The organism is Streptomyces sp. NPDC048424, assembly GCF_040651555.1.
Lineage (GTDB): Bacteria > Actinomycetota > Actinomycetes > Streptomycetales > Streptomycetaceae > Streptomyces.
This window is the reverse complement of record NZ_JBEZKE010000003.1, coordinates 398,712-456,382: the sequence shown is the minus strand read 5'-3', so window position 1 is coordinate 456,382 and position 57,671 is coordinate 398,712. Positions and strand designations below refer to the sequence as shown.

At 71.2% G+C, this 57,671-nt stretch carries 40 protein-coding genes and 1 pseudogene (2 of these 41 cut by a window edge); 21 read left to right on the top strand and 20 right to left on the bottom strand.

What is annotated here, in order from left to right; translation table 11 throughout:
• The 9 genes from AB0D29_RS06790 to AB0D29_RS06750 form a co-directional block, all read left to right on the top strand.
• On the top strand, window positions 1–1,715 hold the 3' portion of the coding sequence (locus AB0D29_RS06790; RefSeq protein WP_362852499.1) for a class I SAM-dependent methyltransferase. The gene continues 106 nt to the left of window position 1, outside the view; the window shows 1,715 of its 1,821 coding nt (coding positions 107–1,821); the start codon falls outside the window, past its left edge; the stop codon is at window positions 1,713–1,715.
• Window positions 1,712–2,701, top strand: coding sequence for a galactokinase (locus AB0D29_RS06785; RefSeq protein ID WP_362852498.1), 990 nt, complete (start codon window positions 1,712–1,714; stop codon window positions 2,699–2,701). The genes AB0D29_RS06790 and AB0D29_RS06785 overlap by 4 nt, the downstream gene beginning before the upstream one ends.
• Window positions 2,702–2,738: 37 nt before the next feature.
• Window positions 2,739–3,989, top strand: a complete 1,251-nt coding sequence (locus AB0D29_RS06780; RefSeq protein WP_362852497.1) for an alkaline phosphatase family protein — start codon at window positions 2,739–2,741, stop codon at window positions 3,987–3,989.
• 39 nt (window positions 3,990–4,028) lie between these two features.
• Window positions 4,029–5,291, top strand: a complete 1,263-nt coding sequence (locus AB0D29_RS06775; RefSeq protein ID WP_362852496.1) for an MFS transporter — start codon at window positions 4,029–4,031, stop codon at window positions 5,289–5,291.
• A gap of 9 nt (window positions 5,292–5,300) precedes the next feature.
• Complete coding sequence (locus AB0D29_RS06770) at window positions 5,301–6,224, top strand: SDR family oxidoreductase (RefSeq protein WP_362852495.1); 924 nt, start codon at window positions 5,301–5,303, stop codon at window positions 6,222–6,224.
• Between the two features lie 79 nt (window positions 6,225–6,303).
• Window positions 6,304–6,732 (top strand): hypothetical protein, encoded by a 429-nt coding sequence (locus AB0D29_RS06765; protein WP_362852494.1) that lies wholly within the window; start codon window positions 6,304–6,306, stop codon window positions 6,730–6,732.
• 139 nt (window positions 6,733–6,871) lie between these two features.
• On the top strand, window positions 6,872–7,666 hold the full coding sequence (locus AB0D29_RS06760) for a 3-hydroxybutyrate dehydrogenase (protein WP_362852493.1): 795 nt from the start codon (window positions 6,872–6,874) through the stop codon (window positions 7,664–7,666).
• Between the two features lie 485 nt (window positions 7,667–8,151).
• The gene (locus tag AB0D29_RS06755) at window positions 8,152–12,132 is read left to right on the top strand and encodes an SGNH/GDSL hydrolase family protein (RefSeq protein ID WP_362852492.1); all 3,981 of its coding nucleotides are present in this window, start codon (window positions 8,152–8,154) and stop codon (window positions 12,130–12,132) included.
• A 71-nt stretch (window positions 12,133–12,203) separates the two neighbouring features.
• On the top strand, window positions 12,204–12,656 hold the full coding sequence (locus tag AB0D29_RS06750; protein WP_362852491.1) for a hypothetical protein: 453 nt from the start codon (window positions 12,204–12,206) through the stop codon (window positions 12,654–12,656).
• A gap of 22 nt (window positions 12,657–12,678) precedes the next feature.
• Here the strand turns inward: AB0D29_RS06750 and AB0D29_RS06745 are convergent, their stop codons facing one another.
• From AB0D29_RS06745 to AB0D29_RS06725, 5 genes are all read right to left on the bottom strand, one after another.
• A complete protein-coding gene (locus AB0D29_RS06745) occupies window positions 12,679–14,124 on the bottom strand; it encodes a serine/threonine-protein kinase (protein ID WP_362852490.1) in 1,446 nt (481 codons plus the stop codon).
• Complete coding sequence (locus tag AB0D29_RS06740; protein WP_362852489.1) at window positions 14,121–14,930, bottom strand: serine/threonine protein kinase; 810 nt, start codon at window positions 14,928–14,930, stop codon at window positions 14,121–14,123. Before AB0D29_RS06740 ends, AB0D29_RS06745 begins: the two co-directional genes overlap by 4 nt.
• 267 nt (window positions 14,931–15,197) lie before the next feature.
• Window positions 15,198–17,276 carry a family 43 glycosylhydrolase gene (locus AB0D29_RS06735; protein ID WP_362852488.1) on the bottom strand — a complete coding sequence of 693 codons (2,079 nt, stop codon included), beginning with the start codon at window positions 17,274–17,276 and terminating at the stop codon, window positions 15,198–15,200.
• A gap of 88 nt (window positions 17,277–17,364) precedes the next feature.
• The gene (locus tag AB0D29_RS06730) at window positions 17,365–18,885 is read right to left on the bottom strand and encodes a peptidoglycan DD-metalloendopeptidase family protein (RefSeq protein ID WP_362852487.1); all 1,521 of its coding nucleotides are present in this window, start codon (window positions 18,883–18,885) and stop codon (window positions 17,365–17,367) included.
• A gap of 5 nt (window positions 18,886–18,890) precedes the next feature.
• Window positions 18,891–19,880: an alpha/beta hydrolase-fold protein gene (locus tag AB0D29_RS06725; protein ID WP_351298417.1), complete on the bottom strand. Its 990-nt coding sequence runs from the start codon at window positions 19,878–19,880 to the stop codon at window positions 18,891–18,893.
• Between the two features lie 180 nt (window positions 19,881–20,060).
• Here AB0D29_RS06725 and AB0D29_RS06720 point away from each other — a divergent pair, with 180 nt between their 5' ends.
• The 6 genes from AB0D29_RS06720 to AB0D29_RS06695 all read left to right on the top strand — a co-directional run bounded on the left by AB0D29_RS06720 (window position 20,061) and on the right by AB0D29_RS06695 (window position 28,972).
• Window positions 20,061–21,722, top strand: a complete 1,662-nt coding sequence (locus tag AB0D29_RS06720; RefSeq protein ID WP_362852486.1) for a peptidase M23 — start codon at window positions 20,061–20,063, stop codon at window positions 21,720–21,722.
• A gap of 561 nt (window positions 21,723–22,283) precedes the next feature.
• Complete coding sequence (locus tag AB0D29_RS06715) at window positions 22,284–23,861, top strand: phospholipase A2 (RefSeq protein WP_362852485.1); 1,578 nt, start codon at window positions 22,284–22,286, stop codon at window positions 23,859–23,861.
• A gap of 190 nt (window positions 23,862–24,051) precedes the next feature.
• Window positions 24,052–26,850: a S8 family serine peptidase gene (locus AB0D29_RS06710; protein ID WP_362852484.1), complete on the top strand. Its 2,799-nt coding sequence runs from the start codon at window positions 24,052–24,054 to the stop codon at window positions 26,848–26,850.
• 140 nt (window positions 26,851–26,990) lie between these two features.
• Window positions 26,991–28,346 (top strand): hypothetical protein, encoded by a 1,356-nt coding sequence (locus AB0D29_RS06705; RefSeq protein WP_362852483.1) that lies wholly within the window; start codon window positions 26,991–26,993, stop codon window positions 28,344–28,346.
• A gap of 249 nt (window positions 28,347–28,595) precedes the next feature.
• Window positions 28,596–28,787, top strand: a complete 192-nt coding sequence (locus tag AB0D29_RS06700) for a hypothetical protein (RefSeq protein ID WP_362852482.1) — start codon at window positions 28,596–28,598, stop codon at window positions 28,785–28,787.
• On the top strand, window positions 28,769–28,972 hold the full coding sequence (locus AB0D29_RS06695) for a hypothetical protein (RefSeq protein WP_362852481.1): 204 nt from the start codon (window positions 28,769–28,771) through the stop codon (window positions 28,970–28,972). The genes AB0D29_RS06700 and AB0D29_RS06695 overlap by 19 nt, the downstream gene beginning before the upstream one ends.
• A 69-nt stretch (window positions 28,973–29,041) precedes the next feature.
• Here AB0D29_RS06695 and AB0D29_RS06690 read toward each other — a convergent pair whose 3' ends face one another.
• The 3 genes from AB0D29_RS06690 to AB0D29_RS06680 all read right to left on the bottom strand — a co-directional run bounded on the left by AB0D29_RS06690 (window position 29,042) and on the right by AB0D29_RS06680 (window position 33,334).
• Window positions 29,042–30,787 (bottom strand): glycerol-3-phosphate dehydrogenase/oxidase, encoded by a 1,746-nt coding sequence (locus tag AB0D29_RS06690; RefSeq protein WP_362852480.1) that lies wholly within the window; start codon window positions 30,785–30,787, stop codon window positions 29,042–29,044.
• A gap of 96 nt (window positions 30,788–30,883) precedes the next feature.
• A complete protein-coding gene (gene glpK, locus AB0D29_RS06685; RefSeq protein WP_362852479.1) occupies window positions 30,884–32,401 on the bottom strand; it encodes a glycerol kinase GlpK in 1,518 nt (505 codons plus the stop codon).
• A gap of 84 nt (window positions 32,402–32,485) precedes the next feature.
• Window positions 32,486–33,334 (bottom strand): MIP/aquaporin family protein, encoded by an 849-nt coding sequence (locus AB0D29_RS06680; protein WP_362852478.1) that lies wholly within the window; start codon window positions 33,332–33,334, stop codon window positions 32,486–32,488.
• Window positions 33,335–33,714: 380 nt separating this feature from the next.
• On the opposite strand from AB0D29_RS06680, the gene dhaK reads away from it, so the two are divergent.
• Window positions 33,715–34,719: a dihydroxyacetone kinase subunit DhaK gene (dhaK, locus tag AB0D29_RS06675; RefSeq protein WP_362852477.1), complete on the top strand. Its 1,005-nt coding sequence runs from the start codon at window positions 33,715–33,717 to the stop codon at window positions 34,717–34,719.
• Window positions 34,720–34,975: 256 nt separating this feature from the next.
• Here dhaK and AB0D29_RS06670 read toward each other — a convergent pair whose 3' ends face one another.
• Window positions 34,976–35,233 (bottom strand): hypothetical protein, encoded by a 258-nt coding sequence (locus AB0D29_RS06670; protein ID WP_362852476.1) that lies wholly within the window; start codon window positions 35,231–35,233, stop codon window positions 34,976–34,978.
• 443 nt (window positions 35,234–35,676) lie between these two features.
• Between AB0D29_RS06670 and AB0D29_RS06665 the strand changes: the two genes are divergently transcribed.
• Window positions 35,677–36,090, top strand: a complete 414-nt coding sequence (locus tag AB0D29_RS06665) for a hypothetical protein (RefSeq protein ID WP_362852475.1) — start codon at window positions 35,677–35,679, stop codon at window positions 36,088–36,090.
• Window positions 36,091–36,220: 130 nt separating this feature from the next.
• On the opposite strand, the gene AB0D29_RS06660 is transcribed toward AB0D29_RS06665, so the two are convergent.
• The 5 genes and pseudogenes from AB0D29_RS06660 to AB0D29_RS06640 form a co-directional block, all read right to left on the bottom strand.
• On the bottom strand, window positions 36,221–36,427 hold the full coding sequence (locus AB0D29_RS06660) for a hypothetical protein (protein WP_362852474.1): 207 nt from the start codon (window positions 36,425–36,427) through the stop codon (window positions 36,221–36,223).
• Between the two features lie 109 nt (window positions 36,428–36,536).
• A pseudogene (locus AB0D29_RS06655) lies at window positions 36,537–36,784 on the bottom strand (phosphotyrosine protein phosphatase); the annotation flags it as partial.
• A 1,087-nt stretch (window positions 36,785–37,871) separates the two neighbouring features.
• A complete protein-coding gene (locus AB0D29_RS06650; protein ID WP_362852473.1) occupies window positions 37,872–38,576 on the bottom strand; it encodes a hypothetical protein in 705 nt (234 codons plus the stop codon).
• A gap of 672 nt (window positions 38,577–39,248) precedes the next feature.
• Window positions 39,249–39,779, bottom strand: a complete 531-nt coding sequence (locus AB0D29_RS06645; RefSeq protein WP_362852472.1) for an EF-hand domain-containing protein — start codon at window positions 39,777–39,779, stop codon at window positions 39,249–39,251.
• A gap of 386 nt (window positions 39,780–40,165) precedes the next feature.
• A complete protein-coding gene (locus tag AB0D29_RS06640; RefSeq protein ID WP_362852471.1) occupies window positions 40,166–41,218 on the bottom strand; it encodes a high-affinity branched-chain amino acid ABC transporter substrate-binding protein in 1,053 nt (350 codons plus the stop codon).
• Between the two features lie 1,545 nt (window positions 41,219–42,763).
• Here AB0D29_RS06640 and AB0D29_RS06635 point away from each other — a divergent pair.
• Window positions 42,764–43,657, top strand: coding sequence for a DUF6602 domain-containing protein (locus AB0D29_RS06635; RefSeq protein WP_362852470.1), 894 nt, complete (start codon window positions 42,764–42,766; stop codon window positions 43,655–43,657).
• A gap of 429 nt (window positions 43,658–44,086) precedes the next feature.
• Here AB0D29_RS06635 and AB0D29_RS06630 read toward each other — a convergent pair whose 3' ends face one another.
• On the bottom strand, window positions 44,087–45,226 hold the full coding sequence (locus AB0D29_RS06630) for a helix-turn-helix domain-containing protein (RefSeq protein WP_362852469.1): 1,140 nt from the start codon (window positions 45,224–45,226) through the stop codon (window positions 44,087–44,089).
• 86 nt (window positions 45,227–45,312) lie between these two features.
• On the opposite strand from AB0D29_RS06630, the gene AB0D29_RS06625 reads away from it, so the two are divergent.
• Together AB0D29_RS06625 and AB0D29_RS06620 are read left to right on the top strand one after the other, a co-directional pair.
• Window positions 45,313–46,368: a ferredoxin reductase gene (locus AB0D29_RS06625; protein WP_362852468.1), complete on the top strand. Its 1,056-nt coding sequence runs from the start codon at window positions 45,313–45,315 to the stop codon at window positions 46,366–46,368.
• A gap of 7 nt (window positions 46,369–46,375) precedes the next feature.
• Window positions 46,376–47,494, top strand: a complete 1,119-nt coding sequence (locus AB0D29_RS06620) for an acyl-CoA desaturase (protein WP_362852467.1) — start codon at window positions 46,376–46,378, stop codon at window positions 47,492–47,494.
• A 1,106-nt stretch (window positions 47,495–48,600) separates the two neighbouring features.
• Here the strand turns inward: AB0D29_RS06620 and AB0D29_RS06615 are convergent.
• The 5 genes from AB0D29_RS06615 to rhaI all read right to left on the bottom strand — a co-directional run bounded on the left by AB0D29_RS06615 (window position 48,601) and on the right by rhaI (window position 57,334).
• On the bottom strand, window positions 48,601–48,927 hold the full coding sequence (locus AB0D29_RS06615; RefSeq protein ID WP_362852466.1) for an L-rhamnose mutarotase: 327 nt from the start codon (window positions 48,925–48,927) through the stop codon (window positions 48,601–48,603).
• Window positions 48,924–52,151 (bottom strand): discoidin domain-containing protein, encoded by a 3,228-nt coding sequence (locus AB0D29_RS06610; RefSeq protein ID WP_362852465.1) that lies wholly within the window; start codon window positions 52,149–52,151, stop codon window positions 48,924–48,926. Before AB0D29_RS06610 ends, AB0D29_RS06615 begins: the two co-directional genes overlap by 4 nt.
• A 380-nt stretch (window positions 52,152–52,531) precedes the next feature.
• Complete coding sequence (locus AB0D29_RS06605) at window positions 52,532–54,004, bottom strand: rhamnulokinase family protein (RefSeq protein WP_362852464.1); 1,473 nt, start codon at window positions 54,002–54,004, stop codon at window positions 52,532–52,534.
• A 7-nt stretch (window positions 54,005–54,011) separates the two neighbouring features.
• The gene (locus tag AB0D29_RS06600; protein WP_362852463.1) at window positions 54,012–56,051 is read right to left on the bottom strand and encodes a bifunctional aldolase/short-chain dehydrogenase; all 2,040 of its coding nucleotides are present in this window, start codon (window positions 56,049–56,051) and stop codon (window positions 54,012–54,014) included.
• 116 nt (window positions 56,052–56,167) lie between these two features.
• Window positions 56,168–57,334, bottom strand: coding sequence for an L-rhamnose isomerase (gene rhaI / locus AB0D29_RS06595; protein ID WP_362852462.1), 1,167 nt, complete (start codon window positions 57,332–57,334; stop codon window positions 56,168–56,170).
• 152 nt (window positions 57,335–57,486) lie between these two features.
• Here rhaI and AB0D29_RS06590 point away from each other — a divergent pair, with 152 nt between their 5' ends.
• Window positions 57,487–57,671 carry the 5' portion of a LacI family DNA-binding transcriptional regulator gene (locus AB0D29_RS06590; RefSeq protein WP_362852461.1) on the top strand. It continues 835 nt past the right edge of the window, so only the first 185 of its 1,020 coding nucleotides appear in the window; it begins with the start codon at window positions 57,487–57,489; its stop codon lies off the right edge, out of view.

The window sequence follows — 57,671 nt, the reverse complement described above, 5'->3', positions numbered from 1 at the left end:
GGTGGCGGCTGCTCACCGCCCGCGGTGTCGAGCCCGACGCGGCCACCTTCCTCGCCGCCTGCGCGCACGCCGAAGCGGAGGGTCTGCGGGTGCTGGACCTGCTGCCCGCGGACCTGCCCGCCGAGCGGGCACTGGGGCTGCTGCGGCTGGTCGACCCCGCCCGGTACCGGTGGGACCGGCTCGGCGACGGGCGCGGGGCCGGCTTCGCCGTGCTCGTCGCCGAGGAGGTGTTGGCGCGGGCCGAGGTGGACCCGGTCGGGCCGCGCCCCTCCCCGGCGGAACTGCTCGCGCTGACCCGCCGGTTGAAGGAGTACGCCGCCGACGCGACGGGCCTGGCCATCGCCCCCGGCCTGAGCTGCGGCGGACCCGCGGAGCCCGGGGGGCCCGCGCGGGTCGCCGAGCTGCGGGCCCAGGGGCTGCCGCCGGGGGCGCTGGCCGCCGCGCAGCTCGGCGGGCTGGCGCTGCTGGCGGGTGCCGCGCTGCGCCAGGGGCGGTGGGGGGCGGCCGCGGCCGGGCTGTACTGGCTCCAGCCGTACCTCGTCCTGGGCGGTCCGGGCTCCCCGCTGCGGCCCGCCGGTCTGGCCCGGGCCACCGCGGCCCGGCCGTTGCGCTCCCTCGGCGCCGCCCTGCGTACGGCCGCCGCGGCCGGCGGGGGCGGATCGGACGAGGACCGCGCGCGGGACACCGCCCGGGCCGCCGCCTATCAGGCCGAACTGGCCCCGGGCACCGTACGGTTCCTCGAACCGCGCCGCCCGGACTGCCCGTGGTGCGGCTCCGACCGCCTCGCCGTCCGGGTCCGGGTGCCCGACCTGCTCCAGGGCAAGCCCGGCCTGTTCACGCTGGAGCAGTGCGGGGAGTGCGGGCACGTCTTCCAGAACCCCCGACTGACTCTGGAGGGACTGGAGTTCTACTACCGCGACTTCTACGACGGGCGCGGCGGCGAGGGCGCGGGCACGGTCTTCGGGAGGCTGGGCGCCGCGTACCGGGGGCGCGCCGAGATGCTCCTCCCGCACGCCGATCCGGGGTCCTGGCTGGATGTCGGCACCGGGCACGGGCACTTCTGCAACGCTGCGCGGGCCGTCTGGCCGCGGACCCGGTTCGACGGGCTCGACATGGGCGACGGGGTCCGCGAGGCGGAGCGCCGCGGCTGGGTGGAGACCGGGTACCAGGGGCAGTTCCCGGAGTTCGCGTCGAAGCTGGCGGGCCAGTACGAGGTGGTCAGCATGTACCACTACCTGGAGCACACCCGGGACCCGCTCGCCGAACTGGACGCGGCGGCCGCCGTGCTGGCCCCCGGCGGGTTCCTGGCCATCGAGCTGCCCGACCCGGAGTCACGGATGGCCCGGCTGCTCGGCCCGGTGTGGCTGCCCTGGTTCCAGCCGCAGCACCAGCACCTGATGCCCGCCGCGAACCTGCGCGAGGCGCTGGCCGACCGGGGGTTCACCGTCCTCGCCGAGGAGCACGGACCGGCCCACCAGGGCAACGACTTCTTCGGCGCGGTGGCGCTCGCGGCGACCGGGCTGGCCCCGGACCCGGACCGCCCGTGGGGTCCCCCGGCGACGGCCCGTGCGCGGGCCCTCGCCCACGCCGTTCGGCTGGCCGCCCTGCCGGCCTTCGCGGGCGCGGCGGTACTCGACGCCCTGCGCACGGCCGCGGCCCACCGCACGGACGGCGGCAACGCCTACCGGATGCTCGCCCGCAAGGACGTCCCGTGAAGGGCACGGAAGCCGCGGGCTCTCGCTCCACGGCGGGCGACCCGGGCACCGGGCACGTCACGGACCGGGCCGGAGGGGAATCCGTCGGCCCCGTTGGAGGGGACCTGGCTCGGCGGGCCACCGCCGATCCGCTGTTCCGGCTCGTCGCCTACGCCCTGGAGGCCGCGCACGGACGGCCGCCCACCGCCGTGTGGAGCGCGCCGTACGCCTTCCACCTGGGCTCCCCCGGGCTGGTCGCGGCGGCCGGCTGGCCCACGGCGGCCGCCGCGGCCCCGCGCTCCGACGGCCTGGTGCGGCTCAGCTCCCTCGCCCACCCCGCGGACAGCTGCGATCTGCCGCTGACACTGTCCGGGCCGCCGCCCGCCGTCCCCGACTGGGCCGTGCGGCCGTACGCGGTGCTGCGGGCGCTGGCCCGCGCCGGCTACGGCCGCGGCGGGTCGGACCTGCACGTGCAGGGCTCGCTCACGGGGGCCGCCGGGCTGGCCACGGCGGAGCCCGCCGAGTGCGCGGTGGCGCTGGCGGTGGCCGACGTCCACACGGCGGCGGGTGCGCGGCCGGACCGCGCGGAACTGGCCGGGCTGCTGGCCGGTGCGCTGCCGGACGGGGACGACGGGCTGCGCCGGGCGGTGCTCTTCGCCCGGCCCGGCCGGGCCCTGCTGGTGGGTCCGGAGCCCCGGCGGCGGCAGCGGTACGTGACCTTCGATCCGGCGGCCTCGGGAGACCGGCTGGTGCTGGTGGCCGTGCGCGGCGAGGCCGCGGACCGGCCGGCGGAACTGGCCCGGGCCGTGACCTGCGCCCGGCGGGCGGGTGCGCTCAGCGCGTGGCAGCCCGGGCCGCGGCCGGGGCGGAGCGTGCTGGTGCTGCTGCCCCGGGCACGACTCACGGCGGTACGGGCCGCGGTCGCGCAGGACTTCCGCGACCGCGGGGTGCCCGTACCGCGCTTCCTGAACATCGCCGTGGCCGGTGCGGCCCGGCGCGAGGAATGACACCGGGTCGCAGGACCCACGACAGGGAGGAAACCCCATGCCCACCCCCTCACCCTCACCCAGGGCCGAGCTGAGACGCCGGGCCCGCTGGTCGGCGCTCGTGGCCGGGCTCGGCGCGCTCGGCCTGCTGGGCGCCTTCACCGTGGCCAACTCGCAGGCTGCGGAGAGTGGTTCGGCCGCCCCGGCGGCGGCCGCGGCCGCGCTGCCGACCTACGACCACGTGGTGGTCGTCGTGTACGAGAACAAGCAGTACGGGGAGATCATCGGCAGCGCGAACGCCCCGTACGTCAACCAGCTGGCCAACGGCGGCGCGAGCCTGACCGGCATGAAGGCGCTGACCCACCCCAGCCAGCCGAACTACTTCAACCTCTTCTCCGGTGCCACGCAGGGCATCACGGGCGACGGCTGCTACACCCCGCAGTCGATGACGGCGCCGAACCTCGGCCAGGAGCTGATCGCCGCTGGCAAGACCTTCGCGACGTACAACGAGGACCTGCCGAGCGAGGGGTCCACGGCCTGCACGAACGGCCAGTACGCGCAGAAGCACAACCCGTGGTTCGCCTTCAAGAACGTGCCGTTGAACACCGGGAAGACCTGGACGCAGTTCCCGCAGAACAACTTCGCGGCGCTGCCGAACCTCTCCTTCGTGGTCCCCAACCAGTGCAACGACATGCACTCGTGCTCCGTGAACACCGGAGACACCTGGACGCGGAACAACATCGACGCCTACGCGCAGTGGGCGAAGGCCAACAACAGTCTGCTGGTGCTCACTTGGGACGAGGACAACTACCTCGGCTCGAACCAGATCGCCACCGTCTTCCACGGCGCGAAGGTCAAGACAGGCAAGTACGCCACGGCCTTCAACCACCACCACCTGCTCCGCACCTTCGAGGACCTCTTCGGCACGGCGACGCACGCGGGCAACGCGGCCAACGTCCAGCCGATCAGCGAGGTGTTCGACACCTCGACGGAGCCCACCCCGACCCCGACCCCGACCCCGACACCCACGCCGACCCCCACTCCGGGTGATCTGAAGCTGGCCAACCCCGGTCCGCAGACCTGCAAGTTCAACCAGTCCTGCACCATCCAGCTCACCGCCACCGGCGGCAAGCCCGCCTACCGGTACGCGGCCACCGGCCTGCCCTGGGGCCTGTCCGTCGACGCCGGCTCGGGACGTGTCTCCGGCAAGCCCTGGGGCAGCGGCACGGTCCAGATCACGGCGACGGCCACCGACTCCACCGGCTCCACCGTGACCGCCGCTTTCCCGCTCACCGTCAACTGGTTCTAGGCCGGAAGAAACGGCCAGGCCGCTCCCGAGGAGGCATGCGTGTACCTGTCGACCAGCCGGGCCGCGGACATCGCCGGGGACACCCCGGCCCCCAAGGGCCCCCTGCGGGCCGTCCCCGGCACGGTGTTCGCGCTCGGACTGGTCAGCCTCGTCACGGACGTCTCCGCGGAGATGGTCACCGCCGTCCTGCCGCTCTACCTGATGGCCGGGCTCGGCATGTCACCGCTCGCGTTCGGCGCCCTGGACGGGCTCCACCAGGGCGCCACCGCGCTGCTGCGACTCGCGGGCGGCCGGATCGCCGACCGCACCCACCGCCGCAAGCTCGTCGCGGGCACCGGCTACGCGCTCTCCGCCGTGTGCAAGGCGGCCCTGCTCGCCGTCACCACCCCCTGGTCGGTCGCGGCGGTGCTGGCCGCCGACCGGACCGGCAAGGGATTGCGCACCGCCCCGCGCGACGCGCTGATCTCGCTGTCCGTGCCACCGGAGGAGCAGGGCCGCGCCTTCGGGGTGCACCGCGCGCTGGACACGGCGGGCGCGCTGCTGGGACCGCTGGCCGCGTTCGGGGTGCTGTGGGTGGCGGTGGACGGGTACGAGGCCGTGTTCACCGTGAGCTGCTGCATCGCCGTGCTGGGGGTGGTGATGCTGGCGCTCTTCGTCCGGGAGGCCCCCTCGCCCGCGCCCGTCCCGGCCGCGGCATCGCCACGGGCCCCGCTGCCCCCCGTACGCACCCTCCTACGCCTCCCCGGCCTGCGGCGGCTGTGCCTGACCGCCGCCGTGCTCGGCCTGTTCACCGTCGGCGACGCCTTCCTCTACCTGCTGCTCCAGCGCCGGCTCGACCTGTCCGCCGCGTACTTCCCGCTGCTGCCCGTGGGCACGGCGGCCGTGTTCCTGCTGGCCGCGCTGCCGGTGGGCCGACTCGCCGACCGGCTGGGCCGCCGCCGGGTCTTCCTCGGCGGGCACGCGCTGCTGTTCGGCGCCTGCCTGCTGCTCCTGGCCCCCGTACCGGCCGGGGCGCCGCTGGCAGCCGGCGTGCTCGCCCTGCTCGGCCTGTTCTACGCGGCCACCGACGGGGTGCTGATGGCCGCAGCCGGGCCGCTGCTCCCGGCCGAGCTGCGCACCACCGGGCTCGCGGCGCTGCAGACCGCGCAGGCGCTGGCCCGGTTCGCGGGTTCCCTGCTCTTCGGGGCGGCCTGGACCCTGTGGGGGCCGGGACAGGCCCTGGGCCTTGCGGCGGGCGGACTGCTGCTGTCCCTGGCGGCGGTCGCCGTGTCCGGCGGGCGCAGGACGGGGCGGTCGTCGTAGGGTCGGTCCATGCCTGAAACACAGCGGACTCTCGAAGGCAGGGTGGCCCTCGTGGCCGGGGCGACGCGGGGCGCGGGCCGCGGCATCGCGGTCCAACTGGGCGCGCGCGGCGCGACGGTGTACGTGTCCGGGCGCAGCACCCGCGGCAAGCGCTCGGAGTACGACAGGCCCGAGACCATCGAGGAGACCGCCGAGCTGGTGACCGCGGCGGGCGGCCGCGGGATCGCGGTGGTCGCCGACCATCTGGTGCCGGCCGAGGTCGAGGCGCTGGTGGGGCGGATCGACGCCGAGCAGGGGCGTCTCGACGTCCTGGTCAACGACATCTGGGGCGGGGAGCTCCTCTTCGAGTGGGACAGCACGGTCTGGGAGCACGACCTGGACAAGGGGCTGCGACTGATGCGCCTCGCGGTGGAGACCCATGCCGTCACCAGCCATTTCGCGCTGCCGCTCATGCTGCGGGAACCGGGCGGGCTGGTGGTGGAGATGACGGACGGCACCGCCGAGTACAACGCGTCCAACTACCGGGTCTCCTTCTTCTACGACATCGCCAAGTCCGCGGTCCTGCGCATGGCGTTCGCCCTGGGACACGAGCTGGGGCCGCGCGGGGCCACGGCGGTGGCGCTGACCCCGGGCTGGCTGCGCTCGGAGATGATGCTCGACAACTTCGGGGTGACGGAGGAGAACTGGCGGGACGCGCTGGACAAGGTCCCGCACTTCGCCATCTCCGAGACCCCCTCGTACGTGGGCCGGGCGGTCGCGGCGCTCGCCGCGGACCCGGACGTCGCGCGGTGGAACGGGCAGTCCCTGTCCGGCGGACAGCTCGCGCAGGTCTACGGCTTCACGGACCTGGACGGCAGCCGCCCGGACTGCTGGCGCTACATGGTCGAGGTCCAGGACCCGGGCCGCCCGGCGGACACCACCGGCTACCGCTAGTGCTCCGTTGCCACCGTTGTCAGACCCTCTTGTTACCGTCGCGAACCTCGTGAACCCGAAATGATCGAGGGCGGTCTTGATGAGCGACAACGACGTGCGGCAGTTCGGCATCCACACCTACGACCAGTGGACGGCGATGTGGAACGGTGATCTGGGCCTTGCCGAGAAGATCATGGCGCCGGAATTCGTGCTGCGTTATGCCCAGGCGGGCACCGAGGCCTTCGACGACGTCCGCACTCCGCGGCAGCTCGCCGACATCATCGCGGCCTGGCATCGAGAGCGCCGTGGTCTTCGCTTCGCCGCAGAGGGCGAGGCAGTCGTGGACCTCGCGCTGGTCGATGGCGCACCGGCCGGCATGGTCGCCCGCCCCTATCGCGCTTCCGTCACGGACGAAGACGCCCGGACCGTCGCCAGGAGCGGGACGGACACCCTGAGGATCACCAACGGTCTGATCAGCGAGGTGTGGTCCGTTTCCTCCGGATCCGGCGGCCGGACCTTCTACCGATAGCGGATCGGCACCTCGCCGCACAGCCGCCGGCCGAGCCGGCGCCCCGGCCGGGCCATGGCGTCGGGGCACACGGCCCCGCAGCTCACTATGGTGGTCGTGCCCATGGGATGTCGGGCCGTGCGTCTCTAGCGTTCCGGCCATGACGAGCCAATCTCACGCAGCTCCCGGATCCTTCGCGCACAGCGGCGGCGTGGACCTTTCGGGGCGCACCGCCATGGTGACCGGTGGCGGCAGCGGTATCGGACGGGCCTGCGCGCGGGCGCTGGCGGACGCCGGCGCCCTGGTGCACGTGGTGGACCTCGACTCCGAGGCGGCCGGAGCCGTGGCCGAGTCGGTCGGCGGCCGTGCGCACACCGTGGACCTCGCCGACGCCGAGGCGGTGCGTGCGCTCCCGGGCGAGGTCGACATCCTGGTCAACAGCGCCGGGCTGCAGCACGTGGCAGCCCTCGAGGACTTCCCGCCGGCCCGGTTCGAACTGATCCAGAAGGTGATGGTCACCGCGCCGTTCCTGCTGATCCGGCAGTGCCTGCCGTACATGTACGGGGCCGGCTGGGGCCGCGTGGTGAACATCTCCAGCGTGCACGGCCTGCGGGCCAGCCCGTTCAAGTCCGCCTACGTCGCGGCCAAGCACGGCCTGGAAGGGCTGAGCAAGGTCGCCGCCCTCGAAGGCGCCCCCCACGGGGTGACCAGCAACTGTGTCAACCCCGGCTACGTACGCACCCCTCTGGTCGAGCACCAGATCACCTCGCAGGCCGCCGCCCACGGGATCGCACCCGAGGACGTGGTCACGGACGTACTGCTGGAACGTACCGCGATCAAGCGGCTGATCGAGCCGGAGGAGGTCGCCGCGGTGGCGGTGTGGCTCTGCGGTCCCTTCACCGGCTACATCACCGGCGCGTCGATCCCCGTCGACGGCGGCTGGGGCGCGCGCTGAGCATCCGCCCTCGCGCACCGTCTATAACAAATCTTGACCGTCCAGTAACGAACAGAATGTCTGGTTTGTCAAAAAGCGCGGGTGCTTTAATGATCTAGCTGTCATGAAGCGAAATCGCTTCTGCCGATTGACCGTCGGCACGGGGGGCAGCGAAGAATACCGCGCTATTCAGGGGGAGTTCGGACCTCGGTCCGAAGACTTTGGGGTGACGTGTTTCGCCATGCCGCTTGAGCGGCCGTCTTGGCGGAACATGTCCGACGCTTTTTTGTGCTGCGTCCATTCCTCTCGGTCCATCACGGCTTCGACTTCCACTGAATGCGTCCAGGGGGCAGTTCAGTGACGGCTCAAACGCGGATGCTTTCCGCTTCGTGCATCGCGCCCCCTTCTTGGAGGCTCCCCGACACGGGTCGAGACCACTCAACGAACATTCGGGGGCCCCTCTCTTGAGACACGCAAGACGAACACGCTCATCCCTGGCGGCCGTCGTGACCTGCGCCGCCCTGACCGGCGGACTGATCCAGGCCACGCCCGCGATCGCCGCGCCGAAACCCAAACCCGGCTCCACCGCACCACCGGCGGCTCCCGGACCGGTCGAGGATCCGGGCAAGAAGCTCGGCGGCGACTGGAACACCAGCCCCGACCGGGCGGTGACCGCCGCCGCGGACACCGACGGCTTACGCATCCTCGTCGCCGACAGCAGCCAGGCGTACGCGTGGAAGACCGTGGCCACCCTGTCCGAACCGGGCATGCCGGCGGACTCGTGGATCGGCAACCAGTGCGTGATGGACCGCGAGCACGCCGCCGTCGTCTACGCGCCCCGCGGCTTCACGAACAAGCCCGACCTGATGCAGGGCGGTGCGTTCACCGCCATCGTCAACCTGGCCACGGGGCAGGTGACGAAGCTGCCGTTCACCGCGTCGCTGGCCTACTTCGACCCGTCCTGCAACACGACGACGCACACGGCCGCGTTCACCGCCTTCCGGGACATGAACGACCCCGAGAGCACCCGTACGCGCGTGCTCACCGTGGACACCGCCGGGAAGACCACGAGCACCGCCGCTGCGAAGGGACAGATAACCAGCGCCGTCCCGGTGCAGGACGGTACGGTCGCCGCACTCGGCAGCCACCTGGTCCACCTCGACGGCTCGGGCACGGTGAAGAACCTCGCCGACGCGGACAGCGTCCCGTTCGACATCCGGCCCGCCGCCGACGGGAAGATCGCCTTCGTCGACCGCAAGGACGACTCCACGCTGAACGCCAAGGTGTTCACCGGTCAGGGCAAGCCCGCCGCCATCGCCTCGGGCAAGCTCGGCGACCTCGACCTCATGCAGGGCGAGGCGGGCCGGGTGTTCCTCACCGGACACCCCACCGACGTGCCCGTCACGGCGGGAACCGGGGTCACCCGCGTCGACGCCCCGGCCGACACCGATGTGTCCTCCCACGGCCGGCTGGCCGTCGAGCCGGTGCTGACCGCCGGCATCCGTGCCGGCCTGGACCGCGTCAAGAACGCGGGCAAGGACTTCACCAAGGCAGAAGAACCCGTTCCACAATCCGCCGCGACCGCCGGTGACCAGCCGGTGACGGTCACCAGTACCGCGACCGCCACCGGGACGAAGCTCACGCAGAGCGTGCGGCAGGATGCCGCCGACGGTTCCGGGACCACGTCCTCCCCGTCCCTCGGCCCGGCCGCCGGGACACCGGCCAAGGCCCCGGCGTCCCCCGATACCGCCGGCGGCCCGCAGAGCCAGTCGATGCGCGGTGCCGCGGCCGCGGCAGGGGGAGCGAACGACCCCACGGACGGCGACCGTTGGTGCTCCGTCTCCCGCAACGACGTCAAGGTGCAGGCGCTGCAGCCGACCCCGAACCAGGTCGAGTGGGCCGTCGACATGGCCGTGCGCGGCAACCTGCGCTCCAACTACATCCGGCAGGGCGGCTACCGCAACCAGGCCGGTCTGCTCACCGTCGACCCGCAGGGCCTGTTCCCGCCGCCGGCACTGAACGGCGGGGGCAAGATCCCCGCGAACGTGCTGCTGGGCATCATGGCCCAGGAGTCGAACCTGTGGCAGGCCGAGTCGGGTGCGATCCCCGGCCAGATGGGCAGTCCGCTGGCCGCCGTGGACGGCTACTACGGCCACAAGGCCGACCCCAACAACGCGGCCGCCTACTGGCAGATCCACTGGGACAAGTCCGACTGTGGCTACGGCGTCGGGCAGGTCACCGACGGCATGCGGCTGGCCGACCACAAGAAGGACGAGGAGACCGCCAGCCTCTCCCCCGCCCTCCAGAAGCTCGTCGCGGTCGACTACGCCTCGAACATCGCCGCCTCCATGAAGATCCTCGCCGACAAGTGGAACGAGGTCCACACGGACGGACAGCGGGTCACCGTCAACAACGACGACCCGTCCCTGGTGGAGAACTGGTTCACCGCCGTGTGGAACTACAACCTCGGCTTCAACCCGCCGTCGGAGGCCTCGAAGCACGGCGGGCACTGGGGCCTCGGCTGGTACAACAACCCGGCCAACCCGCTCTACAAGAAGAGCTGGGGCCACCCGTTCATGAACACCGACGTGGACGGCACGGAGGCGAACAAGGACGCGGCGCACCCGCAGGACTGGCCGTACGAGGCGAAGGTGATGGGCTGGGCCGCCTGGTCCGTCGACACCGGCTTCTCCTACGCCACCTCGGGCCGTCAGGACTGGCCCGGCGAGTCCGGGTTCTCCTCGGCCGGATTCCGGCCGGCCTGGTGGAACACCATCGCCGACCGCGCCGCCGTCTCGCCGCCGCTCGACACCTTCTGCAACAGCAAGAACAACTGCAACCCGAAGACCCCGCCGAACTGCCCGGACGCGGAGTGCTACGCGCAGTACTGGTGGAACCAGCCCAACACGACGTGGAAGGACAACTGCGCCAGCAGCTGCGGCCACGAGTCCATCAAGTACCAGACACTGATCTCGGAACCGGGACGGGGCTACCGTCTCAAGTCCGGCCAGCCGGTCTGCGACCAGGCGCCGTCCGGATCCAAGATCGTCGCATCCGTCCCCGACGGCACCGAATCATGGGGTGACTGCGGAAAGATCTCCTCGGCGGGCAGCTTCCAGTTCGGGTTCAACCCCGGCGCGGAGGGCCGCTACCAGGCGAAGGCGGACCTGCACCAGGTGGGCGGCGGCTACGGCGGCCACTACTGGTACACCCACACCCGCGACGCGGCTCATTTCGGCGGCCCCGGCGGCTCCATGACCATCAACGGCACATGGACCCTCGGCCAGAGCCTCAACTGGGCGCGCGTCCTGGTCCACCTGCCCGACACCGGCGCCCAGACCCGGCAGGCCACCTACACCGTGCAGGGCTCGGACAGCACCAGCAAGCAACGGGTCGTGCTCCAGCGCGCCGGCGGATGGGTCAGCCTCGGCGCGTTCCATTTCGTCGGCACCCCGCAGGTCGAACTGTCGAACACGACGTCGGACGGCAAGGCCGACGAGGACATCGCCTGGGGCGCGGTCGCCTTCCAGCCGCTCGCGGGCAAGCCGGCCAACTCCGTCACCGCGATGGGCGACTCCTACTCCTCGGGTGAAGGGGCCACCGCGCCGGGCGGCGCGGACCTGTACCCGGAGACCGACCGCTTCGACAAGCTGAACGAGAACGGCATCGACAAGTGCCACCGGTCCAAGCTGGCATGGTCGAGGCAGGCGAAGCTGCCGGGCTACTCCACCTCGATCGGGGCCATGGCCGACGGCCTCGACCCGCAGATGGACTACCACTTCGTGGCCTGCTCCGGAGCACGCACCTTCGACATGCTCTCCAACGGCCAGTCCAGCGAGGTCGCACAGATCAACGCCGGATACCTGGACCAGAACACCAGCCTGGTGACCCTCAGCATCGGTGGCAACGACGCCCGCTTCGTCGACATCATGAAGAAGTGCATCGACATCCCGATCCCGGCTCTGTCCACGTGCCCGGCCGCTGAACTGGAGAACATCAATCCCGCCACCGGAGTCAAGTCCGGTGGTTCCACCGGCGCCTTGAGGGACTGGGCGCCGAAGTGGCTGCACGACGCGGTGCGGCCGCAGATCGTCAAGACGCTGAACGCCATTCACACCAAGGCGCCGTACGCGAAGGTCGTCCTCATGGGCTACCCGCGCCTGGTGGAGAAGGACCACAGCTGCCTTCCCAATGCCTACGAGGACGGCGAAGCCGAATGGATCCGCACAGTGGCCGACACTCTCGCCACCGAGATGAAGGGAGCGACTCAGGACGCCGGAGCGTGGGCGGTCTTCTCCGACCCGCGGAAGAACTTCGACACCAAGGCCATCTGCGGTAACCCCGAGAGCATTCACGGCATCGTGATGACCCACCGGGAGCACGCGGACGCCGAGCTCCCCGACCCGTCCATGCAGTCCTTCCACCCCAAGCCCGCGGGGGCTCGTATCTACGCGGACACCCTGGAACAGACCCTCAATGGAAAGTGACACGTAACTGATGCGGGGGCCTGAGTACGCGTACTCAGGCCCCCGGCCATCCGTGCGGAAAGGCTGTCGGCATGAGCACACACACCACGGAGCCCCGGCCCGTCGTACCGGGAGCGTCCGGAGCGGCCGTCACCGGTGCGGTTCTGTCCTACGGCGCCGTGCACTTCTTCTCCTGGGTCGAGCAGCAGAACGCCCGGGCGTGCGAGACGACGGACGGCCTCTGCTGGACCTGGTGGGACTGGGCCGCCGTCCCCCTCGCCCTGACCACCGCCCTGATCGTCCTGATGACCGTCTACAAGCGGCTGGGCATCGGGCCCCGGGCCGCCGTCGTCCTGCCGACGGTCCTGCTCGCGGTGTTCCCCCTGGCCGCCGCACGGACGGACTTCGGCTGGTGGGCCGCCGCCCTCGCGGGCGGAGCCTGGGCGGGCTGCCTCGCACTGGCCGCGTGGGACCGCTACCGGGTCCCCGGGCTCTCGGCCGCGGCCCTGCTCCTCCTCGCCTCGCTCGTCGTCCTGTACCGCTGACCCCCACGGCGGCGGCGCGGCCTCAGCCTCCCGCCGTGGGATGCGGACAGCCCGGCAGCTCCGGCCGGTCCTTCGTGCGTACGACCGGGAGCCAGGCCGTGGGCGGTGTGGACCCGCGCGGGAGGCGGACGCGGAACCAGCGGGTCGACTGCAGGTCCTCCTCGTTGATGACGGGCTGCCCGTCGGTCAACTGGCACTCGGCGGCGAGGACGTCGCCGTGCCACACCCGGGTCGGTACGACGTTGTCCGCGGCGTACGGCCGCAGGGGATCGACCGCCAGCCCCAGACTGCACTGCGGGTCGCGGTCGACCCGCTCCTGGCAGCCCCGCTCCGCGTTGAACACCCGCACCGTGCCCGCCGTCGCGCCCGCCCGGCCGAGCAGGCCGGACGGACCCGCCCGTACCGCGTCCGACCACAGGGTCGCGCCGGCGATCCCGCACAGCGCGGTGGCGAGGACGACGGCGCGGGCCCGGCGACCCCGCGGCCGCCGCCGCGCCCCCGCCCCGCGCGTGCCCTGTTCGGCGGCGATGCGGGCGAGCAGGCTCTCGGCGGTGTGCGGGGCGCGCGCCGCGTGGGTCGGGGCGAGGCAGTCGGCGGCCAGCGCGCGCCAGAACGGCGGCACGGCGTGGTCCATGCGCAGCGGCGCGCGCCCCTCGCCGTACGCCTGGACGGCGGCGCCCCGCGCCATGGGGGTGGCCCCGTGGAACGGGGAGGCACCGGACGCGAAGACCTCGTGGATGACGATGCCCAGGGCCCAGATGTCGGCGGTCGGCCGGACCTGTACGCCGAGTTCCCCGAGCGGCGCCCGCCAGCGCTCGGGCGGGAGGTAGTCCAGGGTGCCCATGGGCGGCGCGTACCCGTGCGTCCCCGTCATCTCGGTGGCGAGCCCGAAGTCCGAGAGCTTCACGGAGCGGTCGGTGCCCAGCAGGACGTTCTCCGGCTTGAGATCGGCGTGGACCCAGCCCGACCGGTGGAGATGGGCGAGTCCCTCGCAGATGCCGGTGATGAGCCGGGCACGGTCGGCCTCGGCCACCCCCGCGTCGAGGAGTTCCCGCAGGCTGCCCGAGGCCCGCTCCATGACCAGCACCATGGCGCCGTCCAGGGAGGGGCGGTCCGGTGCGGCGAGGACGAAGGAGTCCAGGAGGCCGATCAGCCGGGGATGGCCGGCCCTGCGCCCGAGTTCGACCTCGCGGCGGGCCGATTCCACGATCCTGCGTGCCTGGCGCGGTGCGAACCCGGCGGTGGGCATGATCTTGAGCGCGACCTCGGCGGGTCCCGCAGGCCGGCCCGCGGGGGCCCCGCCGCTGCGGTCCGGGTGGCCGCCGGCCGGCCGTGCCGCGTAGACCGTGGACCAGCCTCCGGCCCCGATCGCGTCGGTGATCGTCCAGTCCCGCACCCGGTACCCGGGCGGGAGCAGCTCCCCGCGTTCGCAGTCCGTGGTGCCGCGCAGGCCGTGCGGCGGCGTCATCGCGCGGTCTGCCGCTCCCGCCCGCCGGCCCCCGTCAGGGGCGGCAGCAGCGTGAGGTGCTCCTCCCGTACGAGCCCGAACCGCAGCGCGAGCCCGACGATCTCCTCCCGCTTGCCGTTGCGGCGCTCGCTCCTGCCGGGTTCGCGGAGGTCCGGGACGCCGATGCGCAGCTTCTCCTCGGCGAGGTAGTCGATGTGCGAGCTGATCGCACGCGCGGTCAGCGTGCCGCCGGTGACGTGCCCCCTCAGCCGCTCGACGATCTGGGGAGTCGTGGGCACCGCGACGCGGGACTGGTCGCGCAGGCGCGGTTCGCAGAGCGCGACCAGGACGAGGAAGTACGCGGCCGTCTCGTCCAGGGAGTACGCGGTGACCGTGAGGCGGCCCCAGGGGGCGCCCGTGGCGTCCGGGTCCAGGTAGACGTGGTCGGGCGCGAACACCTGGAAGGACACGGTGACGTCGCCGCGGGTGGGCAGCACCACGCGCGAGAACTCGAACGGGACCGGTGCCCCGACCCGTCGCGGCGCGACCCTCAGGTACTCCCCGGCCCCCTCCGGGTTCTCCACCAGGTAGCTGTGGGTGGCGCTGTGGTTCGTCAGCTGCCAGTGGTCGTCGGTCACGAGGATCTCCCCGGCGAGCCGGGAAATGGCGGCGTCGGCGAGGCGGAGCTCGACGGGGACCGTCGCGGAGCCCCGGCCGAAGCGGGCGACCTCGCCCGGTCCGAGCCGTAACGTCACCGCGTCACCGTACGGTTCGCCGCCGTCGGTGCCACCACTTCCCTGCGGGAGATGGACGACTACGCCGCTCACCGCGCCCCCTGTTCCACGCGTCGTACCGGTCCGACGAGTGGAACAATACTCATCTCCCGAGGGAGTTCAGGGGCGCACTTCGGCCACTTCGGGCGGGGTCACCGCCGGGGGCCGGCCACCCGCCGCGGCTGCCCCGGAAGGCTCCCGAAAGCCCCCTTCCCGGAAGGTTCCCCGGGCGCTTACGCCCCCTCCCCGGCCCGGGCGGGGTGGGGAACGTCACCGTGCCCGGCGTGATCACGGCTCCGCCGGAGTGCCCGTTGACCCCTTTCACCTGGCTTTCACTCGGCTTTCACTTGGCGAGATCCGCACTCCGCGCTCAGAGGGCGGGACTGCCCGACACCACGGGTGCGACCGTGCGGTCGCCGAAGGACGTCCACGGCCGCCACCCGCCGCTCGGCCGGTCCTGGACGCGGGTGCGCACGCGGCCTTCGGTGGTGACGGCGAAGACGTGCGTCCGCCCGGTGGAGTCGAGCGCGGCCGTGGGGGTGGCGGCGAGCCTGATGCCGGGCTCGCCGAACTCCCCGCCGGGCGCCCAGCTTCCGCCCGGGGTGGTCTGCCAGCGGTGGCCGAGCCGGGCGCCGCCCGGCGCCAGGGAGAACGCCTCCAGGCGGCCGTCGGCGTTGGCGGCGAACGCCGGGGCGGCGGCGCTCCAGCCGGACAGGGGCAGCCACTCGTCCCAGCCGCCGCTCGGTACCGACTGCCGCCGGGAGAAGGTCCCCACGCCCGACGGTCCGATGGCGGCGACGGTGAGCCGGCCGCTGCCGTCCGCGGCCACCCGAGGTGCGGCGCCGGCCGCGGTACGAAGCGCTGCCAGGCAGTGGTCCAGGCGCCGCCCGGGGCCTCCTGCCACCGGTGGTGGATCCCCGCGCCGCCCGGCGAGAGGACGAACACCTCCAGGCGCCCGTCGGCGTTGGCCGCGACCACCGGTGGCGCGCCCGCGGCCCCGCCGAAGCCGGGCTCCCACGGGTCCCAGGCCAGGGATCCGGGTGACCCCTGCCGACGCCGGGCGAGGGAGGCGCCGCCGGGGCTCAGGGCGAACGCCTCCAGCCGGCCGGCCGCGTCGCGGGCGACGGCAGGGGCCGCGCCGGCCGGGCCGCCGAACTCCTCCCACTCGTACCAGCCGCCGTCCGGCCGCTGCACCCGGTGGTGCAGGTTGGCGCCCTCCGGGGCGAGCGAGAACACCTCCAGCCTGCCGCCCGTGTTGCGGCCGATCGCGGGCACCGCACCGGCCGGCCCTCCGAAGGACTCCCACGGCGACCAGGTGTCGGTGTCCGGGTCGAGCTGGACGCGCCGCAGCATCGAGCGGTCGGCGGCGTCGAGCGCGAACACCGTGAGACGGCCGCCCACGTCGAGTCCGGCCACCGGGTTGTCCGGGCTCTGCCACGGCGGTGGGGTGTCCCGCCAGTACAGGGGCGCCACGTGCAGCCCGTTGCGGAACCAGCCGGCCGCGCTGGCGTACCACTCCTCCCCGTCGGCGACCACTTCCACGGCGTGACCGGCCACGTGGCCCGCGTAGCCGGCGAGGTCGAAGCGGAACGGGTCCCGGGACGCCAGCACGTCCGTGCCCTCGTAGCCGCCCCGGGGCCCGATGAACAGGTAGTACCAGCCGTCCCGTTCGACGACGTACGGCGACTCGGTGACCGAGACGGTCGTGTCCGTCGTCGCGTCGGTGAAGGCGGTGCCCGGCTCGCTCCAGTGCAGCAGGTCGGCGGAGCGTCGGTGGGCCACGACGTGGTGGCCGCCCGTGCCCGACAGTTCCGTGTAGTACATGACCCACTCGCCGCCGACCCGCAGCACCATCGGGTCGCGCGCCGCGAGCCCCCGGAACAGCGGGCCGGACGGCTCGCGCGTCCAGGTGAACAGGTCGGCCGACGTGGCCAGACTGATCGCGGCGCCGGTACGGCCGCCCCCGGCGTAGAACATCCAGAACCTGCCGCCCGCCTCGACGACGTGGGGCGCCCACAGGTGTTCCTCGCCGAAGTAGGACGGGTCGAGGGTGAGCGCGTCGGCATGGGTGGTCCACGGCCCGTTCGGGCTCGGCGCGGAGGCGTGGGCGAAGGCGATCTCCCCCGTGCTGTCCGGGGATTCGCCGCGCGGTGCGCTGTCCCCGACGATGCTGAACAGGTGCCAGCGGCCCCGGGCCTTGATCAGGGTGTGGTCGTTGAGGTAGCGCGGGCCGCCCGCGGTCGACGGGTCGTAGACGTACGCGAAGGTGCCCGCGCCGACCCACCGGGCGGGCGCCGTCGCGTCGGCGGCGCCGGCCGCGGCCCGGCCGGCGCCCAGGAGCGGGAGCGCGCCCGCCCCGGCGGCGGCCTTCAGCAGGTTCCGTCGGCTGATCGGAAGCATGGGTCTTCTCCAGAGGGGCCGCGTCGCCGGCCGTGCCCGTGCGGGCACGGCCGACCACGGGTCGGGTGCGGGGCGGTCGGGAGGCGGGTCAGTCGAGGCCGGGGCCGGCGGTGTCGCTCAGCCAGCTCCACTCGGACCAGGTGGAGAAGCCGGTCTGCCACTTGTGGTGGACGCCGGCGCGGCTCGTGCCGAAGGTCTCGATCCGTCCGTCGGCGTTGGCGGCCGCGGTGACCTCGGTTCCGCCGCCGCCGAAGGCGGACCACTCGCCGTAGGGCGCGTTGACGGCGCGCTGCCAGGTGTGCATCGCCGTAGTCCCGTTGATGGCGAAGACCTCGACCCGGCCGTCCGGGGTGTGCTCGCTGGTGAGCTGCGCGTCCGCGGGCCCTCCTGTCGGTTCCCACTCGGACCAACTGCTGGGACTGGTCTGGTACTTGTGGAACACACCGGCCGGGCCGGAGGCGAAGACCTCCAGGCGGCCGTCGGCGTTGTGAGCGGCGGTGAGGTCGCGGCCGCCACCGCCGAAGGTGTCCCACGGGGACCAGCCGCCGTTGGGTTCCGTCTGGTACTTGTGCTGGAAGCCGTCGCGGCCCAGGGCGAAGACCTCCAGACGTCCGTCAGGCGATTTCTCCATCTCCACGCGGCTGTCGGCGGGGCCGCCGCCGGTGGGTTCCCATTCCGACCACCCGCCGCTGGGGGCGGTCTGGTACCGGTGGAAGAGACCGGCCGGGCCGGAGGCGTACACCTCGATGCGGCCGTCGGCGTTGACACCGGCCGCGGTGTCGCGCCCGCCGCCGCCGAAGTCCTCCCAGTTCGACCAGGCGCCGGAGGGGGAGAGCTGCCAACGGTGCCGGAAGGTGGCGCCGCTCAGGGCGAACATCTCCAGACGGCCGTCGGCATTGGGGGCGATCGCCAGTTCGGCGTTGCCCGGCCCGCCGAGCGGTTCCCAGGCCGACCAGTTGCCGTTCACTTCCTGCTGCCAGGCGTGGTGCACGCCGTCGGCGCCGGCGGCGAACACCTCGAGCCGTCCGTCCGCCGACCGCGCCGACACCACCCGGCCCGACTCCGCCGGATACACCAGCGGCTTGGGCCGCGGACCACTGCCCGGGACGCAGGGCAGCACGACGCCGCGCTCCGCGAGATAGGCCTCGGGGTCGATGCCGTACGAGGTGGACTGGTCCCCCCAGATCCGCAGATGGAGGTGCGGGCCGGTGGAGTTGCCCTCGGCGCCCATGAGGGCGATCTGCTGGCCGGCCGCGACGTGGTCGCCGACGAAGACGTCACGCCGGGACATGTGCCCGTATTCGGAGATCCTGCCGTCGGGGTGCAGGACGCGGATCCACTGGCCGTAGTCGCCGGTGTACCCGGAGATCGTCACTTCGCCGTCGCCGACGGCGTAGATCGGCGTACCGACGTCGTTGGCGATGTCCACGCCGTTGTGGCCGCTGTGGAAGTGCTGCGACACGATGCCGCCGGCCGGGCACGCGGCGGCCGCGAAGGCGGTGGTGGTGGTCCGGGCCCCGGCCGGTATCGGGGCCACCAGCGACGAGACCAGGGCGGCCGTGGCGGCGAGAACGCAGGTCAGTGCGCGTCGGGAGAGTCCGGGAAGCACGCCGGTCACGCCTTGCGCAGCCGGTCGACGATGCCGTCGATGTCGCGCTGCATCATGTCGTGGCGGATGAAGTGCCCGCCGGGCAGCTCGTACCACTCGTGCGGGATGCCCGCATTGCCGAGGAGGGAGCGGAACTCCCGTTGCCCCGCGAGCACCTGGGTCTCGTTGGCCGTGTCGAACCAGTTGATCGGATCGGGGCTGGTGCCGGCGACGAGGAAGACCCGCTTGTTGCGGTAGCTCTCGATGCGCTGCACCGGGTTGTCCGCGTTCACCCGGGCCTCGTCCCACAGCGGAGCCCCGTAGACGGTGCCGCCGTTCAGGTCCAGGAGCGCGGAGGACGCGTTGGCCCAGTGGACCACGAGGCCGTTGTCGCGGCGCAGGCTCGCCGGGCCGGAGTGGGCGCTGACCGAGGCGAAGTGGCCCCAGTACTTGGCGGCGTACTTCAGTGCGCCGAAGCCGCCCATCGAGAATCCGGACACGGCCCGGCCGTCGTACTCCGCGTACGTGCGGAAGTTCGCGTCGACCCACGGGATCAGCTGCTCGATGTGGAAGTGCTCCCAGTTCCGCGGGCCGGCATTGGAGTTCACGGGGTTGGAGTACCAGCCCGCGTGGCCGCCGTCGGGCATCACCACGATGAGCGGCTTGCCCGCCGTCCAGGCGCGGATCCCCTCGCGGTCGAAGGTGATGAAGTCCTGGTCCGTGCCTCCCCCGTGGAAGAGGTAGAGCACGGGGTACGTGCGTCCGCTCCAGTGGTAGTCGTCGGGCAGGAGCACGTTGACGGCGGGGTTCCAGCCGATCGCCCCCGTCTGGAACCGGTAGTACCACATGCGGGCGTCGACCTCGCCGCGCTCGACGATGTGCAGGCCGAAGCCGTCACCGACGGCGGAGGCGGTCGACGCGGCGGCGAGGACTCCGGCGCCGCCCATGGCCAGCGCGGCCGAGAGGCCTCCGGCGGTCTTGAGGATGCTCCTGCGGCTGGGGTGCTGCGCGCTCAATGTGACCTCCTGGTCGGGAGTCTGACGATGCGTCCGGTCTCCGGGCCGGCCGGCCGCTCCGGCCGACACCGTCGCCACGTTAGGGCGGAGCCCACCGGGCGGGGCATCCGGAACGATCCGGAGTGACATGCCGATTCCGTCGTCCTTTCATCGAGGTGCTTCACGACAGAAGGGAAGACAATGGCGTTGGATGGTTTACGTCGCGTGTTCGCCAGACCGGCCTTCGTGGCCGGTGTCTGGGCGTTGGTGATCGCAATGACCGCCCCGGTCGCCTTCGCCGAGCCCGCGCCGGTTCCGGGCCCGGGCGATGACCGGTTCGGCGTCTCCCGGTACTTCAGCGGCCCGCAGGGCCTCGCCATTCCGACCGTGCCGTGTGATCCGGCCGGCCCGTCGGCCGCCGACGGCATCATGGCCGACCAGCTCAACCCGCAGTTGCACGCGAAGATGGCCGGCTACATGAACGCGTACAAGGTGTCCTGCGCGCGGATGGTCACCCAGGCGGTGAAGGACCGGGGGCTCAACCAGAGGGCGGCGGCCATCGCCATCGCCACGGTCATCGTGGAGACCAGCATCAACAACTACTCCCAGGCCGTCGACCACACCAGCCTCGGGCTGTTCCAGCAGCAGGACTGGTGGGGCACCCGGGAGGAGCGGCTGAACCCGGCCTACGCCACCAACGCCTTCTTCGACCGGGTGGACCAGCTGTATCCGGGCGGCTCGTGGAACAACGAGGCGATCGGCGAGGTGTGCTGGCACGTTCAGCAGCCGAGGGAGGACCTGCGCGGTCTGTACGCGGTCGAGGCGGACGACGCGATGGTCATCGCCAACGCGCTGTGGTCCGGTACGGGCGGCGGTCCCAGGCATCCGTACGGCTCGGGCCGGGTGGTGTCGGGGCGGTCCGCGGACGGGCGGCTGGAGGCCTTCGCCGCCGGCGCCGAGGGCGTGTACCACGCGTGGCAGACCGCGGTGAACGGCGCCTGGTCGCAGTGGCGGTTCGAGGGCGGCCCGCGTGACGCGCAGCTGGCCGTGGCGTCCAATGCGGACGGCCGGCTGGAGGTGTTCGCGCTGTCGGGCGCCACCTTCGACCACATGTGGCAGACCGCGCCCGCCGGGGGCTGGTCCGCCTGGGCGAACTTCGGTGGCGGTGGGTACCGGCTGGCCGCGGGCAACAACGCCGACGGTCGCATCGAGGTGTTCGCCTCCAACGCCAACGGCGTCTTCCACCGCTGGCAGACCGCGCCCAGCGGCGGTTGGGCCGAGTGGGAAGGGGCCGGCGGCGGCCCGGCCAACGCACGGCTCGCCATGGAGAGCGCACCCGACGGGCGCCTGGAGGTGTTCGCGCTCTCGGACGCGACGTTCGAGCACCTGTACCAGACCGGGGTCAACGGCAGCTGGTCCGCCTGGGAGAACTTCGGCGGCGGCGGACGCGACCTGGCCACCAGCCACAACCAGGACGGCAGGCTGGAGGTGTTCGCCTCCAGCGCCACCGGCGTCTTCCACCGCTGGCAGACCAGCCCGAGCTCGTGGTCGGAATGGGCCGGCACGGGCGGGATCCCCAACGCCGAGCTGACCGTCTCGCGGTCGGCCGACGGCCGGGTCGAGGTGTTCGCGATCAACGCCGCCACCGCGAGCCACACGTGGCAGACCCGTCCGAACGCGTCGTACTCGGAGTGGGAGACCTTCGGTGGCGGCGGCACCGAGATCGGGGCGAGCACCAACGCCGACGGCCGCATCGAGGTGTTCGCCACCAGCCACGCCGGCGTCTACCACCGGTGGCAGACCGGGTTCGCCACCTGGTCGGAGTGGAGCTGGCTGAACGACTCCGGCCCCGCGGTCAACTAGGCGGTCCGAGCATGTGACCAATGATCCAGATTGCCGATGCAATGAATCGAGCGAACGGGTCGAACGGTGGGGCCCGGAAGGCGCACACCCTTCAGGGCCCCCCACGGAAAGGCAACATGGGCGGATTTTGACCGATTCGATGCGGTTGAAAGTTGATGTGATCCCTTCCGCCGTAAGTGTCGGGTAAGTGACGGGGGTCACTCCGGATCGGAATTTGGATCTTTTAATTTGCTGTCGGGAAGGCATTTTCTGTGCGCTGCGCCCGTCTGCGCGGGGTCGGGGGGGCCGTCATGCGCACAGTCTGGAGCGGCGGCCTGAGCACCACATGAGTACCCGTACTCATGTGGTGCTCGGGCGTTCGGCGGCTGCAGCGGACTTCACGGGAGCAAGCGCGGCGCCGCCGTGTCCGCGTCGGACGTGCCTTGTGAAGGTGATCAACAGGCGTCTACTGTCCGCAGCGATCACCAGCCAAGAACCAACACGACGGGGGGACTTGTGCGCAAAATCGCGCTTCCTGCCATTGCCGCGCTGTCACTGACACTGCTTCTGCCGCAGACGTCCGTGGCGGTCGCGACCGCCCGGCAACCGGCGGCCGTGGCGGCCGAGATAGCCGAACAGCCGCAGGCCCAGGGCACGCTGTCCACGATCGGCCCCGGTCAGTACTCGACCGAGGACAAGACCTTCCAGGTCGCCGAGAACGACGTGGACGCGGCCCTCATAGGTCGCCGCCACACCGTCGCCGCGCAGCCCGACGGCGGACTCGCCAAGCCCGAGTCCGCGCCCGACACCCGCCCCGAGATGGGCGTCTTCGGCCCCAGCTGGGAAGCCGAGTTCGTCGGCGGCCAGCTCAACCGGAAGCTGGAACAGAAGGGCGACAGCGTCGTCGTCACCGACCTCGGCGTCGACGAGAAGATCACGTACGCGCTGAAGTCGAGCATCGACTACCCCGACGGGGGTGGCGTGAAGAAGTACGCGACCACCGACGGGTCCCAGGTCACGGCGACCTCCAAGTGGAACGACGCCACCGGCACCCTGGTGACGTCCATCGTCGAGGTCCTCGGTGTGGACCTCTCCGCGATCGCCTCGGGCGACGACGCGTTCACCGACGCCGCCGGCAAGCCGATCCCGGCAGGGGACCTCAAGCCCACGTACAAGTGGCAGCAGGCCGCGACCGGCACCGACAAGTGGCGGGTCACCAGCGTCGGCAACAACGTCTACGCCACCACGGTGCAGTACGACGCCCAGGGCCGGGTGTTCAAGATCTCGAACCCCGCCGCCGGCGAGCGGCTCGCGACGTCCACCTCGGTCGCCTACGCGGCCTCGACCACCGCGGCCGGCACCTCGTTCGGCGACTACGCGGGCCGCGTCAAGCAGATCACCGTCACCGAGGGCGCCACCACGCAGACCCTCGCCCGGTACGCCTACGACTCCTCCGGTCTGCTGCGCACCGTGACCAACCCGAGCGAGGCCGCCGAGCCGCAGGCCACCTACGCCTACGACGCGACCCGGCGCCTGTCCGACATCAGCTCGCCCACCAACGGCAGTTGGGACCTGAGCTTCGCGGCCGACTCCGCGGCCCCGACCGCCACCCTCGACGGCGAGGCCGTCCCGACCCCGGGCCTGCCCGTCGAGGGCGACGCCGACGGCACCGGCGTCACCACCCCGCCGCCCGCATCGGACTTCCCCGGCGGCGAGATCACCGACCCGACGTCGTACCCGTCGAAGTGCAGCTGGGCGCGGCACTGGATGTACTACTGGAAGACCGGCTGCACCGCCAAGGTGGCGCACTACGGCTGGCACTCGCCCAGGTGGGAGCAGACCAAGACCGGCTACTGGGTCCGGGGCATCGACCACGACCACTGCACCACCGCGCCCGACAAGCCGCTCGGCTACAACTTCGTCCCCGCCTGCGACATGCACGACTACGGCTACGGCCTGATCGGCAACTCGTACAAGGGCTACAAGTACTACCTGTCGCGCAACAAGGGGCTGGCCGTGGACGCCGTGTTCTACAGCACGCTCTACAGCAAGACCTGCCCCGGCTACTTCTGGAAGAGCACCTGCCGCTCCCTCGCCAACACGTACTACGGCGCGGTGACGATCTTCGGGCGGGCCAAGAACGGCGCGAACGCCACCTGATGACGGGCGCGGACTCCTGATGTTCCCTCGCACGACCTCCTGAGGTTCACGCCTTCGGGAGGGACCGGGCCGGGTGGCGCCGAAGCAGCGCCGCCCGGCCCGTTCGCACCCCCTCTTCCCCCATGTCCACGGGTCCGGCCGTGCCCGCCCGTCCACGGGCCGCGCCAGGCCCCCTGCTCCCCGAGGCACCATGAAGAAGAAGATCTGGGCCACGGTCGTCGCCGTCGCGATGACCACGACCCTCGGCGCGATACCGGCCCGGGCCGCCGCGCCGACGAGCGTCCCCGACGCCGTCAAGGCCGCGCTGCCGGGCGGGGTCGTCGACCCGCCGTTGTACGCGCGCGCCGCCGACACCGGCACCATCCGCGTCAACGTGCTCACCAAGAGCCGTACGGACCTCCCCGAGGCGGCCGCCGCGGGCGAGACGAAGCAGGACTTCGAGTCGCTGCCGGTGGTCACGCTCAAGGTGGACAAGACGGGCCTGGACCGGCTCGCCGCCCAGCCGGGCGTGGTCTCCGTCACCGAGGACAAGCCGGAGCCGGCGAACCTGGACGAGAGCGTCCCGCTCATCGGCGGTGACGCGGCGGCCAAGTCGGGGAAGACCGGTGCGGGCACCGCGATCGCCGTTCTGGACACCGGTGTCGCCACCCAGCACCCGTTCCTGAAGGGCCGGGTCAAGGCCGAGGCCTGCTTCTCGCCGATCGATCCGGATCTGGGCGCCACCAGCCTCTGCCCGGACGGTGCCGCCGAGCAGGAGGGTCCCGGATCCGCCGACACCGACTCCGGGCCGTGCGCGACCCTGACCGCCTGCGACCACGGGACCCATGTGGCCGGCATCGCCGCCGGCAAGGGCACGGGCGCCACCGGGGCCCCGAAGACGGGTGTCGCCCCCGGCGCCGACATCATCGCGATCCAGGTCTTCTCGCAGTTCAACACGGCCGATTCCTGCGCCGGCGAAGTGCCCTGTGTCGCCAGCTTCCCCAGCGCCCAACTGGCCGGGCTGGAAAAGGTGTTGAAGATCAAGCAGGCGGGGACGCCGGTCATCGCGGCGAACCTGAGCCTGGGCGGCGGCCACTACACGGCCGCCTGTGACGCCGACCCGCGCAAGGCCGCCGTCGACAACCTGCTCGCGGCCGGCGTCGCCACCGTGATCGCGGCCGGCAACAACGGCTATGCCGACGCGGTGAGCGTCCCCGGCTGCATCTCCTCCGCCGTCACGGTCGGCTCCACCACCGACGACGACGAGCTGTCCGGCTTCACCAATCGGGGCCCGCTGCTCGACCTCTTCGCCCCGGGGACGAGCATCGTCTCCTCGGTGCCCGGAGGCAACTACGCCTCCAAGAGCGGCACGTCGATGGCGACCCCGCACGTGGCCGGCGCCTTCGCCGTGCTCAAGCAGGCCTACCCCGCCAAGAGCGTCGCGGACCTCACGGCCCTGCTGCAGAACAGCGGCCGGCCCGTCATCTACACGGGTGCCACCACGTCCCGGATCGACCTCGGCGCGGCCCTCGGCGGCGGAGGCAACACCCCCAAGCCTGTCGGCCTGACCGACTTCAACGGTGACGGCGCCGAGGACATCGCGATCTCCGACACCCAGGCCACCGTCGGCACGAACGCCAACGCCGGGCTGATCCGGGTCGTGTACGGCGCCGGCAAGGGCACCGCGGAGCTCAGCCAGGACCTGGACTGGGTGCCGGGCGGATCCGAGAAGGACGACTACTTCGGCGAGAGCCTCGCCACCATCGACTGGAACAAGGACGGCTTCACCGACCTGGTGGTCGGCACTCCGAGCGAGGACGTCGGTACGGCCTCGAACGCGGGCTTCGTCGACATCCTGTACGGCTCCGCAGGCGGCCTGGGCGCGGGCACCCTCAAGGCCACGCACTTCGAGCAGGGCGCGGGCACCGGCGCGATCGCCGCGTCGACGGCCGAGGCGGGCGACCGGATGGGGCAGTCGCTCGCGGCGGCCGTCAACGACGCCGGCCGGCCGTACCTGCTGATCGGCTCGCCCGGCGAGGCCATCGGCACGCTCACCGGCGCGGGCACCGCCTTCTACGTGTACGGCAACACCAGCCTGACGATCAGCCAGGAGAAGCCCGGGGTCCCCGGTGACCCCGAGAAGGACGACAACTTCGGCCTCGCCCTGACCGCGGACGCCAACTACATCGCCATCGCCTCCCCCAACGAGGCGATCGGCACCAAGGCGAAGGCGGGCGGTGTCGTCATCTTCGACGCCAACGCGTTCGACGCCGACGGACGCCCGGCCCCGCTGGCCGGCCTCGACCAGGACAGCGCCGCCATCTCCGGTGACGCCGAGGCGGGCGACCAGTTCGGCTACGCGGTGGCCATCGCACCGTTCCGGCCCACGGGCTCCCCGGCCCCGACCGAATCGATCCTCGCGATCGGTTCGCCCGGTGAGGGCGTGGTCGTGGGCACCGAGAACCGGCTCAACGCGGGCCGCGTGGTGCTGATCCGGATCAAGGCCGACGGGAGCTGGAGCTACCTGCGCGAGCTCAAGCAGGGCACCGCGGACGACGACGTCTCCGGAACCTCCGAGACCGGTGACCGCATGGGCGAGACGCTGACCGCCGTCAACACCGCCCCGGGCTCGGTGAGCACCGTGGCCTCCATGCGGCTCGCGGTCGGCACGCCCGGCGAGGCGCTGGGAACCGCGACCAAGGCGGGCGCGATCCACACGTTCTCCATGGCCGGCTCGGCCGGACCGAACGACCGCTGGATCGAGGCGGGCGACGGCGACGGGATCCCCGGGACTCCCGGGACCAACCAGCAGCTCGGCAAGAACATCCACTTCACCGCGACCAGCCTGTACGTGGGGATGCCCTTCGGCCCGAACGCGGCCGGTGCGCTGTACGCGCTGCCGATGTCCAACGTCACCCAGGGCGGGAAGATCGCTCCCGTGACCACGTACAAGCCCGGCTCGGGCGGCCTGCCGGCCAACGGTGTGGCCTTCGGTTACTCCGCTCGCTAGTCCTGTGACGGGAAGGTCCACCGCCGGTGGGCCTTCCCGTCGCCTGCCCCGTTCACCCGCTCGGACGCGCAACGCTCGCGTCCGCCCGCTCCGTGCGGTCCGCTGCAAGGTGAACCCCTATGGGCAGGAGAGGACGCGTCATGACGGACGAAGGTGCCACCGCCCCCGGCGGGGAACCCGCACGCGAGCCGGGCACGGACGCGGAACGCTCGGAACTCCGACAGCTGCGCTCCCGGGTGGCGGCCCTGGAGGCCGACAAGGCCGCCCGGGAGCCCCGGCACCGGTGGCGGTCGTTCTTCGCCGCCCTGCTCATCGTCATCGGCTGTGTCCTCGCCCCGCTCGCAGCCGTCGCGGCGTGGGCGTCGAGCGAGGTCGGCGACACGGACCGCTACGTACAGACGGTCGCCCCGCTCGCGTCCGACCCGGACATCCAGGCGGCAGCGGCCAACCGGGTCACCAACGCGGTGATGGAACACATCGACCTCCCGGCCCTGCTGGAAGGCGTGGCGCCGGACGACCGGCCGCGCCTGGAGAAGGCGCTCGGCAAGCTCGGCAACTCGCTCGAAGGCGCCGTCCGCAGCTTCGTCCACGACAAGGCGGAGGACGTCATCGCCTCCGACACCTTCGAGCGGATCTGGACCGAGGCCAACCGCCGCATCCACACCGCGGTGGACAAGGCCCTCACGGGCAGCGGCGGAGGCGCCGTGAAGATCAACAACGACTCGGTCACCGTCGACCTCGGCCCGGTCGTCGACCAGGTGAAACAGCGCCTCGTCGACGAAGGAATGACCGTGGCCGCGAAGATCCCCGAGGTGCACACCGACTTCACCGTCCTGCAGGCGGACAACATCGGGAAGGTCAAGACCTACTTCCGCCTCCTGCAGATCGCCGGCAACTGGCTTCCGGTGCTCTCGGTGCTCCTGATCGCCGCCGGCGTGCTCCTCTCGCGCCACCGCCGCCGCGTTCTCGTGGCCGCCGCACTCGCCTTCGCCTTCGCCACGCTCATGCTCGGCGTCGCTCTGACCGTCTTCCGCGTCGTGTACCTGAACGCGCTGCCGGACACCGTCTCGCAGCCCGCCGCCGGAAGCATCTACGACGCGATGACGCACTTCCTCCGTACGACGGTCCGGATGGCCGTGGTGCTCGGCGTGGTCGTCGCGCTGGCCGCCTGGCTGACCGGCCGCGGCCGCTCGGCGACCTTCGTACAGCAGATGTGGCACTCGGGCATCGGGGCCCTGCGTTCCACGGCGGACCACGCGGGCATGCGGACCGGCCCGGTGGGCCCGTTCGTCCGCCGCCACCGCGGCTGGATCACCTGGATCCTGGTCGCCGCGGCGGTGCTGACCGTCTTCCTGTGGAGCTACCCGACCGGCTGGGTCATCCTCGGCATCGCACTCGTGCTCCTCTTCGCACTGGCCGTGGCGGAATTCCTCGCGGGGAACGGGGCCGGCCGAAGCACGGCGCAGGCAGGAGGGCACGAGCCGCCACCCCGGTGACAGGGAGGGAAGAGCCGGCCGCCGCGGCCCACGCCGACGGGCCGGCCGGCCGGCGGGGGTCGCCGGGTCTCAGCGGTCCCCGTGAGCTGATTTCCCTGTGGTACGTGGAGGCCGGCAAGTACGGGGTGCTCCCGATCGACGGAAGCGCACTGGCGCGGATGTCGACGGAACGTCCGCAGATCGGCAAGGCACGGACCAGCTACGTTCCGGCCCGGCACCCAGTCGCTGCCGCCCTCCGTCGCCCCCAGGGTGCTCAACCGTCCGCACAGCATCACCGCCGATGTGGAGATCCCCGCCGACGGCGCCGAAGGCGTGCTCATGAGCCAGGGTTCGATGGCCGGCGGCTGGAGCTTCTACATCAAGGACGGCAGGCTGACGTACGTCCACAACTACGTCTCGCGGGCCCTGTACACGGTGTCGCGGTGGCCGAGTTCCCGGTGACCACCCCCGTCATGTTCAACCCCGGCGGGATGACCTGCGGCGCCAACCCCGGCCAGCCGGTGACCCCCGACTACCGGCCACCCTTCCGGTTCACCGGCGCACTCCACACCGTGACCATCGACCTGTCGGGCGAACTCATCACCGACGCGGACAGCGAGATGCGCATGCACATGGCCCGGCAGTGACCATCAGGTCGACACGAGGTCCCGGGGCCGCGGTCCCGGGACCTCCTCTTCCCGTGTCCGGTGGCGGGGTCAGGGGCCGCCCACCGGGACGATGTCGGGGGCTCCCAGGCGCACCGCGTCGGCGGTGCGGTCGTCCGGCTGGAGCTGGGCCTCGCGTTCGGCGGCCACGCGCTTCTCGTAGTGGTCGACCTCGCGGTCCTGGTGTGCCCGGTCCCAGCCCAGGTGGGGCGCCATCAGTTCGGCGACGGTCCGCGCCGCGTCGACCCCGCGGTCCCAGGACTCGATGGAGATCCGCGTGCGTCGGGCGAGGACGTCCTCGAGGTGCCGGGCCCCCTCGTGGGTGACCGCGTAGACGGCTTCGACCCGGAGGTAGTCGTCGGAGCTCGGGAGGGGTTCTCCGAGCGAGGCATCGTCCGCGACCAGGGCGAGCAGTTCGTGGATCAGGGAGCCGTACCGGTTCAGCAGGTGCTCGATCCGGGCGACGTGCAGTCCGGAGTCCGCGGCCAGCCGGTGCCGGGAGTTCCAGAGGGCGGAGTAACCGTCGGCGCCGACCAGCGGGACGCGTTCCGTGGCGCACTCCGGGACCTTCTCGTCCAGGCCCCGGGCCGCCTCGTCGACCGCGTCCTTGGCCATCACCCGGTAGGTGGTGTACTTGCCGCCGGCCACCACGACCAGCCCGGGGACCGGGTGGGCGACGAGGTGTTCCCGGGAGAGTTTGCTGGTCTCGGCGGCCTCCCCCGACAGGAGCGGGCGCAGGCCCGCGTAGACCCCCTCGACGTCCTCGGGGGCGAGGGGCGTGGTCAGCACCGCGTTGACGTGTTCCAGGAGGTAGGCGACGTCCTCCGAGCTGAGGGCCGGGTGCGCCTTGTCGAGGGTCCAGTCGGTGTCGGTGGTCCCGATGATCCAGTGCCGTCCCCAGGGGATCACGAACAGGACGCTCTTCTCGGTGCGCAGGATCAGCCCCGTGCGGGAGTTGATCCGGTCGCGGGGAACCAGCAGGTGGACGCCCTTGGAGGCGCGGACGTGGAACTGTCCCCGGGTGCCGGCCATCGCCTGCGTCTCGTCGGTCCACACACCGGTGGCGTTGATGACCTGGCGGGCGCGGACCTCGGTCTCATCGCCGGTCTCCAGGTCGGTGACGACGGCGCCGACGACGCGTTCGCCCTGGCGCAGGAAGCGGTCGACGCGGGTTCGGTTGGCCGCCAGGGCTCCGTAGGAGACTGCGGTACGAACGAGGGACATGGTGTGGCGGGCGTCGTCGACCTGGGCGTCCCAGTACTGGACGGCGCCGACGAGGGCGTCGGAGCGCAGTGCGGGCGCTTCGCGCAGGGCCTGCCGTTTCAGCAGGTGGCGGTGGTGGGGCAGGCCTCCGGTGGTGCCGGAGGCGGCGGCCATGGCGTCGTACATCAGCACGCCCGCGCCGACGTACGGCCGCTCCCAGATCCGGTGCGTGAGGGGGTAGAGGAACGGCACCGGGCGGACCAGGTGCGGGGCGAGGTAGCGCAGGAGGAGTCCGCGTTCGCCGAGGGCTTCGGCGACGAGGCGGAAGTCGAGCATCTCCAGGTAGCGCAGGCCTCCGTGGATGAGCTTGCTGGAGCGGCTGGACGTGCCGGAGGCCCAGTCGCGGGCTTCGACGATGCCGACGGCCAGTCCCCGGGTCGCGGCGTCCAGGGCCGCTCCGCCGCCCACGACGCCGCCTCCGACGACCAGGACGTCGAGTTCGTCCTCTCCCATGGCCACGAGGGCCCGCGCCCGCGCTCCGGGCGACAGGGCCGCCGTACCCCCCGTACCCCCTGTGGTCGCCGTGGTCGCCATGGTCTCCTCCTCGTGCCGCGGGCCGCAGGGGACGGCCCGATGCGGTGCGGCCGACGCCGCCGGCCGCACCGCTCGTGCTGAACTGCTCGTGCTGGACTATTCGACCGTGGCCCAGTCGAGCGTGCGCTCCACCGCCTTCTTCCAGCCCGCGTATCCCTCCTCGCGCTGTTCTTCGGACCATTCGGGCTGCCAGCGCTTGGACTCCTGCCAGTGCGTGCGCAGTTCGTCCGTGTCGCGCCAGAAGCCGGTGGCCAGTCCGGCGGCGTACGCGGCGCCGAGCGCGGTCGTCTCGGCGACGACGGGGCGGCTGACCGGTACGCCGAGGACGTCGGCCTGGATCTGCATGCACAGGTCGTTGGCGGTCACGCCGCCGTCCACCTTGAGGACGTCGAGGTGGACGCCCGAGTCCCGTTCCATGGCGTCCACCACGTCGCGGCTCTGGTAGCAGATGGCTTCCAGGGCGGCCCGTGCCAGGTGGCCGCTGTCGTGGTAGCGGGCGAGCCCGACGATCGCGCCGCGGGCGTCGGAGCGCCAGTACGGTGCGAAGAGGCCGGAGAAGGCGGGTACGAAGTAGATGCCTCCGCTGTCCTCGACGGTGCGGGCGAGGCGTTCGCTCTCGGACGCATCCTTGATGATCTTGAGTTGGTCCCGCAGCCACTGGATCGCCGAGCCGGTGACGGCGATGGATCCCTCCAGTGCGTAGACGGCCGGGCTGTCCCCGAACTGGTAGGCCACGGTGGTGAGGAGGCCGTGTTGGGAACGGACCAGTTCGGTGCCGGTGTTGAGCACCAGGAAGTTGCCGGTGCCGTAGGTGTTCTTGGCTTCGCCGGGTGCGTAACAGACCTGCCCGACGGTGGCCGCCTGCTGGTCGCCGAGGACTCCGGTGATGGGGATGGCCTCGCGCAGCGGACGGGAGGTACGGGTCCGTCCGAACGCCTCCGGGTGGGAGGACGGGTTGATGGTGGGGAGCATGGACCGGGGAACGCCGAAGAACCCGAGGAGTTCGTCGTCCCAGTCGAGGGTCTCCAGGTCCATGAGCATGGTGCGGCTGGCGTTGGTCACGTCGGTGGCGTGGACGCCGCCGTCGGGTCCGCCGGTGAGGTTCCACAGCACCCAGCAGTCGGTGTTGCCGAAGAGGGCGTGGCCCTGTTCGGCCGCCTCGCGCACCCCGTCGACGTTCTCCAGGATCCACTGGATCTTGCCGCCGGAGAAGTAGGTGGCCGGTGGGAGGCCCGCCTTGCGGCGGATGACGTCGCCCTGGCCCGAGCGCTCCAGCGCCGCCGCGATGGAGTCGGTGCGGGTGTCCTGCCAGACGATGGCGTTGTAGTAGGGGCGACCGGTGCGCGGGTCCCATACGACCGTCGTCTCGCGCTGGTTGGTGATGCCGATGGCCGCCAGGTCGGCGGCGGACAGGTTGCCGTGCCGGAGCGCGTTCTGCATCACCGAGTTCGTGCGTTCCCAGATCTCCACGGGGTCGTGCTCGACCCAGCCCGAGCGGGGCAGGATCTGGGAGTGTTCCAACTGGTGCCTCGCCACCTCGTTGCCTGCGTGGTCGAAGATCATGAATCGGGTGCTGGTGGTCCCCTGGTCCACCGCGCCGACGAAGTCAGCCATGGCGTGCCGCCTCTCTAGGCGATTGGGGCCCGTACGGGCTGTGGTGCGGGGGCGGGCCGTCTCCGGCCCGCCCCGGCGGTCCGGTCAGCTCTCGTCCGGGGCGGGGACCCGTCCCGCGGGCTCCGGTTCGGCGGTGGGCAGGTACCTGCCGATGAAGGTCTTGTAGATGACCGCGCCCAGCAGGCCACCGATGAACGGGCCGATGATGGGCACCCAGAAGTAGAAGTGCCCGTACTGATCACGCCACGCCCCGCCGTAGCCGGTGAGGAAGCTCGCCAGGCGGGGTCCGAAGTCACGGGCGGGGTTGATCGCGTATCCGGCGTTGGTGCCGAAGGCCATGCCGATGGCCACGACGATCAGGCCGACGATGAACGGGGCCAGGTTGGCGCCGGGGGGCGTGCCCAGCAGGTCGGTGACCGCGAGGATCAGCAGGAGCAGGAGCGCCGTGCCGATGATCTGGTCCCGCAGGGCGCCCCATTCGGTGACCGGCAGGTTGGGGTTGCCGTTGGCCGGGAGCGTGGAGAAGACGCCCTGCGTCTTGATGGTGTGACCGGGGTCGGCCTTGGCCAGTGCCTCGGAGTAGTTCCACCGGATGATGAGGGCCGCGACGAAGGCGCCGGCCACCTGGGCCACCATGTAGGGAGCCACCCTGCGCCACGGGAAGCCCTTGAAGGCCGCCAGTGCGAGGGTGACCGCCGGATTGAGGTGGGCACCGCTGAGTCGTGCCGCGACGTAGACGCCCAGGGTCACGGCGAGACCCCAGGCCCAGGCGATGCTGTCGTGGTTTCCGAGGCCGCCCGCGGGGTCCGTCAAGGCCCCGCCGGCGACCACCTGGGCCACCACGCCACAACCGAAGAGAATGAGGATCATGGTGCCGGCGAATTCGGCGGAGAGCTCGCCGACCAGACCATGTCCCTTGAGGCGCTCAGTCATGGGTTCCGCTTCCCGCCGGCACGACGGCCGACTTCGACTGCCCCGAGTCCTCTGAAGGTACGTTGCACGGTGCGCCCGCGCTCGACGGGCCGCCGGTCCAGTATTGGGATCTTTCCCGCTGACCGCAGCTCGTAACTCTTCCGGGGCCGGGAACGGAAGTCCTGGCGGATGTGCCCTGCCCGGAAGGACGGCACACTGGGGGTGGGGCGTGCGCGGTGCAGGGCGTGCGCTCACCGCACGCGCCCGCCCGTCCGGGGCCGCGGGACCGTACGGGGTCGTAGGGCCATCCGGGGTCGTAGGGCCGTCCGGGGCCGTGGGGCCCGTCCGGGCCACGGGGGCGCTTGGCCACTCGTCCGCCTGTCGTATCCGGGAGGCACCCGATGAACATGCTGATCAACAGTCCGCAGACCGTGGTCGCCGACGCCCTGCGCGGGCTGGCCGCCGCCCATCCCGACCTGGACGTGGACGTGGAGGGGCGGGTCGTCGTACGGCGTGACGCGCGCGAGGGCGGGCGGGTCGGCCTGGTGTCCGGCGGAGGCTCCGGGCACGAACCCCTGCACGCCGGATTCGTCGGGTACGGGATGCTGTCCGCCGCCTGCCCGGGCGAGGTGTTCACCTCCCCCGTGCCCGACCAGATGCTGCGGGCGGCCAAGGCCGTCGCCTCCGGGCAGGGTGTGCTGTTCGTCGTCAAGAACTACACCGGGGACGTCCTCAACTTCGACATGGCCGCCGAGCTCGCCGAGGAGGACGGGATCCAGATCGAGAGCGTCCTGGTCAACGACGACGTCGCCGTGACCGACAGCCTGTACACGGCCGGGCGGCGCGGCACGGGGGCCACGCTCTTCGTCGAGAAGATCGCCGGGGCCGCGGCGGAGGAGGGCGCCCCGCTGGAGCGGGTCGCCGCGCTCGCGCGGCAGGTCAACGAGGCCTCGCGCAGCTTCGGCGTGGCACTGGGCGCCTGCACCACACCCGCCAAGGGCACGCCCACCTTCGACCTGCCGGACGGCGAGTTGGAGCTGGGGATCGGCATCCACGGCGAGCCCGGCCGGGAGCGCCGCGCCATGATGACGGCGCGGGAGATCGCGGAGTTCTCGGTGGGGGCCGTACTGGAGGACATGGCCGCGGTGGCCCCCGCCGACGGTCCGGTCCTGGCCCTGGTCAACGGGATGGGCGCGACGCCGCTGCTGGAGCTGTACGGGTTCCACGCCGAGGTGGCGCGGGTCCTGGAGGCGAGGGGTGTGCCGGTGGCCCGGACACTGGTGGGCAACTACGTCACCTCGCTGGACATGCCCGGGTGCTCGGTGACGCTGTGCCGGGCCGACGAGGAACTGCTCCGGCTGTGGGACGCGCCCGTGCAGACGGCGGCCCTGCGCTGGGGCCGCTGATCGCGGACCGGCCCGGGCCCGACGGCGTGGGCGGCGGGCGGACGAGACCCGGTACGTGACGCGGACTTCTTCGAGAGCTGGACCGCGTCCACCGCGCCCGCGACCCTCCCCCGCCGCCGCCGGGACCGGGCGGCCGCTCACAGGCCCGCCGGGCTCCGTACCCGGACGCTGCGCGAGGGCGGAGCAACGGCTCGGTCCACGGCTTCACCGGAGGCCACTGGTTTCGCCGTCTGCCGGTGGACTGCCTTTACCTCGATCAGGTCAGCTGGGGAACAGTCGAGGATCCCGCACAGGGCAGCGAGCTGTAGCTCCACCGCAGTCCCCCGGTCAGGGTGCAGCCCGGACCGACCTCCGGCGCCTGGACCGCCTCCGCGATCAAGACCTCGGCGCGGGTGTTGCAGCCGTCGGAGGGGTTCGCGCCGGTGTTCCAGTGCCGGAAGCTGGAGCGCTGGTACCCGGTCCGGTCCCCGGTGGCGCGCGTGAGCGCGGAGACCGCGACCCCGATCGGCAACACCTGCGGCACAGCGGCCGCGGCCGGCACGGCGGGTTGTTCGGCCGCGTGCGCGGCAGCGGGCAGAGACAGGGTCAGGGCAAGAGCGGCAGCGCGACAGCGGACCGCATCATGATCATCATGTGCCGGTCGTATCCGCTGCAACGCGGCCAAGGACAGCCCTGCAGAGGCGGGTTCACCCTCCCGGAGCGCCCGATTCACCGGCGAAACGCCACTGCACACCCGCCGCCCGTCCCCGCCTCCGGAGCACACCCCGCCCGTGGAAGCCCCCACCCCAAGCGCCGAAGGCGCGCCTCGGTCCGGCACGAGCACCTCCCGCGCCCCCTCAACCGGTGGTTTCACCGCGTGAGGACCATGAAGGCCGTGGCGGCGCCCCTAGCTTCGTTGTGCCGACGGCCCGGGGAGGCCGCCGGCACCACCACAGAGGGGAAGAACTGCACATGCCCATGAGCAAGAAGACCCGCGCAGCCGTGTGGACCAGCGTCGCCCTCGGACTCCTCGCCGGCGGAAGCTGGGCGGGAACAGCGGTGGCCGCACCCCCGGGCTCCGCGAAGGTGACCGCCCCCTACGCGCAGGCCGCGGCCGTGGTCAACGCCAACGGCAGCGTCAACCGGTCCAAGGGCATCGAAGCCGTCACCAAGCCCGCGGCGGGCCACTACTGCGTCGAGCTGGAGGACAAGGACCTCGACATCCGCAAGCTCGTCCCCACCGCCACCCTGCAGTACATCAGCTTCGAATACGACATCCGGATCTCGATGTGGCCGCACCCCTCGTGCGGGACCCGCACCGACACCTTCCTCGTCATCACCGGCAAGCCCGGCGTCTACGAAGACGCCTCCTTCTCCATCGTCGTCCCCTAACCCCCTCCCCAGGACTGCGGACGGGCACCGCAGGTTCCCCCGCGCAGTGCCGGCCCGCGGCCCGTACCCCGCATCGAAAACGAAGGCCAGGGGCTGTCCAGCCGCCAGCCCCAACCGGCTCCGCGGCCGCTCACCCGGCGGCCGCGACCGGGCCCTCGCCGAACCGGGGTACGTCCTCGAGCCCGACGTCCAGGCGCAGCCGCTGAAACCGGAGCGGGTGGCGGTAGACGCCGCCGCGGTCGATGGCGCGATCGGCGCCGACCTCGGCGACCAGAGCGGGGTGGACGAGGGTGGTGTCCAGGATGTCGCGGCTCCCCCGCGTCGCGGAGAAGCGCACGCCCTCCCACGGGTGCCCGGGCGCGGAACTGTACGACCTGTTGAGAAAGAACGGCGGGCCCAGGGCCGCGCCCCTGGCAGGGCCGTTGGGGCGGCGAGCGGCGGCGGCCTCAGGCCTGCGCGTGCAGGAGTTCGGCGAGCAGGCCGCGGACGCGCTGCTCGTCTCGTCGCGGATCGGGCGCACGGCCTCGACGCCCTGGCCGGCGGGGTCGTCGAGTTTCCAGTCGAGGTACCTCTTACCGGGGAAGACGGGGCAGGTGTCGCCGCAGCCCATGGTGATCACGACGGTGGTTGCCTGCACGGCCTCCACGGTGAGGACCTTCGGGGTCTGGGCGGACAGGCCGATGCCCACTTCGGCCTTGCTCCCGGAAAGGGTCGCTTCCGGGAGTCGGACGGCACGCGCCATCCCCACGTATTGTGACCGCACGACTGCGGAGTATGCAGCTTGGCCGCATGGCTGCTGACACCACCCGCCGATTGATCCTGCTGCGTCGCGGACACCCTTGCGGGCGACTCCGAGGGCGACGCGCAGGCGCGGATCAGCCGCAGGGGGTTCCCAACCGCCTCGATCGCGGTCCTGACCGTCCAAGGGTCCTGGAAGGCAGTTGAGCTCGGCAGCGCCTGCCTGGTCGATTTCTGGTCCCCTGAACGCGCTGAGCAACGGGCCGAAGTGACGTCCATCGGGCGTGATCAGCATCGCCGCTGCCCGGCACAGGCAGCGGCGATCTTGTTCTCAGAAGAGTGCCGCTGCGGGCTCCTCCGATGGGGGTGTCTTCGGCCGGCGGGTCAAGGACAACGATCGCCCGTTCAGGGGACGGCCTGGACCGGTGGCGTTGCCGAGGATCCCCTCCACGCCCGACACGTCCGTCCAAGACTGAAGTCGCTCCCTCGCCTCGGCAGGTCCGTCGTCTGCGGGCAGAGCGTCCATGGGGCCGTGAGGGCGTGCTCGGTGAACAGGTTCTCCAGCAGTGCGCGCCGCTCTGCGTACGGGCGGGTGAGGAGCTCTTGGCCGTCGTGCTGCAAGAGGTCGAAGGCGGAAGCGGACGGGTTCCTGGATTCTTGACGTCGAACATTCAGGAACCCGGGCGCAGCTGTTCCTTCTCTGCCCGCATCCCTGTCGGGTTCGCGGCCGTTTCGAGCCTTCGGCACCGCGATCGTCCCCGCCGAAACAGGGGTCTCCGATCCGCACCCTGCTCGGCACGGTCGACGGCCGCGTCGGGTTGTCGACTTCAGCGACCCGCTCGCCCTGGACAGCGTCCGCATCAAGGCCGCGATCGGCGAGCACGCCGCAGCTCCGCTCGTGATCGTGGAGGGCACCTTCGCGCTCGCCCTGCCCGAGCTCATCGCCGTTGCCACGCTGACCGCGTATGTCGGCCTCGGGGTGCGGACTCCGCCGAGCTCGCACCCCGTCCCGGTCAAGTCGTGTTCGACGGCGCCGGACGCGCTCAGCCGAAGCGGTTGATCTTGGGGAACTTCGCGGTGGTGTCGACGTAGTACTTGCGGACCAGCGGGCCGAAGCCGCCCTCCTCGTCGCCGAGGATCATCGACTTGACGACCTCCAGGCTCTTCGCCGCGGTGAACTCCTCCGGCTTCGTCTCGGGCTCCCCCGCGACCAGTGCCTTCCACGCCGCACGGGACTCCGTCGTGGCGCTGACGTCCGGGTCGAGGCCGAGGTAGTAGACGCGGTCGTCGGCGTCCTTCCCGACGGCCAGGAAGACGATCACGTGGAATCCGCTGGTGAACTTGCTCTTGGCCCCGCCCACGTGCTCGGCCGGGCCGTTGACGTACACGGCGCGCTCGGCCTTCAGGGCCGTGTCGATGCCGGTCCACGCGGCCGAGGCACTGAGCACCGACCCGAGGTCGGCGGGCGTGAAGAGCCCGTCCTTCCCGGGGCTCAGCAGAGCGCCGACCGCCTTGGCGCGCCCCTGGCAGTTGCTGTCCATCATCTTCCCGAACGCGGAATCGACCGGCATCTGCAGCCAGCACGCGAGGCGCTTGAGGCCGGTGCTGCCCTCCGTCGCGTCCACCGCCTTCGCGATCCGGTCCCTGATGTCCTTGAGCGCCGGCGTGGGCTTGTCGCCGGCCTTAACGTACGCCTGCTCGATCACGAAGCATCCCCCCGAGTCCGGGCTCCACTTGGACCCCACCATGACGCACGGAGCGTACCCACGAAGGAGCGGAGCGTGAAGGCCCCGGGGCGCCCAACACCGCGTCACAGGCGGCCGAAACCACAAGGCGTGGCCCACGACACTCCAGGGGCACGGTCAGCCGGGACCCGATCCGGATGCCTCCTTGGAGGCGACCGTGCCGGGGACGGCGTCTGGGAGCCCGAGCGGATCCCCGTCAGGCCGACTCGGCATCGTGCAGCAGGATCGCGTCTTCGCCCGGACGCGCGAAGTAGCAGTCCAACGCGGTGCCACGGCACGATGTCGTAGTACTCGCACAGCTCGATCACAGGGTTGACCAGCTGGCTGATCGACGACGACATCAACCCCGCCGCGTCCCGCGCCCGCTGGTACCGCGCCAGCGTGTCGAAGAAGTACGACCGCTCGCCTGCCTGCCCGGAACTGCTTCGGTAGGTAACGACAACCGGCCCGCCTCGGTGTCCCAGACGACCAGTTCGCCATCGAGGACCAGGCCGGGCTCGCTGCCTTCTCCTGTCCGAGCGGTTCGAGTGGCCCCGCGTCACCGTGTTCAGCGCAGACGCGCAAACCCACCCACTCCTGACAGTGCTCATCAGCGTCCGCCACGACCCCATCCCCCGGAGCCGCCCGTCTGAAAGGCAGGTGTGGGCGGGGGTGCTCGCGTGTGGCTGCCGCAGGTCAGTGGGTGGCGGGTTCCCGGTCGTCGGTGTGGGTGCCGGGGTAGGCGTCGGCCATGGCGGAGTGGCCGGTGGTGAGGAAGTCGTGGATCGCGGCCAGGTAGACGGACCGTTCCACGGTGCCGTCGCCGTCGGTGTCGAAGGCGGTGAACGCGGCATCCGCGCCCTCGGCGCTGTTGCCTGTCGCTGCGCGCAGCCGGGTGAACTCGCCACGGGTCACACGTCCGTCACCGTCGTGGTCGGCGAGGTCGAAGAGGGAGCCGAGGGCGGGCCGGCAGGACTCCTCGAAGGCCTCGTGCCCGGCCCAGGCGCGATACTCGTCGAAGGTGACACCGCCGTCAGCGTCTGCGTCCATCTGCCGGAAGACTTCCCTGTGGGCCGCGCGGGCCACAGCGACCAGGGGGTGATCGGGGTCGCGGTTGCAGGCGGTGGCTGCCCGTTCGACCCGGGCGAGGTATTCGGCCTCGGTGATCACACCGTCACCGTCGACATCCAGCATCGCGAAGATGCGCCGCTTCGCTGCGTCCGACATTCCGTCACCTTCCATTCGTAACGCGCCAATTTCGCTCACCGGAAACCCTATCGACCGGGCGTCTGCCCCCTGGGCCGGACACGACTGGCTGTTCGGCGGACGCGACAGCGGACCGCTTCGTGATCATCATGGGCCGGTTCTACCGGCCCCACACCGTCAGCAACAGCCCGTGTCGGCCGGGTTCACCCGCCCGAGCACGCCGGTTCACCGGCGAAACGCCACTGCACACCAGGCCCTGGCTGTGAACGCGAAAACGGCCAGCGCCGACCAGCAGCGCGTGAAAGGCACCGGGGAAACGGAAGGCGGGTGCCCCTGGGCCGAGACGTGAGACCCGGGACACCCGCCGATGTGGCGCAGGCTGGTCCAGGCGGACCGGTGCCTGGCTCCTACTGGGGGGAGACCTCGGTCTTCGGCTTGCCGAAGTGCCACTCGTAGACCACGAACTTGAAGGTCTTGAGGTCGCCGTTCATGTCGAAGGACAGGTCGCCGGTCGGGGTGCGGAAGGTGCCGTTGTGGATCTCCTCGGCGACCTTGTCGGTGTCCGGGTTACCGGCCTTCTTGATGGCTTCGGCGATCAGCTGGACCGCGGAGTAGGAGAGGAAGACGTAGGGGCCGCTGGGGTCCTTACCGTCACCCTTGATCGCGTCGACGATGGCCTTGTTCGCGGGGTCCATGTGGAACGCCTTGGGGGCGGTGACCAGCAGGCCCTCGGCCGCGCCCTGGGCGATCTGGGAGACCGAGTCGTTGGCGCAGGCCTCGGCGGCCATGAAGCGGGCCTTCAAGCCCTTCTCCTGGGCCTGGCGCAGGAGAAGGCCGAGCTCGGGGTGGAAGCCTCCCCAGTACACGAAGTCGACGTTGTTCTGCTTCAGCTTCTGGATGATCGAGGTGAAGTCCTTGTCGCCGGCGTTCAGGCCCTCGAAGACGGCCACCTGCACGCCCTTGCCCTCCAGCGTCTGCTTGACCGCGGTGGCCACGCCTTCGCCGTACTGCCGCTTGTCATGGAGAACGGCGACGACCTTCGGCTTCACGTGCTCGGCGATGTAGTTGCCGGCCGCCGGGCCCTGGGCGCTGTCGAGGCCGAGGGTGCGGAAGATCAGCTTGTAGCCACGGGCGGTGATCTCGGGCGAGGTGGCGGCGGGCGTGATCATGACGATGCCCTCGTCCTCGTAGATGTCCGATGCCGGCTGGGCGCAGTCCGAGGTGGGGTGTCCGATGACGAACTTCACGCCGTCGTTGACGACCTTGTTGGCGACGGCGACTGCCTGCTTCGGGTCGGCGGCGTCGTCGTATTCCTTGGCTTCCAGCATCTTGCCGTCGACGCCACCCTTGGCGTTGATGTCCTTGATGGCCTGCTTGGCGCCGGTGAACTGAATGTCGCCGTACTGGGTCACCGGGCCGGTCTTCGGACCGACGATTGCGATCTTGATCGTGTCAGCCACTGCGTCTCCCACTCGAACGGATGGTCAGCCCGCCAACCGGGCGTCGGGCGGTGGCTTCCGCGCAGGACGGTCGCCTGACCCGGCCGCAGTCCACCGTCACGCCCGGCCGACAGCCCGGCGCCATGCCGCAAGCACGCCGCATTCACTCGAACGAGCAAGTGAAAGCCGGACTGGGGAACGGTGAAGGGTGGCGGTAGACGCCGCCGTGGTCGATGGTGCGGTCGGCGCTGACCTCGGCGACCAGGTCGGGGTGGACGAGGGTGGTGTCGAGGACGTCGCGGCTCCCCCACGTAGTGGCCAGGAAGGCTGAGCTGCCGCCGTTGCTGGGCCGATGAACGGGGAAGGCAGGGGTGGGGCCGAGCCCAGACCCACCCCCAGTAAGGTGCGGGACCTACTCGGGTCGGACCTGCGCGGCCTGCATCCCCTTCTGGCCCCGTTCAGCGACGAAGGAGACGATTGCTGCCCGCGCCCAGGTGCGGGCCTACACATTTCACCCATCCGGTGACACTCAGAAGGCGCATCTGACCTGCTTGATCAACCTTCGATGCTCCCGCAGATCCGCGGGGGCGAAGCCCAGCAGCGCCCGGTCCGCGGCACGTGCCAGGAGGGGCAGAAGATCATCACCATCGCCGCCCTGCACCCGCCTCACCGGCCGCCGGCCCCGTTCCCCAACCGGAGCAGCGACCCGGCCCCCACCAAGGCGCGGCAGCGGACCGCCCCCACAGCGGTGAACGCCGGCACACCGCGCCCGCGCACCGCCGCACGACCGGGCTGCGAACGGCACCCCGCCGGACCGCCGCCCCGAAGCGGGCCCCGCAGGCCGGGCTCCGGCACCAGTGAGGTAGCAATCGTGAAGGGTCTCGAACCGGTCCAACGTCTCATCGTCAACCTGCCCGAGGAGCGCTGTCAGGGGCGTGCCAGGACTCGCCGCAAATCGTCTCGGTCGAACGCGTGGCCAGAGACCAGCAGAGTTCGGGTGTAAGAGTCCAGAGCAGAGATGAGATCCTCCGAAAATCCTGCTACGGCGGGTAGATCCCACACACCAGTGAGCAGGGCGTCGAGGCGACTGGGATCCGCTGGCAGGTGGATGTAGATCTCCCACGGCGGGACGTCTTTGAGTCTGGCCCGTTCGGAGCGTGGGAACATCCGGTTTCCCGCTCGCTCCAGAGCCCGCAGCACTGCCAGTTCCGGTGCCGCTGTCATGTCCAGTGCCGCCGCCATCGCACTCCAGTCCATTCGTTCGAGTGCAGCCTCAGCAGCGCTCACGCCAGTGCACCGCCGACCCGGTCGATCCCGGCCTGACGCTAGGCGGTGAGCAGGGCGGGCAGGGCGCGTTGCGCGAAACTTTGACTCGATCGTGGAGGGTGATGTTGCCTTCTGTGGGGTGGAGCGGGCCGGAACGCCGGCTGGCCCAGCGGCGCTGCGGCGCGCATATGGGCCCAGCAGCAAGCACCTTGCACGGCCGATACAGGCCGGCAAGCCGGCCCTGCCAGCCAGTACCCACCGATACGCTCCCGCTTGGAACCGCGATCAAGTGGGGGGAGCATGAGCGCCGAGCTGGACATCCTGGATGGTTTCGTGCGTGACGCCATGTTTATGGATGAAAGCTTCAAAGAGACATCGACGCTGCGGCACCCCACCGATCAGGGCAATGAACGCGAATACGCGGTGAGGTCGGTGGTCGGCAAGTACATCCAAAGACAGGCGACGATCTACAAGCGCGCCGGCGTCGAGGACTCCAGCACGGGCGCTTGGTTCCGCCAGCAGGACGTCGTTCTGGCAGACCCCCGCGTCGAGCCCCACCGGACACTCAAGGACGACGGACGGGTCTACATCGATCCGTCAGCGGTCCACACCGCGATTGAGGTGAAGAGCGTGCTGAACGGCGGAGTCCTGGACGCCGCCATGCAGTCCATCGCGGACGTCCAGACTGCCCCGCGACGTCGTCGGGCCGAAGTCCATCACCTTCGGTTCCCCGCCAGCACCGGGCAGGTCGACCACGTCCCGACCTCAGGTGGGGTGTTCGCCTATAGCTCGACGTCGAAGCGGGTGAAGACAGTGACCAGCTGGATCGAGGACTGGTGCCGAAATCGCCCGCCAGAGGAGTGGCCCAAGTTCGTCACCATCGCCGACCTGGGCCACTTCATGTGGTGCGCCCCGGAGTCGGGGAGCTGTGTTCCCTGGCCCACTACCGGAACCGAGGTGCTCATGTGCTTTCAAGCGACGCGGGCGCATCATCCGCTGGTCGCGCTGGCCACACATCTGAACCACCTTGCCCGCCTCTGGTGGGTGCCCGGCACAGAGTTCCGCCTCGGGGGAGTCGCCGACATCCCCCACGGCCTGCGTGTGGGCGACCCTGTCTACCCAGCCGGAGTCACGGCGCCACGAGACACTTGCGATCACCCGTGTGTGGACTGTCAGCGTTTCGGCTCGCCCTGACGCCCGTCACCGGCCTGGGCCACCCCAGGGGCGAAACGGTTCTGCGCCCCGAGGTGGAACCGCTTCAGCGAGCTCGCCGAGCAATGGGAGAGTGCCGGCCGCCTGGTGCCAGGCCGCGCGGACGAAGAGTGGACGATCCCTACCATCAGGAGACGAAGAACATGCTGGTCAGCTACTCCCCAAAGAAGCTCGGCTTCTTTTAGGCGCATGACGGCGCCTGACCTGGGCTTTCGCCCGTCAGGCGCCGTCGGCGCGACCTGCTCGACACGGGTGTCCATTCTTCTGGTTCCTCCCGGTTCCTCCCGCTCCTCTCCCGCTCCAGACCGGCTGCTCCGGACCAGTCGCGGACCGGGCCCGGCTCACCAGGCGGGTGGCACGCCCTCGCTGCCCCGGTCTCGCGAACCCGGTCGCGGACGGTCGAAGTACGCGTCAGCTGACCCGAAGACCGACCGCCAGCGTCAGCTCGAGGACCCGGTGTGGCGATGCGAGATCCGGGAACAGCTCCCGCAGCTGCGTCATCCGGTACCGGACGGTCTGGGGATGGACGAACAACGCCGCCGCCACATCGTCCCGCCTGCCCTGGTGAAGCAGCCACGCCCGCAACGTCTCCTCCAGCCGCCGTGCGGTCGTGACAGGCAAGGTCCGCAACGGTGCGAGGGCTCGGGCCCGCAGGTCTGCGAACGCGTCCACGTCGGCACTCAGCACCAGCTCGGGCAGGTGGTCCTCGGTATCGCGGATATCGGAGGAGAGGGAGCGCGCGCGTGCGGCTCGTGCGTACGAGGCGGATGCACGAGTCCATGGCCGGGCCGGGCCGACCACGGCGGTGCGGTCGGTCAGCTGCCGCAAGAGATGTGGCCGGTCGGCATCGGGGACGAGCAGCACGCCGAAGGCGTCCGGCAGATCGTCGAGGACGAGGGTGCTCGGGTCGAGCGCGCGGTAGGCAGGCCGGGCCTGGGCGGCGGGCAGCAAGACGGCGGTCAGCGAAACCGGAGGCTGCCACCCGGCCCGTTGAACAGAGGCCAGCAGGACGTCCGGGGTCGCGCCGGCGAGGAGGTCGCGGGCCAGGTGTTCCAGGTGGCGCTCGTGGTCACGGCCCCGGGCGGCCAGTTCGTCGGCGTGGCCCGCGGCGCTCGCGGCGGAGAGCTCGTCGATGTAGGCGAAGGTCAGCTCGGCGAACTTGGCGACCTCGGCGGCGGGCAGACCTGCGGGTACGGCACCCGCCGCCAGGCATCGCCAGGCCACGCGGGCGCCGACGCGGTAGGCGCTGAGCAGGGCGTCCATCGAACGCCCGTCGCGCACCTCGCCGCGGCCCAGCTCGTAGGCCGCGTCACCGGCGTCGCCGCCCGTGGCGTTCCCGCTCGCGAGGTCCAGGTAGTGCCCCAGGGCGGTGCGGACGGCTCGGCGGATGGTGACGCCCATGCGGCCCGAAAGGGCGTTGGCGTAGGGAGGGACCTCGTCGATGATCGCCTGGACGACCTCGTCGGCGGTGGTCTTCAGCGCGGCCCGAAGTGCGGTGACCGTTGTCTGATCCAGGGCCAGTTCGGTGACCCTCCGGATTGGATGGCTCATATTTTGTTCCCTGCGAACAATTCGTCCGACTAAATTTACGTCTTGCGGTCAGGACTTTACGCCTTGAGGCGTATCAAGCTGGGGTCATGACGAGTGCAGCCCTCCGCAGTAGGGCGTGGAAACTGCTGGAGATGATCACGACGCCGCTGCTGCCGTCGGACTACCTCGACCTGGTCAGCCCGCTGCGCGCGGGCGCTGACCTGCGTGGGCGCCTCGAGGCCGTGCACCCCGAGACGGGTGACGCCGCGACCATCGTGATCAGGCCGGGAAGGGGCTGGCGCCGTCACACGGCCGGTCAGTACGTGCGGATCGGCGTCGACGTCGACGGGAGGCGCCTGTGGCGTGCCTACTCCATCACCTCGCCGACAGACCGCCAGGACGGCCGCGTCACGATCACCGTGAAGGCGATCCCGGACGGCAAGGTCAGCAACCATCTGGTCCGCAGGGCGAAACCGGGCACGCTGGTGCAGCTCGACCAGCCGACCGGTGACTTCGTACTGCCGAAGGCCAAGCCCGCCAAGGTGCTCTACTTGACGGCCGGCAGCGGCATCACGCCCGTGATGGGCATGCTGCGCGACAGCGAGTTCGACGACGTCGTCATGGTCCACTGCGCGCCACGGCCGCAAGACGTGATCTTCCGCAACGAGCTGCACGACCTGGTCGCGGCCGAGAAGCTGCGGCTCACCGAGGTGCACACCGACACGGACGGCATGCTCGACATCGCCCGACTCGACGAACTGGTACCGGACTGGGCCGAGCGCGAGACCTGGGCCTGCGGGCCCGCGGGCCTGCTCGACGCCGCCGAGGAGTTCTGGAGCGGCCACGGCGTCGCAGAGCGCCTGCACACCGAACGCTTCCGCCCCGGCATCGTCGTCGCCGGTGACGGCGGCGAGGTCACGTTCAGCGCCACCGGCAAGACCGTCGACGCGGACGGCGCCACGCCGTTGTTGGACGTCGGCGAGGAGGCCGGCGTGCTCATGCCGTCCGGGTGCCGCATGGGCATCTGCTTCGGCTGCGTCACACCGCTCAAGGCGGGCGCCGTCCGCGACCTGCGCACCGGCGAGATCACCGAGGCCGAGCCGGGCGTCCTCATCCAGACCTGCGTGTCCGCCGCGGCGGGCCCCTGCGATATCGAACGGTAGGAGCACCTTGACCGCCATCGACCCCACCGCCCACCTGACCGCGGAGCAGATCGAGGAGCTCGGCCGCGAGCTGGACGCGATCCGCGATGAGGTCATCGCCAGCCGCGGCGAGAAGGACGCCGCCTACATCCGGAAGGTCATCTCGGCGCAGCGCAAGCTCGAGCTGGTCAGCAGGGGCGTGCTGCTGTTCTCGTTCTTCCCGCCCGCTTGGCTGATCGGCACCGCCGGGCTGTCCGTGGCGAAGATCATGGACAACATGGAGATCGGCCACAACGTCCTGCACGGCCAGTGGGACTGGATGCGGGACCCGAAGATCCATTCCACCACCTGGGAGTGGGATCACGTCTCGCCGTCCGATCAGTGGAGGCATTCGCACAACGAGCTGCACCACACGTACACCAACGTGATCGGCAAGGACAACGACCTCGGCTACGGCATCATGCGCGTCGACGAGGACCAGCGGTGGCACCCGTTCCACCTCGGCCAGCCGCTGTGGAACTTCATCAACGCCTGCTTCTTCGAGTACGGCATCGCGGCGTACGACCTGGAGCTCGGCAAGAACCTGCACAAGCGGCGCCGCAAGAACCCGGAGTTCCGCGCGCGGGCCAAGGCCGTGGGCCGCAAGATCCGCAAGCAGGTGCTCAAGGACTACGTGATCCACCCGCTGCTGTCGGGCCCGTCGTTCCTCACCACGCTCGCCGCCACGTTCACCGCGAACCTGGTCCGCAACATCTGGTCCCACTCGGTGATCATGTGCGGGCACTTCCCCGAGGGCGTGCAGGTCTTCGAGCGCCGGTCGATCAAGGGCGAGACGCGCGGCCAGTGGTACCTGCGCCAGATGATGGGCTCGGCGAACATCAGCGGCAGCAGGGCCATGCACTTCATGACCGGCAACCTGTCGCACCAGATCGAGCACCACCTGTTCCCGGACCTGCCGAGCAACCGGTACGCCGAGGTCGCGGTGAGGGTGCGCGCGCTGTTCGAGAAGTACGAGCTGGAGTACGTCACCGGGCCGCTGCCCAAGCAGGTGTTCTCCGCGTGGCACAAGGTCTTCCGGCTCTCGCTGCCGAACAAGAAGCCCAAGGTCGATGCGCCGGACCGCGAGCAGGAGCTCGTCGCTGCCTGATTCCCAGTATCGGACGGCTGCGACCCGAACGGTCGGCCCTTCTCGCTCTGCACGCCGACCCGCCCACCGGACCTCGGAAGGACCGGGCGGTCCGGGCGGTCCCGGCGGTCCGGGCCGTCCGGGCCGCGCAACCCGCGTGAGATTCGGACACGGGATGTGGCGGTCCGACCGGTGGGCGTGCTGGACTGCCCGATCCCTGCCGCCCGGGCCGGAACGTACCAAGATCCGGACCCTTCCCGGGCCAGCCCCTGGCAGAAGGCCTCACCGACTACCGTTCCAGCAGGTCAGGGTGAGTGCAGCTGCTGTACCGCCAGCAGACCAAGGACCTCATGGCAGGTGCGGACCCGACGACTGTGGGCCGACTTCCCATCACGAGTGGCACCTCGCGCTCGTGGAGGTTCATCCGCTCCGCTCGTCACCGGCCCCCGCAGCGGACGGGCGCAACTCCGCAATTCCGACATATGCCGCTGACCTGGGGACTTCTACGTTGTGCGACACCGATCGACACCGATCGTCTCCGCAGACCCCCTGGAAGTGGTGTTCATGGCCTCCCCCGAGACCGCTCCCCCGACCGCCGGATCCATCAAGAGAATCGTCGCCGCCAGTCTCGTCGGGACCACCATCGAGTGGTACGACAACTCATTCGATCGGGGCTAGGAGCTGCGGTTCTCGCATGATCCCGGACATCGGAGTCAGCACGGAACCAGCACGAGGTCGGTGGCGTACTGACTCGGAGCTCGCCGACGTGCTTCACGTGCGCCCTACCGCACGCAAGAGCATCTGAGCGCGGATACTCAGCGCTGCCGAATGAGCATGTGCGCGATGCGCGTTTGCGCAGATCATGATGCTCTTCCGGGACACGAGCCGAGCACATCGGCCAGGTCCGCAGCGAGCAGCCGTCCCGGAGCACACCCGTGCGGCTCTGTCTCACGGCCCAAGCTGCTCTGCAGTACCCCTACGGAACCCCCTGCGGCAACCCCGGCCGTCCAGCGGTGCCTGTTCGACGACATCCCCGAAACCCCTGGCCCGCCGCAGCGGTCGCACCGTGGGCGAGGCAAAGAAAACTGCCGGCCGGACAAAGAGTCACCTACCTCCTCTCAGGACTGTCAGTCCAGGTGGAACACCTCCGTCAGCGGTGCCATCGCCTGGTCAGCCGGCGTGCCGTCCAGGTACTGGAAGTAGCGGGACATCTCGGCCTGCCAGCGGGCGTTGACCTCGGTGGCGGACATCGCCTCGCGGGCGCGATCGAAGTCCTCGGTCTCCAGGTAGCCGACGAGCAGGCCGTCCGGGCGCAGGAACAGGGAGTAGTTGGTCCAGCCGGCGGCCCGGAGGGCATCGAGCATCTCCGGCCACACCTGGGCGTGGCGCTCGCGGTACTCGTCGCCGAGTTCGGCCTTCACCTGGAGCAGGAAGCAGATCCGGTGCTTCGTCATGAGACACCGATCCCCGCCAGCTGCATGTAGTACACGCCGAACTGGTCGGCGGTGAGCGTGGTGCCGGTGACCTTCACGTACCGGGCGGTGGTGGCGGCGAACGCGAAGGAAAGGCCGCCGGCTCCGGGGCGCGGGTACGAACTCCTCGACACCACGGTGGTCCAGTTCGTGCCGTCGGTCGAGAGCTGGACGGTGAAGGCCGACGGGAAGCCGCGCCCGGTGTTCGGGATGTCGTCGCGGGGGTACAACGTGACCTGGCTGATCCGCGACGGGCCGCCGAGGTCCACCCGCGCCCACTGCGTGGTGTTCGGGGAGCCGGCCCCGGTGCTGCTCCAGCCCGAGGAGTTCCACAGGTCGGTGTGATGGGTCCCGTTGGTGAGGTTGGCCGTCAGCCAGCCCTCCTTGGGGTACTCGACCGAGCTGGAGGTGGTCGCCGTGCGGCCCGGTGCCACATCTCCGCCGACAGCCTCGACCTCCGCGAACTGCATGTGGAAATTGCCGAACTGATCTCTGCTCAGGTTGGTCCCCGTCACCTTGATGTAGCGCGCGTTGACCGTCTCGAATGGGAAGGTCTGCGCCGTGGCGCCGGGCCTCGCGTACCCGGTCCGGGTGCTGACCGTGGTCCAGTTCGTGCCGTCGGTGGAGGTCTGGATGGTGAAGTCGACCGGGAAGCCCTGACCGGCGTTGGCCCCGTCGCTGCGCGGGTAGAGGTCCACCCGGCTCACCGGCCGGGTCGAGCCCAGGTCCAGCCGCACCCACTCGGTGTGGTTGGTGGCGATACTGCCGAAACTGCTCCACCCCGCGGCGTTCGGCGCCGACGGCCGCTGCCCGTCGACCGCCGAACGGATACCCCAGCCGTCGGCCTCGTACGAGCTGGAGGCGGTGACGGCGGCGCTCTCGGCCGGGGCGACAGAGGTCGGCATGATCCGGGCATTCCAGAAGTTCGCGCTGGCGCCGCCGGTGACCAGACCCACGTCACCTGCGGTGAACGCCGCGTCGGTGACGGTCAGCACCGGCGCCTGCCCGGTCCCGGAGTACACCTTCAGGACGTTCCCGCGCGCCACCACGCGCAGCCGGGTGCGCTGCCCCGCCACGTAGCCGGGCACGGACGCCGAACCGATCCCTGTGCCGCTGCGGTACACGAACACCTGGCCGTTGTCCCGCTGGGCGACCAGGTAGCCGGAGTCCAGGTCCGTACCGTTGGCCGAACGCACCATGAGACCGGCCCAGTTGGTGCTTCCGCCGGACGAGCTCACTCCGGTGATCTGCAGGTCCACGCCGACCGAGACGTCGGTGTAGCCCCGCCCGCGCAGGTAGGAGACGTCCCCCCAGTTCGCCGACGCGTCGGACTGCGTGTACCGGGCGCCGCTGGTCGACCAGGCCCCCCGGGTGTGGGTCCAGAAGTGGTCGCCGCCGCTGAAGTCGTCCGTGAACGGCAGCGCCAGGTCACCGGATGCCGCGGCCAGTTCGTCGAGGAGCTGCTTGTGCCGGCCCTCGACGTTCCACCCGGAGAGGTCGTACGCCGTCGGATTGGTGATCACCGTCTCGGCCAGGGTGCGTGCCGCCTGCGGCTTGACCGCGGCCAGCTGCTGCAGCAGTTCGAAGTCCTGCAGGCCCGCGGTCTGAGCTTCGCTGCGGAGGCTGTCGTGGATGCCGTAGGAGGCCTTGTTCGGATAGACCAGCCAGTGGTCGCCGGTCTGCGGGGTGTTGAAGGTGTCGGCGGCCGGGTACGGCTCGCTGAAGCCGTCGTGCCAGTAGTTCCAGCCCCAGTGCAGGTAGCCGTCGCCGCCGATCTTCCAGGTCAGCCAGGGGAGGAGCCTGGTCCCGCTGAGGTGGTTGCTGGTGAAGCGGTTCATGTACGAGCCCTGCGGGAGGATGCAGCTGTACAGCCACAGGTCCTTCCCGCTGATCCGGTAGCCCTGATAGAGCGCGACGTTCGCGTCGTAGTTCGACGAGAGCGGGGTCTGCGTCGACAGGTGAGCCGCGTCCCCGGTGAAGGTGGTCAGCTGCGCCTCGTTGGTACGCGGGTTCGGGAAGTACTGCTCGTAGAGGGTGTAGAGCCAGTTGGCTGCCGTGGCCTGTTGCGTGGTGGTGGGCTCGTCCAGGGCGCTCATGTAGAAGTTGTCCGTCCAGCCCTTGGCATCCAGGTGCGCCTTCAGCGCCGGGAAGAGCTGTTTCAACCAGTTGTTGGTGTCCGGGCAGCCGTTGGCCGGAGCGGAGTTGGGCCGGCAGAGCGCGTGCTTGACCGCGCCACTGACGCCGTTGGCCGGCACCAGGGTGTCGAGGTACGGTCCGGAGGCGGGCTGCTCCAGCAGGGTCGGGGTGTAGAGGTACTGCATGGCACCGGCGCTGACGAAGAGGTTGACGAACCGGTCGAAGGTGGACCAGCCGAAGGTGAAGTGGCCCGCGGCGTCGACAGTGGTGTCCGGGATCAGCAGGGCCACCGCGTCGGCGTAGATCACGTTGTTCCGGTGCCGCGCCATGTTCGCCGCGATGTTGGCCTCGACGGTCCACCAGTTGGCGTCGTACATCTGCACGCCGTACACGTTCGGGATCGACGCCTCAGTGCCCTCGTAGTCCCAGCCCGCCGAGGAGAACCAGTTGTTCATCTTGAACGTGGACTGCGAGGTCGGCGGGATCGTGGCGCTGTACACGGTCACCGACACCGGAACCGTGACGGCGCCCAGGCTGCTGTTCACCGTGGCGCTGCCGATGTAGGCGCCCGGCACCTGACCGGCCGGCACGTAGACCTGGTAGTAGGCGGCGTACGTGGTGTCCGCCGCCACCGACTGCGGACTGTTGTCCATCAGCGCGTCGTAGTAGGCGGTCCCACCGTCGGGCGGGTTCTGGACGTTGCCGACCTTCTGGATGTTCGGGTGGTTGTACTCGTAGCGCGTGGTGATGTTCGCGGCGGGAATGATCGCGCCGCCGGGGCCGGTCAGTGCCCCGGGGGTGACGGACACCCCGGTCTGCGCCGAACCGGACCGCACCAGGATCTGCGCCCCCTCGTAGGCGTTGCGGGCCGCGTACAGCTCGATCCCGGCCGGCGCCCAGCCCGGCGGGGTGGTCGAGGTGAAGGGCCGGTCGGTGGCGTCCAGGATCCACACGGTCGGCCCGCCGGCTGCGCCGGCCTGAGGCGCGGCGAGGACGGACGGCGGCACTGCGCACAGTGACAGTGCCAGGCACACCAGGAGACGCAGGGATCTGCGGCGACGCGTGCGCATGGAAACCCTCCGAACTCTGAGAAATGGCTTCGAAAGCCGGACAGGCCTTTTCTCCGCACCTGTTCGGGCCGCTCACAATTGATTTGCGGCGCGACTTTGGGTGGACGCGGGGCCTCGCTGTTCGGGGTCCTGATGACGGCGCGCGGGCAGCTCACAGCGATGACAGCGAGATCGGGGATGACACGAAGGGCGGCCGCTGGTCGCGCGATCGCATCGGGGATATGCGCACCCGGCCACCTGACGGCCAGCACGTTGCCCTTCGGTAAATGGAGTATTTCCAGAATTGCGATCCACAACCATTCGAGCTTGAGCAATATTTGACTGATCGTCACAGTTGGGACGACGGGCGGTGACACCGCGTCCATGCCGTGCGGCTCAAGTCAGGCGAGCCCCACACGGGCGGCGGCGGCGTCCCACGCACGGACGTCTCCCGCGGGCTCGTAGCGACGCAGTCGCTGGGTGCGGGCGACCAGGCGACGCATGGCGCCGCGGTCCTCGACCAGGCCGCGGGTGCGGGCCTGGACGAGGATGTTGCCGATGGCGGTGGCCTCGGCGGGGCCGGCGATGACGGGCAGGCCGGTGGCGTCGGCGGTGAGCCGGCAGAGCAGGGCGTTGCGGCTGCCGCCGCCGACGAGGTGCACGGCGCGGATCTCGCGGCCGGTCAAATGAACCGCCTGGGCCAGGGTGTGACGGTACGCCAGGGCCAGGCTCTCCAGGATGCAGCGGACGACGGCGCCCTGATCCTCGGGCAGGTTCTGGCCGGTGCGGGCGCAGTGCTCGGCGAGGCGGGCCGGCAGGTCGCCGGGGGCGAGGAACTCGGGGGCGCCGGTGTCGACGAGCGCCGCGAACGGGCGCGCGGCGGTGGCGCGTGCGAGCAGCTCGGGCAGGTGGTGTCCCTCGCCACGGGCGCGCCAGGTGCGCTGGCTCTCGCTGAGCAGCCACAGGCCCATGACGTTGCGCAGGTAGCGGACGGTGCCGTCGATACCGAGTTCGTTGGTGAAGTTGGCGGCGCGGGAGGCGTCGGTGAGGACGGGCGCGTCGAGTTCGAGACCGACGAGCGACCAGGTGCCGCAGGAGATGTAGGCGAAGTCCTCGGTGCCGGCGGGGACGGCGGCGATCGCGGAGGCGGTGTCGTGGGAGGCGACCGCGACCACGGGGGTGTCGGGGCGCAGGCCGGTGGCGGCGGCGACGTGCGAAAGGACGGTGCCGGCGTGGTCGCCGGGACGGCGCAGTGCGGGCAGGAGGGCCGGGTCCAGGTTGAGCGCGGCGAGGACCGGGGCGGACCAGGCGCCGGTGCGGGCGTCATACAGGCCCGTGGTGGAGGCGTTGGTGACCTCTGCGCCGACGGTGCCGGTGAGCCAGTGGGTGATCAGGTCGGGCAGCAGGAGCAGGGTGCGGGCGCGGTCGAGGTGCTTCTCGGCGGCGAGCTGGAAGATCGTGTTGAACGGCATGTGCTGAAGGCCGGTGATCCGGTACAGCTCACGCGCCGGGAGGCGGCACCAGACCGCCTGGACGGCGGCGGCGCTGCGCGGGTCGCGGTAGTGGAACGGGTTGCCGAGGAGCGCACCGTCGGCGTCGAGGAGCCCGTAGTCGACGGCCCAGCTGTCGATGCCGACGGAGGCGAGGTCCCAGCGCGCGGCGGCCTCGCGGAAGCCGTCCAGGACGCCTTGGTACAGGCCGAGGGCGTTCCAGTGCAGCCCGTCCGGGAGTTGGACGGGCGTGTTGTCGAAGCGGTGGGTCTCGGTGAGGTCGAGGCGGTCACGGCCGACCCGGCCGACGAGCACCCGCCCGCTGGTGGCGCCGAGGTCCGCCGCGGCGAAGGCGGCCGGGGTGTGCGGGGTGCGGGGCGTCACGGCCGCCTCAGCGCAGGAAGGCCGCGGCGACGCCGGCGTCGACGGGGATGTGGAGGCCGGTGGTGTGGGTGAGGTCGCCGCCGGTGAGGGCGAAGACGGCGGCGGCGACGTGCTCGGGCAGCACCTCGCGCTTGAGGAGGGTGCGCTGGGCGTAGAACGCGCCGAGCTGCTCCTCCGCGATGCCGTAGGTGGCGGCGCGCTGGGCGCCCCAGCCGCCGGCGAAGATGCCCGAGCCGCGGACCACGCCGTCCGGGTTGACGCCGTTGACGCGGATCCCGTGTTCGCCCAACTCGGTGGCGAGTAGCCGAACTTGGTGGGCCTGGTCGGCCTTGGTGGCGGAGTACGCGATGTTGCTGGGGCCGGCGAAGACCGCGTTCTTCGAGGCGATGTAGACGAGGTCGCCGCCCAGGCCCTGCCGGATCATGGTGCGGGCGGCCTCCCGGGAGACGAGGAAGGAGCCGCGGGCCATGATGGCGTGCTGCCGGTCCCAGTCGTCGGCGGTGGTCTCCAGCAGCGGCTTGGAAATGGAGATGCCCGCGTTGTTGACCACCAGGTCGACACCGCCGAAGGCGAGGACCGCGGTGCGGAACGCCTCGGCGATCTGCTCCTCGGAGGTGACGTCGACGGTGACGGCCACGGCCCGGTCCGGGCCGCCGAGTTCCTCGGCGACGGCCCTGGCGGTGGCGGCGTTGACGTCGGCGACGACGACGCAGGCGCCCTCGGCGGCCAGGCGGTGCGCGATGGCCTTGCCGATGCCGGAGCCGGCGCCGGTGACCAGGGCGACGCGGGAGTCCAGCGGTTTGGGCGCGGGCATCCGCCGCAGCTTCGCCTCTTCCAGTGCCCAGTACTCGATGGCGAACCTTTCGCGCTCCTCGATCGGGGCGTACTCGGAGACCGCCTCCGCGCCGCGCATCACGTTGATCGCATTGAGGTAGAACTCGCCGGCCACGCGGGCGGTCTGCTTGTCCCTGCCGAAGGAGAACATGCCGACGCCCGGGACCAGGACGATCGCCGGGTCGGCACCGCGCATGGGGGGCGAGTCAGCGGTGGCGTACCGCTCGTAGTAGGCCCGGTAGCCGGCCCGAAAGTCGGTGTGCAGCTCCCGCAGGCGGACGATCGTCTCGTCCAGGGGCGCGGTGGCGGGCAGGTCGAGGACCAGCGGGGCGACCTTGGTGCGCAGGAAGTGGTCGGGGCAGGAAGTGCCGAGGGCGGCCAGGCGGGGATGCTCGGCGCGGGCGAGGAAGTCCAACACGGGCGCGGCGTCGGTGAAGTGGCCGACCTGCGGGAGGTCGGTGGAGGCCAGACCGCGGATGGCGGGGGCGAGCGAGGCGGCGCGCCGGCGGCGTTCGGCCTCTGGCAGGGCTTGGTAGCCGTCGAGCTGCGGGCCGAACGGCTCGGCCTTGCCGTGTCGGGCCAGGAAGGCCTCGGCGGTGCGGATGATGTGCAGGGCGTTGGCCTCGCACTCCTCGCTGGTGGCGCCCCAGGCGGTGATGCCGTGACCGCCCAGGACGCAGCCGACGGCCTGCGGGTGGGTCCGATTGATCTCGGCGATGTCCAGGCCGAGCTGGAAGCCGGGACGGCGCCAGGGCAGCCACGGCACGGTGTCGCCGAAGCAGGCGGCGGTGAGCCTTTCGCCGTCGGCGGCGGTGGCGAGCGCGATGCCGGAGTCGGGGTGCAGGTGGTCGACGTGCGCGGCGTCGACCAGACCGTGCATGGCGGTGTCGATGGACGGAGCCGCGCCGCCCTTGCCGTGCAGGCAGTACTCGAACGCGGCGACCATCTCGTCCTCCCGTTCCACTCCCGGGTAGGTGTCGGCGAGGGCGCGCAGGCGGTCCAGTCGCAACACGGCCAAGCCCGCCTCGGCGAGGGTGCCGAGGTCGCCGCCGGAGCCCTTCACCCACATCAGGTCGACGGGCTGCCCGGTGACGGGGTCGGTGGCCGCGCCCTTGGCAGAGGTGTTGCCGCCTGCGTAGTTGGTGTTGCGCGGATCCGATCCGAGCCGGTGGGAGCGGGCGAGGAGGGCGACGACGACGGGGTGCTGGGCCATGGCGGGAGCGGCTTCCTTGTCCGGTGGCGGTGGCGCTCTCGTGGGGGGTGCACGAGGAGGGAGCGGGCCGGCCCGTGGGTACGAGGTGGTGCGGGCCGGCACGCGCGGCGGACGGGTCAGGCCCCCCATCCGGCCTGGGCGCCGCCGACCCGCTCGGCGACGATCTTCTCGGCCCAGCCGCCGGCCCGGTAGGCCGCGACCGGGTTCGGGTCCCGCCCGGCCTCGGCGCGGACCTCGGCCAGCAGCGGACGGACGTCGGTGGCGTAGGCGTCCATCAGCACCTCGTTCGCGCCGAGTACGTCGCCCGCGTTCTGAGCGGCCGTCAGGGCAGAGCGGTCGACCAGCAGGGCCTTGGCCGTGGCCTCCTGGACGTTCATCACCGAGCGGATGATCGCAGGGATCTTCGCCTCGATGTTGTGACACTGGTCGAGCATGAACGCGACGCCGGCCTCGGGGGCGAAGCCGCCGTTCCCGGTGACCTCGTGCAGGATCCGGAACAGCTGGAACGGATCGGCGGCGCCGACCATCAGGTCGTCGTCCGCGTAGAAGCGGGAGTTGAAGTCGAAGCCGCCGAGCTTCCCCTCGCGCAGCAGGAACGCGACGATGAATTCGATGTTCGTGCCGGGGGCGTGGTGCCCGGTGTCGACGACGACCGCGGCTCTGGGCCCGAGCCGCAGGCAGTGCGCGTACGCGGTGCCCCAGTCCGGGACGTCCGTGGCGTAGAACGCGGGCTCGAACAGCTTGTACTCCAGCAGGATCCGCTGGTCGTCGCCGAGCCGCCCGTACACCTCTGACAGGGCGTCGGAGAGGCGTTGCTGGCGGGCCAAGATGTCGTCCTGGCCGGGGTAGTTGGTGCCGTCGGAGAACCACAGCTTGAGGTCGCGCGAGCCGGTGGCGTCCATGATGTCGACGCATTCCAGCAGGTGGTCGAGAGCCTTGCGGCGCACCCGCGGGTTCGGATGCGTGACGGAGCCGAGCTTGTAGTCCTCGTCCTGGAAGACGTTCGCGTTGATCGCGCCGATCTCCAGCCCGAGCTCGCGGGCGTGGGCGGACAGCGCGCCGTAATCCTCGACCCGGTCCCAGGGAATGTGCAGCGAGACCTTCGGGGCGACGCCGGTGGCGGCGTGCACCTGGGCCGCGTCGGCGAGCTTCTCGAACGGGTCACGCGGCACGCCGGGTTGGGCGAAGACTTTGAAGCGGGTTCCCGAGTTCCCGTAGCCCCACGAGGGCGTCTCGATGCGCTGGGCCCGAAGGGCGTCCTTCACGGCGGATCGGTCGGCCACCGGAGCACCTCCCACGATCTGAATCGTTTCATCCCGACGGTAGGCAGGACCGCGGGAAGCGTCAAGGCACCGGCGGGGGGTCGTCGGTGTGATGTCGTAGCCTGACCTCCGGGTCGGCCGTCGGAGCCGGTGAAACATTTCAATGGTGGGACATGGGCGGCGCGGCGAGCATCAAGGACGTGGCACGGGCGGCCGGTGTGTCGGTCGGCACGGTCTCCAACGTGATCAACCGGCCGGAGACGGTCGGCGAGGAGACCAGGGCCAGGGTCCGGGCCGCGATCGACCGGCTCGGCTACGTACGCAGCGAGTCGGCTCGCCAGCTGCGCTCGGGCAGCAG

What these genes read in the sequence shown, in the direction of transcription:
- AB0D29_RS06635 (WP_362852470.1), top strand. Translation starts at nt 42,764, where the DNA reads ATGAGCGCCGAGCTGGACATCCTGGATGGTTTCGTGCGTGACGCCATG.
- glpK (WP_362852479.1), bottom strand. Translation starts at nt 32,401, where the DNA reads ATGGCTGACTTCGTCGGCGCGGTGGACCAGGGGACCACCAGCACCCGA.
- dhaK (WP_362852477.1), top strand. Translation starts at nt 33,715, where the DNA reads ATGAACATGCTGATCAACAGTCCGCAGACCGTGGTCGCCGACGCCCTG.
- AB0D29_RS06770 (WP_362852495.1), top strand. Translation starts at nt 5,301, where the DNA reads ATGCCTGAAACACAGCGGACTCTCGAAGGCAGGGTGGCCCTCGTGGCC.
- AB0D29_RS06615 (WP_362852466.1), bottom strand. Translation starts at nt 48,927, where the DNA reads ATGACGAAGCACCGGATCTGCTTCCTGCTCCAGGTGAAGGCCGAACTC.
- AB0D29_RS06750 (WP_362852491.1), top strand. Translation starts at nt 12,204, where the DNA reads ATGAGCACACACACCACGGAGCCCCGGCCCGTCGTACCGGGAGCGTCC.
- AB0D29_RS06780 (WP_362852497.1), top strand. Translation starts at nt 2,739, where the DNA reads ATGCCCACCCCCTCACCCTCACCCAGGGCCGAGCTGAGACGCCGGGCC.
- AB0D29_RS06760 (WP_362852493.1), top strand. Translation starts at nt 6,872, where the DNA reads ATGACGAGCCAATCTCACGCAGCTCCCGGATCCTTCGCGCACAGCGGC.
- AB0D29_RS06680 (WP_362852478.1), bottom strand. Translation starts at nt 33,334, where the DNA reads ATGACTGAGCGCCTCAAGGGACATGGTCTGGTCGGCGAGCTCTCCGCC.
- AB0D29_RS06600 (WP_362852463.1), bottom strand. Translation starts at nt 56,051, where the DNA reads ATGGCCCAGCACCCCGTCGTCGTCGCCCTCCTCGCCCGCTCCCACCGG.
- AB0D29_RS06765 (WP_362852494.1), top strand. Translation starts at nt 6,304, where the DNA reads ATGAGCGACAACGACGTGCGGCAGTTCGGCATCCACACCTACGACCAG.
- AB0D29_RS06630 (WP_362852469.1), bottom strand. Translation starts at nt 45,226, where the DNA reads ATGAGCCATCCAATCCGGAGGGTCACCGAACTGGCCCTGGATCAGACA.
- AB0D29_RS06690 (WP_362852480.1), bottom strand. Translation starts at nt 30,787, where the DNA reads ATGGCGACCACGGCGACCACAGGGGGTACGGGGGGTACGGCGGCCCTG.
- AB0D29_RS06720 (WP_362852486.1), top strand. Translation starts at nt 20,061, where the DNA reads ATGGCGTTGGATGGTTTACGTCGCGTGTTCGCCAGACCGGCCTTCGTG.
- AB0D29_RS06610 (WP_362852465.1), bottom strand. Translation starts at nt 52,151, where the DNA reads ATGCGCACGCGTCGCCGCAGATCCCTGCGTCTCCTGGTGTGCCTGGCA.
- AB0D29_RS06650 (WP_362852473.1), bottom strand. Translation starts at nt 38,576, where the DNA reads ATGGTGGGGTCCAAGTGGAGCCCGGACTCGGGGGGATGCTTCGTGATC.
- AB0D29_RS06645 (WP_362852472.1), bottom strand. Translation starts at nt 39,779, where the DNA reads ATGTCGGACGCAGCGAAGCGGCGCATCTTCGCGATGCTGGATGTCGAC.
- AB0D29_RS06705 (WP_362852483.1), top strand. Translation starts at nt 26,991, where the DNA reads ATGACGGACGAAGGTGCCACCGCCCCCGGCGGGGAACCCGCACGCGAG.
- AB0D29_RS06745 (WP_362852490.1), bottom strand. Translation starts at nt 14,124, where the DNA reads ATGACGCCGCCGCACGGCCTGCGCGGCACCACGGACTGCGAACGCGGG.
- AB0D29_RS06665 (WP_362852475.1), top strand. Translation starts at nt 35,677, where the DNA reads ATGAGCAAGAAGACCCGCGCAGCCGTGTGGACCAGCGTCGCCCTCGGA.
- AB0D29_RS06710 (WP_362852484.1), top strand. Translation starts at nt 24,052, where the DNA reads ATGAAGAAGAAGATCTGGGCCACGGTCGTCGCCGTCGCGATGACCACG.
- AB0D29_RS06625 (WP_362852468.1), top strand. Translation starts at nt 45,313, where the DNA reads ATGACGAGTGCAGCCCTCCGCAGTAGGGCGTGGAAACTGCTGGAGATG.
- AB0D29_RS06735 (WP_362852488.1), bottom strand. Translation starts at nt 17,276, where the DNA reads ATGCTTCCGATCAGCCGACGGAACCTGCTGAAGGCCGCCGCCGGGGCG.